The organism is Rhizobium sp. LCM 4573 (assembly GCF_001854865.1).
Classification (GTDB): Bacteria; Pseudomonadota; Alphaproteobacteria; order Rhizobiales; family Rhizobiaceae; genus Neorhizobium.
The window spans coordinates 1-44,324 of sequence record NZ_MDDW01000015.1 but is presented as its reverse complement, the minus strand read 5'-3'; the positions used below and the strand labels follow the sequence as shown (position 1 = coordinate 44,324).

Annotated in this window: 41 protein-coding genes; 16 read left to right on the top strand and 25 right to left on the bottom strand. The window is 57.3% G+C overall.

The features are described from left to right. Nucleotides 1-516 precede the first annotated feature (516 nt). Entirely contained in the window at nt 517-1,185 is a 669-nt protein-coding gene (locus LCM4573_RS17800; RefSeq protein WP_071007727.1) for an NrtR DNA-binding winged helix domain-containing protein, read from the top strand. A gap of 17 nt (nt 1,186-1,202) precedes the next feature. Here LCM4573_RS17800 and LCM4573_RS17795 read toward each other — a convergent pair whose 3' ends face one another. Beyond that, nucleotides 1,203-2,183 carry a GlxA family transcriptional regulator gene (locus LCM4573_RS17795; RefSeq protein WP_071007726.1) on the bottom strand — a complete coding sequence of 327 codons (981 nt, stop codon included), beginning with the start codon at nt 2,181-2,183 and terminating at the stop codon, nt 1,203-1,205. A 101-nt stretch (nt 2,184-2,284) separates the two neighbouring features. Between LCM4573_RS17795 and LCM4573_RS17790 the strand changes: the two genes are divergently transcribed. Continuing rightward, nucleotides 2,285-2,926: an HD domain-containing protein gene (locus LCM4573_RS17790; RefSeq protein ID WP_071007725.1), complete on the top strand. Its 642-nt coding sequence runs from the start codon at nt 2,285-2,287 to the stop codon at nt 2,924-2,926. Nucleotides 2,927-2,981: 55 nt separating this feature from the next. Here LCM4573_RS17790 and LCM4573_RS17785 read toward each other — a convergent pair whose 3' ends face one another. The 7 genes from LCM4573_RS17785 to LCM4573_RS17745 form a co-directional block, all read right to left on the bottom strand. Beyond that, nucleotides 2,982-3,371: a carboxymuconolactone decarboxylase family protein gene (locus LCM4573_RS17785; RefSeq protein ID WP_071007724.1), complete on the bottom strand. Its 390-nt coding sequence runs from the start codon at nt 3,369-3,371 to the stop codon at nt 2,982-2,984. A 51-nt stretch (nt 3,372-3,422) separates the two neighbouring features. Further along, nucleotides 3,423-4,190 carry an SDR family oxidoreductase gene (locus LCM4573_RS17780; protein WP_083347510.1) on the bottom strand — a complete coding sequence of 256 codons (768 nt, stop codon included), beginning with the start codon at nt 4,188-4,190 and terminating at the stop codon, nt 3,423-3,425. 104 nt (nt 4,191-4,294) lie between these two features. After that, the gene (locus LCM4573_RS17775; RefSeq protein ID WP_071007723.1) at nt 4,295-4,774 is read right to left on the bottom strand and encodes a DMT family transporter; all 480 of its coding nucleotides are present in this window, start codon (nt 4,772-4,774) and stop codon (nt 4,295-4,297) included. Nucleotides 4,775-4,787: 13 nt separating this feature from the next. After that, a complete protein-coding gene (locus LCM4573_RS17770) occupies nt 4,788-6,254 on the bottom strand; it encodes an amidohydrolase family protein (RefSeq protein WP_198539753.1) in 1,467 nt (488 codons plus the stop codon). 93 nt (nt 6,255-6,347) lie between these two features. Further along, nucleotides 6,348-6,593 (bottom strand): hypothetical protein, encoded by a 246-nt coding sequence (locus LCM4573_RS17765; protein ID WP_071007722.1) that lies wholly within the window; start codon nt 6,591-6,593, stop codon nt 6,348-6,350. A gap of 1,038 nt (nt 6,594-7,631) precedes the next feature. Then, entirely contained in the window at nt 7,632-8,249 is a 618-nt protein-coding gene (locus tag LCM4573_RS17750) for a response regulator transcription factor (RefSeq protein WP_071007719.1), read from the bottom strand. Beyond that, nucleotides 8,246-9,829, bottom strand: a complete 1,584-nt coding sequence (locus tag LCM4573_RS17745) for a sensor histidine kinase (protein WP_071007718.1) — start codon at nt 9,827-9,829, stop codon at nt 8,246-8,248. The genes LCM4573_RS17750 and LCM4573_RS17745 overlap by 4 nt, the downstream gene beginning before the upstream one ends. 310 nt (nt 9,830-10,139) lie before the next feature. Between LCM4573_RS17745 and LCM4573_RS17740 the strand changes: the two genes are divergently transcribed. The 3 genes from LCM4573_RS17740 to LCM4573_RS17730 all read left to right on the top strand — a co-directional run bounded on the left by LCM4573_RS17740 (nt 10,140) and on the right by LCM4573_RS17730 (nt 12,871). Then, entirely contained in the window at nt 10,140-10,442 is a 303-nt protein-coding gene (locus LCM4573_RS17740) for a helix-turn-helix transcriptional regulator (RefSeq protein WP_071007717.1), read from the top strand. 135 nt (nt 10,443-10,577) lie between these two features. Continuing rightward, nucleotides 10,578-11,798, top strand: a complete 1,221-nt coding sequence (locus LCM4573_RS17735) for an MFS transporter (RefSeq protein WP_198539752.1) — start codon at nt 10,578-10,580, stop codon at nt 11,796-11,798. Then, entirely contained in the window at nt 11,798-12,871 is a 1,074-nt protein-coding gene (locus LCM4573_RS17730) for an NAD(P)H-dependent flavin oxidoreductase (RefSeq protein WP_407071751.1), read from the top strand. Before LCM4573_RS17735 ends, LCM4573_RS17730 begins: the two co-directional genes overlap by 1 nt. A gap of 67 nt (nt 12,872-12,938) precedes the next feature. Here LCM4573_RS17730 and LCM4573_RS17725 read toward each other — a convergent pair whose 3' ends face one another. Further along, entirely contained in the window at nt 12,939-13,175 is a 237-nt protein-coding gene (locus LCM4573_RS17725; protein ID WP_071007714.1) for a hypothetical protein, read from the bottom strand. A gap of 422 nt (nt 13,176-13,597) precedes the next feature. Between LCM4573_RS17725 and LCM4573_RS17720 the strand changes: the two genes are divergently transcribed. Together LCM4573_RS17720 and LCM4573_RS17715 are read left to right on the top strand one after the other, a co-directional pair. Next, nucleotides 13,598-13,957, top strand: a complete 360-nt coding sequence (locus LCM4573_RS17720) for a type II toxin-antitoxin system RelE/ParE family toxin (protein WP_071007730.1) — start codon at nt 13,598-13,600, stop codon at nt 13,955-13,957. Then, nucleotides 13,947-14,276, top strand: coding sequence for an XRE family transcriptional regulator (locus tag LCM4573_RS17715; RefSeq protein ID WP_071007713.1), 330 nt, complete (start codon nt 13,947-13,949; stop codon nt 14,274-14,276). Before LCM4573_RS17720 ends, LCM4573_RS17715 begins: the two co-directional genes overlap by 11 nt. Before the next feature lie 350 nt (nt 14,277-14,626). Here the strand turns inward: LCM4573_RS17715 and LCM4573_RS17710 are convergent, their stop codons facing one another. Further along, on the bottom strand, nt 14,627-16,207 hold the full coding sequence (locus LCM4573_RS17710; protein WP_071007712.1) for a hypothetical protein: 1,581 nt from the start codon (nt 16,205-16,207) through the stop codon (nt 14,627-14,629). A gap of 231 nt (nt 16,208-16,438) precedes the next feature. Between LCM4573_RS17710 and LCM4573_RS17705 the strand changes: the two genes are divergently transcribed. The 5 genes from LCM4573_RS17705 to LCM4573_RS17685 are packed head-to-tail and all read left to right on the top strand — an operon-like array spanning nt 16,439 to nt 22,361. Next, complete coding sequence (locus LCM4573_RS17705) at nt 16,439-17,746, top strand: cytochrome c (RefSeq protein ID WP_071007729.1); 1,308 nt, start codon at nt 16,439-16,441, stop codon at nt 17,744-17,746. Further along, nucleotides 17,739-18,230: a (2Fe-2S)-binding protein gene (locus LCM4573_RS17700; RefSeq protein WP_071007728.1), complete on the top strand. Its 492-nt coding sequence runs from the start codon at nt 17,739-17,741 to the stop codon at nt 18,228-18,230. The genes LCM4573_RS17705 and LCM4573_RS17700 overlap by 8 nt, the downstream gene beginning before the upstream one ends. Then, nucleotides 18,223-20,514: a molybdopterin cofactor-binding domain-containing protein gene (locus LCM4573_RS17695; protein WP_071007711.1), complete on the top strand. Its 2,292-nt coding sequence runs from the start codon at nt 18,223-18,225 to the stop codon at nt 20,512-20,514. Before LCM4573_RS17700 ends, LCM4573_RS17695 begins: the two co-directional genes overlap by 8 nt. A 33-nt stretch (nt 20,515-20,547) precedes the next feature. Then, nucleotides 20,548-21,006: a DUF4126 family protein gene (locus LCM4573_RS17690; protein ID WP_071007710.1), complete on the top strand. Its 459-nt coding sequence runs from the start codon at nt 20,548-20,550 to the stop codon at nt 21,004-21,006. Then, nucleotides 21,006-22,361, top strand: a complete 1,356-nt coding sequence (locus LCM4573_RS17685) for an FAD-containing oxidoreductase (RefSeq protein ID WP_071007709.1) — start codon at nt 21,006-21,008, stop codon at nt 22,359-22,361. The genes LCM4573_RS17690 and LCM4573_RS17685 overlap by 1 nt, the downstream gene beginning before the upstream one ends. A 90-nt stretch (nt 22,362-22,451) precedes the next feature. Here the strand turns inward: LCM4573_RS17685 and LCM4573_RS17680 are convergent, their stop codons facing one another. From LCM4573_RS17680 to ycaC, 9 genes are all read right to left on the bottom strand, one after another. Beyond that, nucleotides 22,452-25,955, bottom strand: a complete 3,504-nt coding sequence (locus LCM4573_RS17680) for a P-loop NTPase fold protein (protein ID WP_071007708.1) — start codon at nt 25,953-25,955, stop codon at nt 22,452-22,454. A 158-nt stretch (nt 25,956-26,113) separates the two neighbouring features. Then, nucleotides 26,114-27,130: a dicarboxylate transporter/tellurite-resistance protein TehA gene (tehA, locus tag LCM4573_RS17675; protein WP_071007707.1), complete on the bottom strand. Its 1,017-nt coding sequence runs from the start codon at nt 27,128-27,130 to the stop codon at nt 26,114-26,116. A gap of 59 nt (nt 27,131-27,189) precedes the next feature. Further along, a complete protein-coding gene (locus tag LCM4573_RS17670) occupies nt 27,190-28,380 on the bottom strand; it encodes a YbfB/YjiJ family MFS transporter (protein WP_071007706.1) in 1,191 nt (396 codons plus the stop codon). A gap of 106 nt (nt 28,381-28,486) precedes the next feature. Beyond that, entirely contained in the window at nt 28,487-29,308 is an 822-nt protein-coding gene (locus LCM4573_RS17665) for an alpha/beta fold hydrolase (RefSeq protein ID WP_071007705.1), read from the bottom strand. Between the two features lie 133 nt (nt 29,309-29,441). Continuing rightward, the gene (locus LCM4573_RS17660) at nt 29,442-31,079 is read right to left on the bottom strand and encodes an MFS transporter (RefSeq protein WP_071007704.1); all 1,638 of its coding nucleotides are present in this window, start codon (nt 31,077-31,079) and stop codon (nt 29,442-29,444) included. Beyond that, a complete protein-coding gene (locus tag LCM4573_RS17655) occupies nt 31,079-31,516 on the bottom strand; it encodes a DoxX family protein (RefSeq protein ID WP_071007703.1) in 438 nt (145 codons plus the stop codon). The genes LCM4573_RS17660 and LCM4573_RS17655 overlap by 1 nt, the downstream gene beginning before the upstream one ends. A gap of 12 nt (nt 31,517-31,528) precedes the next feature. Then, nucleotides 31,529-33,406, bottom strand: a complete 1,878-nt coding sequence (locus tag LCM4573_RS17650) for an amidohydrolase (RefSeq protein ID WP_071007702.1) — start codon at nt 33,404-33,406, stop codon at nt 31,529-31,531. Between the two features lie 34 nt (nt 33,407-33,440). After that, nucleotides 33,441-33,719, bottom strand: a complete 279-nt coding sequence (locus tag LCM4573_RS17645) for a DUF1427 family protein (RefSeq protein ID WP_071007701.1) — start codon at nt 33,717-33,719, stop codon at nt 33,441-33,443. A gap of 56 nt (nt 33,720-33,775) precedes the next feature. Beyond that, a complete protein-coding gene (ycaC, locus tag LCM4573_RS17640) occupies nt 33,776-34,543 on the bottom strand; it encodes an isochorismate family cysteine hydrolase YcaC (protein WP_244505355.1) in 768 nt (255 codons plus the stop codon). 405 nt (nt 34,544-34,948) lie between these two features. Between ycaC and metG the strand changes: the two genes are divergently transcribed. After that, complete coding sequence (gene metG / locus LCM4573_RS17630; protein ID WP_071007698.1) at nt 34,949-36,499, top strand: methionine--tRNA ligase; 1,551 nt, start codon at nt 34,949-34,951, stop codon at nt 36,497-36,499. 198 nt (nt 36,500-36,697) lie between these two features. On the opposite strand, the gene LCM4573_RS17625 is transcribed toward metG, so the two are convergent. After that, nucleotides 36,698-37,186 (bottom strand): hypothetical protein, encoded by a 489-nt coding sequence (locus LCM4573_RS17625; RefSeq protein ID WP_071007697.1) that lies wholly within the window; start codon nt 37,184-37,186, stop codon nt 36,698-36,700. Nucleotides 37,187-37,504: 318 nt separating this feature from the next. On the opposite strand from LCM4573_RS17625, the gene LCM4573_RS17620 reads away from it, so the two are divergent. Next, on the top strand, nt 37,505-38,863 hold the full coding sequence (locus LCM4573_RS17620) for a hypothetical protein (RefSeq protein WP_071007696.1): 1,359 nt from the start codon (nt 37,505-37,507) through the stop codon (nt 38,861-38,863). A gap of 115 nt (nt 38,864-38,978) precedes the next feature. Here LCM4573_RS17620 and LCM4573_RS27415 read toward each other — a convergent pair whose 3' ends face one another. The 3 genes from LCM4573_RS27415 to LCM4573_RS28125 are packed head-to-tail and all read right to left on the bottom strand — an operon-like array spanning nt 38,979 to nt 40,195. Then, the gene (locus LCM4573_RS27415) at nt 38,979-39,314 is read right to left on the bottom strand and encodes a hypothetical protein (protein WP_083347507.1); all 336 of its coding nucleotides are present in this window, start codon (nt 39,312-39,314) and stop codon (nt 38,979-38,981) included. Nucleotides 39,315-39,374: 60 nt separating this feature from the next. Then, nucleotides 39,375-40,004, bottom strand: coding sequence for a LysE family translocator (locus LCM4573_RS17610; RefSeq protein ID WP_071007694.1), 630 nt, complete (start codon nt 40,002-40,004; stop codon nt 39,375-39,377). Between the two features lie 2 nt (nt 40,005-40,006). Further along, complete coding sequence (locus LCM4573_RS28125; RefSeq protein WP_071007693.1) at nt 40,007-40,195, bottom strand: hypothetical protein; 189 nt, start codon at nt 40,193-40,195, stop codon at nt 40,007-40,009. Nucleotides 40,196-40,366: 171 nt separating this feature from the next. Between LCM4573_RS28125 and LCM4573_RS17600 the strand changes: the two genes are divergently transcribed. Continuing rightward, nucleotides 40,367-41,293 (top strand): hypothetical protein, encoded by a 927-nt coding sequence (locus LCM4573_RS17600; RefSeq protein WP_071007692.1) that lies wholly within the window; start codon nt 40,367-40,369, stop codon nt 41,291-41,293. After that, a complete protein-coding gene (locus tag LCM4573_RS17595) occupies nt 41,266-42,015 on the top strand; it encodes a hypothetical protein (RefSeq protein ID WP_071007691.1) in 750 nt (249 codons plus the stop codon). Before LCM4573_RS17600 ends, LCM4573_RS17595 begins: the two co-directional genes overlap by 28 nt. 112 nt (nt 42,016-42,127) lie before the next feature. On the opposite strand, the gene LCM4573_RS17590 is transcribed toward LCM4573_RS17595, so the two are convergent. Next, nucleotides 42,128-43,348, bottom strand: coding sequence for a hypothetical protein (locus LCM4573_RS17590; RefSeq protein WP_131818976.1), 1,221 nt, complete (start codon nt 43,346-43,348; stop codon nt 42,128-42,130). 549 nt (nt 43,349-43,897) lie between these two features. Next, nucleotides 43,898-44,324 (bottom strand): hypothetical protein (locus tag LCM4573_RS27410; RefSeq protein WP_206744581.1); only part of this gene is annotated, 427 nt, incomplete at its 5' end.

The following is a 44,324-nucleotide window of genomic DNA, read 5'->3' as shown; positions in this document are numbered from 1 at the left end:
GACCAGAACGTCGAGAGGCAAGAGTGTCGCATCTCTAACTGGCCCAACTGTCGCAATACTAAATAGCCTCTACACCCAAAGATCACATAAGATAGCTTATGGAACTATCAATTATATAATGCAATCCAGATGCTTGTAAAATCAACCCCAAAGTTTCCCAAACGAACCAAAAACATCCGCAACGAGAACCCCGATTCTTCCCAACACGCGGAATCGAGAGTTTTCAACGCTCTGCGTCGCGTCGTTAAACCCTTGCTGAGATGAAAGCACGTGAGGACACTCGGAGGCCGGTTTTCAGTCCGACGCTGGACTTCGAGGTAAAATCCGACCGCCGACCGCAGCGCATTGGAACGGTTCGTTTAGGATGTCGCCTAGCCATTCCTCAACCCATGAATTGTTAAACACCTCTCGAACAGCACTTCGAGGGACGCGAGATGTCACGTGCCGTTCGCATGAGTCCGTGAAGGCAGGCGCTGACGATAGTCGCCGCCAGCTTTAGAAAATACGGGAGATCAAATGAACAACCCTGTGGCCCTGCAGGTGATCGTCACCACGGTCTTGCTCACGTTAGAAGACGGAGAGCTCCGAGTGGTGCTTACGCCGGCTCAGGGCGAAGTTAATACGAGTCAACTCGGCCTCTTCGATGAATCCATCAAAGGAAGTGAAGACGTCAATTTAGAACACACGGTTCGCCTATCGCTTGAGCGGCGGGCAGCGATTGGGGACGTCTACATTGAACAGCTTGAAACGTTCTCTGGGGCTGTGCCCGGGGTCCCGGAAACACAGACCATTCAGATTTGTTATATTGCGCTCGCACCAGAGGCGAAAGTGATGCCGGCAATACGGCGCTCAACGCAGCTTCGGACATTATCACCTGACGCCCTCCCTTCCCTGCCGTACCACGGAAACAAGGCAGTGGCTGCGGGCGTGGCGCGACTTCGGTTAATGGGACAATGGTCTATTATGCCCGCGTACCTCCTTGATCGTGAATTTACGATCTCCCAGTTAAACGCGGTGTACGATGCAGTCGTCGGTACAACTTCGTTCGGGGAAAGTTTTCGGCGGAAGATTTTGAAAGCGGATGTGCTGGTTCCGGTGGGCGCAAGGCATACCTCTGGGGCTACCAAAAAATCCGAGCATTACTCCATTCGCCCGGGTGCTTTCGAGACCGGTATTCGTCTGTAGTTCCGGAGCGTGACGGATCAGTTTGCCAATCCTGCGAAGCGCCTTCGGTAGTCTGCCGGGGTCACGCCCACGGTCCGGACAAAAGCTCTCCTGAAAGTATCGACATCTCCGAATCCACAAAGTGCGGCGACCTTTTTCGGTGCCATTTCACCGTTCTCCAGGTATCTGCGGGCCGCCGAAACTCGCGCGTCTTCAACCCAGGTGGCCGGTGTGGTTCCAACTTCCTTTCGGAACATGCGTGCAAAATGCCTTGGACTTAGACCGAGCCGTTCCGCCATCGAGCGTACGGTATGGTCAAGTTCCGGATTGCTGGCGACCCACCGCTGGAGCTCTTGAAGTGCGGCTCTACCGGTAGGAGCGGCCTCCGCCTTACGACTGAACTGCATTTGGCCACCTGGCCGCTTGAAAAACATAACCAGTTGGCTGGCGACGTCACGGGCGACCTCGGGTCCGAGGTCTTCCTCGACCAATGAGAGCGCGAGATCGAGCCCTGCGGTTACCCCCGCGGATGTGCGTACGGGCCCATCCTTTATATGGATCGCATCGCCTTCGACACGGACGTCGGGAAAGCGCGAGGCAAGCTCCTGCGCGACGGCCCAATGCGTAGTAACCGTCCTGCCCTTCAGAAGACCGGCCGCTGCAAGAAAGAACGCTCCGCTGCAGACCGACCCATACCTTTTGGATTGGGAGGCCTTCTCTTCCAGCCAAGCAATGGCCCGCTCAGGCAGTTTCAGACCTGGCGCATGAGGGCTTCCGGCGACCAAGAGCGTGTCGATCTGCGATTGGTCGCTTCCGTCGGCGATCAGGTCCGGCATCAACCTGATCCCGGAGGAACTACGGATCGGCCCCGGCTCCAATGCGGCGACGCGCATCTCGTAGACATGTTTACCCGCTGCTCGGTTTGCCTCCGCGAATACATCCAAGGGACCTGAAACGTCCAGCAGTTGAACTCCCGGGACGGCCAAAACGATGATCATTCTTGGCTTGGATGTCTGCATGTCCGCATCCTGCTCATTGTGTCCTAAATCGTCGTACTACGGTTATTGCGGACGCGCAAGTTTGGTCACTATTTTCCGGCGTAGACTGAAAGGAGATACGCATGCCTACAATTCCACACGACGCGACCATACCCGATAGCGCGCTTGCCCGTTCAATCACGGAGTTCATCAGGGACACCGAGACTGAGCTGCTCTTCAACCATTCGAGCCGGGTCTACCATTTTGGCGCGCTGGCCGGAGTGCAGCGTCAACTGAAATTCGACCGGGAACTCCTGTATGCCGGCGCGATGTTCCACGACATCGGTCTGATGCCAAGCCATAGCAGCCGTGATCAACGCTTCGAGGTTGATGGCGCACATGCCGCACGAGACTTCCTCCGGAGTCACGGCATCCCAGAGGAGGACGCTTATACGGTCTGGACGGCGATCGCGCTGCACACGACGCCGGGTGTTCCCGAACACATGCATCCAGTAGTCGCCCTAGTGACCGCTGGCGTGGAGATGGATGTACTTGGCCTGACCTATGACCGGTATTCGGACGAATTGCGGGAGGCCGTCGTTAAGGCGTTTCCGCGCACCCCGAACTTCAAGGAAGATATCATTCAGGCGTTCTACGATGGCATCAAGCACAAGCCGGATACCACCTTCGGGAATGTGAAGGCGGACGTGATCGCCGACAAGGAACCCCACTTCCACCGCGGAAACTTCTGCAGCGTCATACGGGGCTCACACTGGCACGCCTAACAGAAAAGGCGGCGCGTTCTAAATGTCGCGCCGCCTCTTCCGTTCTGGGTATGAGCTAATTTTCGACGTCAGCGAAGGCTTCTTCCGCTATCTTCAACGCGGCCAGAGCTGTCGGCAGGCCAGCGCCCAATCCCACCTGATTGAGAATGTCTACGATCTCGGTTTTCGTGACCCCTGCCCTCAATGCTGTGCCGATACGGAATTTGAGAACGGGTGCCGCCGTCGCTCCTATAGTGGCGAAAATCGCGATGGCGACTGCCTCTTGCACTCGTCGATCGAGACTGGTTTTTGCCATCACGTCTCCGAATTCCCATTCGAGTGCGCGACGGCCAAAATCGGGCGAAACGTTTGCAAGGCTGTCGAGGAGGCCCTGTGCGGGCGCTCCTGTAAGTTCTTCAAAAAGCTCCCTCCCCTTTTGAAGGCGAGTTTTGTCGTCGGCTGCCATTCCAATCTCCTTTGACGGTTCGGCATCAAAAATCCATGTACCCGGAGCGGACTAGGCGTTCGCTCCTGCGTCGATCTGCAGGACGGTGCCCGTCGCAAAGCCATTGCTCATGAAAAAGAACACGGCATCGGCAACCTCCTCGACGGTGCCCACGCGTCCGATCGGCAAGGACGCGCCAAAGCTTTCCAAGGTCTGTTTCCGGAGGTCGTTGTCGAGGAAGTCCCACGTTGGCGAGTCGAAGATGCCGGGAGACACGACGTTCACCCTCGTCGGTGCGAGCTCGAGTGCCAGCGTTCTTGCGAGGCCGTCGAGGGCCGCGTTCGCCGCTGCCACGGCACTTCCGCCAGCCGTCGCCTTGTATGCCGCTGATCCACTGACGAAGGTTATCGTGCCCCCGGCGTTCAACTTTGGCGCGGCATGCCGAACCAAGTAAACCGGCCCCCAGAATTTCGCGCCAAACGAGCGCTCTATGTCCGCGTCGTCAAGTTGAAGGAACGTCTTGAAAGCAAGGTCGGCGGCAGTAGTCACGACATGATCAATCGCAGGAATCGCGGCGATTACGCTTTCAACATCCGCCTCAACTGTCAAATCGGCTACATGGGTCCGAACGGAAGCGCCAAGCTCCCCCTGAGCCCTGCCGAGGTTGCTTGGTGATCGGCCGATGATGTGGACTTGTGCACCTTCCGCGACAGCCCTACGGGAGACGGCTAGACCCGCGCCGCTTGCTCCTCCGGCAACGACGACGACTTTGTCTTTCATCTTAATTGACATGGGAAAATCCTTGGAAATGTTGGAGATATTGATACCGCGGATCGGCAACCAACCTCCGGCTTGGCCGGCGCTGGTATCGTCGAGACGGTGAGTTCAGGACTGAAACGCGTCGCTCGCGTTTCCTTTGTCACCCTTCCGTAGAGGTGAGCAAATCAGGCCGTGTGCCCGATCCATGCGACCACCCTATCGCCGAAGAGAGTCACGAGAGCTCCCCCGACAACCAGCAGGGCACCGGTCATTTTCACCAGGCTTACGGACCGTAGCTGCGCGCCCAGCAGACCGAAATTGTCTATGACCAGAGAGGTCACAAGCTGTCCCGCGATGACGAGGATCAAAAGGTTGGCGAGCCCGATTTTCGGCGCGAGAAGCACCGTTGAAAAGATCGCTCCCGCCCCTAGCAACCCGCCAATCAGCTTCCACGCGGGTTGTGCGGGGACGGTGGCCAGCGCTGCGGGGAGTCCTCCGTGGGCGAATGCTATCAGTCCGAGTGCCACTGCCCCGGTTGCGAACGAATAGAAGGCCGCACCGAAGACATTTCCGCCGAACCCCGCCGCCAGTTGGGCGTTTACGGCTGCTTGAACGGAGATCGCGCAGCCGGCGGAGAATGCCAGTAGAAAGAATAGGGGAAACATCTTCCGTTCCCCCTCATTCGTTCAGAAGGAATTGTTCAGCGAACATGTCTGCCTGGAAGCCGACTGCCGCGAATAGGTACTCGCGCGAACTCTCGGTCGCGCTACGCACCTTCGCCATGTCCACTCCAACGAGTTTGCCGTCTCTTTTGCGGACTTTTCCGCCGATGATGACCGTTTCCACGTTCCCCCTCTCGGCGGCTCCGGCAACCGTGCCGTAGGCATTCGACGATGGGTAAAGGTTTACGTCGTTTGCATTGATGACAACGATGTCGGCCTCCTTGCCTACAGCCAAGCTGCCCGTCTTTTCGGCCAGGCCGGCTACCCGCRCACCGTCGATCGTTGCCGCTTCCAGAATGTCCCGCATTCCGACGGGCTTCGGTGCGGTCTGGTCCCCACGGAACTTCCGATCCTGTGCCGCACTTCGCTGGAGGTAGAGCGCCGTGCGCATTTCGCTGAACATGTCACCACTGTATGCGCTTTCGTTGTCAACGCTGAAGCCAGGGCGGACACCGTGATCGAGCGCGTCCTGGTAGCCGAAAAAGCCACCCTCGAGAGCCCAGTGGGCGTCCGAGCGAGGGCAGACGTTCACTCGCACTTCCGAAGCCGCGATGATGCGCCAAGCTTGATCGCTCAAACCCGTGCAGTGATTGAATATGTTATCTCGGCCAACCTTACCTGCCCTATAGAAGCCTGGAAGAAGGTCGGACATTTCCTTGCCGAAGAATTCGGTGACGAGATCGAGCCCGAGCTTGCGTCCGACCGCCCACTGGTCGGCGTCGGGCGCGGTCATCATTGCCATCGTGACAAGATCGTTCTCGTCTCCGAACTGCTCCTTCTGGAGAACCTTCAAATCATCGTACCAGCTATCCCACTGCCAGCTTCCGGCGAGCGGTGCGCCAGGTGCGTGGACGGCGCGGATGCCCGACACCCGCAAGGCTTCGATTGCAGCGCGAGCATGGTCGATCGAACGGCTGTTGTGCGAGTTGTCGATGATCGTCGTGATCCCCGCGTCGATACAGCCAAGGCTCGTCAGCAGATTGCCGATGTACATGTCTTCTGGACGGTATTTTGTCGCGAAAGAGAGATGTGTCCCCTCGAGATAGTTATGGAGGTCTCCCGAGTTCGGATTCACCCGGCGAAGTTGACCTTCCCAAGCATGTCGGTGGGTATCCACGAAGCCGGGGATTACAATCTTCCCGACCGCGTCGATGACCTCCACGTCGGGCGCGTTGATTTCGGGAGCAATCTTCTTGATGAGGCTTCCTTCGACGAGAATATCACCGCGCGCGAGGTTGCCCGTTGTTGGGTCCATGCTCAAGATCGTGCCGCCCTTGATTAGGACGGAACCGTTCGCAGGAGGCGCGGGGTTGCGTTTGTCGGTGGCGTTGGCTTCGGCGTTGGGGCTTGCGGCGTCGGCAGCAATCGCCGCGACCGTAGCTGCGGAAATTCCAGCGAGGAAAGAACGGCGGGTAGGTGTCATCTGTTTCTCTATATCCGGGATGGCTTTCGGCAGACGATGGTTCTGGGCCCGAAGCTCTCTGGAAACCGCGGGACCAGAATGGTTGGCAATCGATCAGTGACTGCTAAGGCGCACGCGATTGACCAGTTTGAGGCTGCGATCGGGTTGAACGAGATAAGTGTCCTCGTAATGCTCCCCGTTGTAGAAGAACTTGTTGGTTACGGGGCTCGCCACAGGGGCCTTCTCCAACCGCACCGCATTCGGGTTCTTATAGGTGATGCTGCCCTCGATGGGCTCGAGTGCAAGCGCGGAGGTTGTGCTAAGGACAGCGGCCACAGCCGCGGATATGATCATCTTCATTCTGTATTCCTTTGAGGGTTTCCCGCCATCTCCGGACGACGGCAGATGGACTGAGACGGTTTTCGAAGAACAACGCCGTCGGATGCTCGAAGATCGGAAGTGCTACCCTGACTGCGGTCTGCGATCCGAAGCGGGGTAAACCTTCCTGTTGTTGTGATCAGGAATCCGCGAGTCCGGTGGTTGCAGCCATGACCGCTACAAAGGGCGGCGAGGACATGTGCTACCTTCACGACGGCATCATCGTATCGAGGTCTCCCCGTGTTGTTTTGAACATTTGCGTATTTCGTTGTCAGGCGAGGTTTGAACCCGTCCGGCGTGTGGTAGATGGTCGATAGGGCCGCCTCTCGGAAGCCATGATCAGGCCAATTCGGTGTTCAAGAAAATTGAATAATGACGGAATGATTGGCGGGACTGAACAAATATCTCCCCCTAAAACGTTTTCCGACCGCTTAGTAGCGGCAGCGTTCCAGCGAAGCATATAACGTTCAAGAGGAAGGCTGGCCTCAAGTGTAACCTCCATCTCGCAAATTGTAGATTGGAGATAATCGATGCTGGACCGTCGGCGTGACGACGAGGAGCCGAGATTTTACACCGGCTTTCCGATCATAGTTATCCTTACCGTAATGGGGTGTATGACCGGATACCTGATTTTCGGAACGAACTACTTGGAACCGCCGAAAAAAGTAAAGGTACACTTCGATCTCCTGAAAACCAACATGACCCCGAACGAGCGCTGACGCGGTCGTATCGATACAGGAGCAATAGGCGATGCATGTTACCTATCATGTCGGGAAGCACGACGGCGGTTTCGCATACCGTGTCGGTGCGGTTTGGTCAGAACCATACGCCAGTCACGGGCTGGCATTGTCAGCCGCCAAAGCCGCGGCACGGCGGCAGCAGGTCGGTGGGTCGAACGCAAAGATTCTGTACCAGACCGACAACGGGGATTGGCGTTCGGAATACGTTAAAGGAGGGGACCGGCCCGATGCCGAGGTGATCGACGATACAGTGATCGCACGATACCTCCCGGGAATGGACCTATAACCTGTCTCTGATCGGCTCGATCAGTCTAATCAGGTCGATGATCGAGCCTACTCGCATCTTCTTCATCATGTTGGCGCGATGCACCTTAATGGTGATTTCCGTAAGACCTAACTCAAATGCGATCTGCTTGCTCATCAGACCGGACGAAACGCCCCGAAGGACATCCCGCTCGCGCGCTGACAATCCGTCGACAAGGGATGTGACCTCGATCAGACGGCGCGCCTCTGCCCTTCTCGCTCGATCCTGTTCTATGGCCTTTGTCACCGCTGAAAGCAGTTCGTCGGCATCCAACGGCTTCGACAGGAAATCCACAGCCCCCGCCTTCATCGCTCGAACGGTCGTCGGGACGTCGCCGAAACCGCTGATGAAGACTATCGGGCGAGCCTGATCGCTAGCGATAAGACGCTCCTGGAGATCGAGGCCGCTAAGGTCGGGTAACTGGACGTCAAGCACAATGCACGCCGGGCGATCCGGCTGGCTGAAGCTCAGCATGTCCCGGGTGTTTGCGAATGTAACGCTCTCCAACCCGGCGCTCCGCAATAGGTCAGCGAGTGCATCCCGCACGCTGTCATCGTCATCGACGATCATGACGAGCGGTTCCCGATCCTTCATCCGGCCGCCTCCTCGAAGGTTTCCTCGGATGACGGGACAACTGCCGGGAGCGAGAATTCAAATACCGCTCCATCCGACCTGTTGTACGCGACTATACGACCTCCACACCTCTCTATCGTGCCTCTCGCGATCGCCAGCCCCATCCCCATCCCGTTGGCCTTTGTCGTGAACAATGGCGCAAACAGCCTGTCGGCCGCGATGTCGGGAATTCCCGGCCCGTGGTCAGCAATTCGGAATGTGACGGCCCCATCGTCGGTCGATGACGTGGTAAGATGTATGCGTCGGCGACCGACATCGACATCGGCCAAGGCGTGGATCGCGTTTGATATGAGATTGACCAGGACCTGCTGCAACTCGATCCGTGGTCCTGCTATCTCCGCTGCCCCATGCCGCAAGCGTACCTCAAGGCGAACATTGGCTCGGGACAACTCCTCTTCCATTAGCTGAGCCGTTTCTTCTACGAGGCTCTGAACTCCTACAGTCCCTTGCTGCACGGAACCGAACGGAGACAATCGGGACCTGGTGGCCTCCAGAATGTCACCCGCGCGCCGGGCATCCCGAATGATCATTTCGAGGGAGTTCCTTGCGGAGGAGATGTCGCCCCTGTCCCGAAGCCATTTCAATGCTGTCTGCGCATTCATCATCACGGCCGATACGGGTTGGCTCAACTCGTGCGCTATGGTCGCCGACAACGCCCCCATCTCAGAAAGACGTTTGGCAGTGGCAAGAGCGGCCTGCGTCTCGCGGAGTTCAGAAAGGATACGCTGGCGCTCGGTCACATCGATCATCCCCACGATGACGCGATCGATCCCGCACTCACTACTGGGGAAGCGGATGGCGACGTAAGCTGTTCGTACCTGCCCGCCCGGACCAACCAGACGCGCCAGCCCCTCGTAACGCTCGCGTCCATCGAGAAACGCCTGAAGCGCCTCGATGAAAAGTATATCGCCATCAGGAATGAACGGTTGCAGTCCACCAAGGAGCTCTTCCTGGGATGATGCCCCAAGCATCTCAACCGCGGCCTGGTTGACTGCTTTGGTCGAGATCAGCCTTGCGCACTCCGCGCCGAAAGCCGGKTTATCGCGAGCGTAGCTCCCGAGATCGGCCACTCCCTGGTTCTTCACCGCCTCCAAATGCTTCGCGATCCCGGTGAAATCCTGCTCCCACAACGCGACCGGGCTTAACTCAAATATCGTCTTGAAGCGCCGACCCTGCCTGTCGAGTTCATCCACAGCGGCCGCGAGGCGAAAGCCGATTTTTTGATCTGAAGTAAGACTTGCGGCGGCAATCGCGATTGTTGCCCATGACGACAGCAGCTCCGCGCGACCAGCGAAATCGGACACGGCAATACTCATCGAAGCTAGAAGTGCGCAGAGGATCGCGCTTGCTGGAATCCTGTACGCCGATTCCGTTCCAGTGGCTGGCAGCATGGCGGCGAGAAAGAAAAGTGGCGTGAATCCGTGAAGCCCGGATGAGCGGTCTGTCCCCTGAGCCAGCACAGCTAGCGCCATAGCGCCGAAGCTAACGCCGACTTTTTTCCAGTCAGTCTGCCTGGCGGCATGTGGAAGAACTGCGAACATTGTACCCTCAAGTGCGCCGCTATACCCGGTCGGGCCATACCCTGAACTCCGCATCTCCTTGTCCAATTTGACGCTCGAGCCGCCAGAGTCGCGAAGCAGGATACCGCTCGGCCTGAGAGGGTCTTGTATTTGGGAACACGGATTTGAACGTTGCCGTGCCGAAGCCCCGTTACGTCCTTGTCCTCGATGCCGCCTGTCGTTCAATGAATTGCCAGGACGTCCAAGACGCACTGCCCCTATCCGACCAATGTCAGGAACGGACTCAATACCCGAATGGACATCGATTAGTCGATATGCTAATCGTATAAGTATGAACGATGATTTCGTAGACAAGGTCAGCGCGCTCGCGAATGGGAACCGAATCCAGATTCTCGAGTGGCTAAAGAATCCTTCCGCCTACTTCGGTCCGGAGCATCCGGTCGACGAGACGGAGGGCGTGTGCGGTCTCTACATTGCGGAGAAACTGGGAGTGACGCCTGCCACCGCTTCCGTTCACCTCAAGATATTGACTGCCGCCGGATTTGTCCGACCGCAGAGGATCGGCAAATACACCTATTTCAAGCGCGTCGAGAGCGCCTTTTCGGAATTGGCAGACGTTCTTCGCGCCATCTAGCGGCCGTCTGGGAATACCGCTCCGGCCAATTGATCGAGTTCCCTCGTGCGGAGAAAAAGCGGCATGATAGCGTTGTCACATCCCGGGTATGCAAAACGTGGTGCCGCCCCCTGGATGGTGGTAGGACTTGGATTCGTGACCCTGGCCCTCGCATTCAGCGTTCGCGGATCGCTCTCGCTTGCGATGCCTCTCTGGCAGACGGAATTCGGCTGGTCCCGTGGCGCGATCTCGTCGATTGCCGCCTGTGCCATGATCGTCATGGCGGTTGTGGCCCCGTTCGCCGGAGGAGCGGCTGACAAGAGGGGGCCGCGTATGTTGCTGGCCGGTGGTTTGTCGGCCATCGCGGTCGGCCTGGCTTTGGTGGTGGCATCATCCCCCGGCGACTTGGGTTGGCTCCTGCCTTTCGGCTTTGCCGGCGTCGCGGCGGTCGGCTTCGGCGCGATCGCCCAGCACGTCGTGGCTGCCGCCATAGCGCAACGTTTCGAGCGTAATCGTGGACTCGCAACCGGAATAGGCACAGCAGGATCGACGGGTGGTCAGCTGTTCCTCATGCCGTTGATAGCGGCGATGATGCAGCAAGGCGATTGGCGCTTGGCCTTCGTAGTCCTCATGGCAGGCTGCATCCTGCTTATCCCGCTTTCGTTTTTCTTGCTGGGAGGATCAGGCCCAGTTTCGGATTCGAAGCAGTATGACGTCGCCGAGGGCGCGCATGCCGACACGCTCGCAGCCAATCTGAAAACACTGGTCAAGAGCCCCGTGTTCCACGCAGTACTCTGGAGCTACACAATCTGCGGCTTCACCACCAGTGGCGTGATCGAGACCCACCTGATGCCCTACGCCGCATATTGCGGGTTCGGCCCCCTCCCCAGCGCAACCGCCTACGGGGTTCTTTCGGGCGTAAATCTTGGCGGCATGATTCTCGCTGGATGGTTGGCTGACAGGACCCACCGCCCCTTGCTGTTGGCGATCATCTATGCAGTGCGCGCCGCCAGCTTCATCCTCTTGATCTACGTCGCCGATGACTACACGGCGTTGCTGTTATTCGCAGTGCTGTTCGGCCTCTTCGACTATTCAACTGTTCCTATCACCGCGAGCTACATCGCGAGCCGCATGGGAGTTCGGATTCTCGGTCTTTCGATGGGTCTCCTGTCTGCAGGACATGCATTAGGCGGCGCTGCCGGGGCTTATGCTGGCGRCATCCTTTTCGACCTCAGCGGCAACTACACGATCGTCTGGCTCTTCTCCATGGCCGTAGCTCTGGTCGCGGCCGCCCTGGTGGCAGGGCTAAAAGACGACCGTGAAATTCGCGGATTTCGCCGCCCCGACCCTCACCTCTCGGAAAGGACCTTCCCCTGATGCGTTGGAATGACCGCCGTATACTTGATCTGTTCAATATCGAGCTCCCGATCCTCCAGGCACCGATGGCGGGAGCTTCTACTCCGGAGATGGCGGTCGCCGTCTCCGAAGCTGGCGGGCTTGGCTCTGTTCCGAGCGCGCAGTATTCGGCAGAGCAGCTGCGCGAGATCATGAAGGACGTACGCAGCCGAACCCGGCGGCCGCTGAACCTCAACTTTTTCGCCCACGAGATGCCGAATCCGGACCCAGCCCGCGATATGGCGTGGCGTGCCAGGCTTGCATCATACTACGTCGAGTTCGGTCTTGATCCTGCCGCGCCAATTCCATCGACCGGGCGAAAGCCGTTCGACGCCGCTTTTTGCGATGTTGTGGAGGAGTTCCGGCCGGAGGTCGTCAGCTTCCATTTCGGATTGCCCTCAGACGATCTCCTCGACCGCGTGAGGAACAGCGGCGCTAAGATAATATCGTCGGCGACGACAGTCGCCGAAGCGGTGTGGCTCGAAGAACGCGGCGTGGATGCGGTGATTGCCATGGGCTACGAAGCCGGCGGCCATCGCGGCAACTTCCTCGAGATGGATATGGCCACACAGGTCGGGACAATGGCGCTCGTGCCGCAAGTCGTGGACGCCACAAGCATCCCGGTGATCGCCGCGGGTGGGATAGCCGACGGCAGGGGCGTTGCTGCGGCCCTAATGCTAGGTGCCGCTGCGGTCCAATGTGGAACCGCCTATCTATTCAGCCCCGAAGCAAAGATTCCGGCTGTCCATCGGGCTGCGCTCCTGGATGCCAGAGATGACAATACCGCAATTACGAACGTATTCACCGGACGACCGGCCCGCGGGGTGGTGAACCGCGTGATGCGAGAGGTAGGGCCGATCAGCGATCTGGCACCACCCTTCCCCACTGCTGGATCGGCATTGGCACCTCTGCGGATGAACCGAGAAGCTGCCGGATCGGACGACTTCACCAATCTCTGGTCCGGTCAGGCGGCAAGGTTGGCAGAACGCCTTCCAGCCAGAGAGCTTACCTTAGCCCTCGCACGGGGCGCGCAGGCGGCGCTTGGAAGGATGTAATCCGCAGATCAAGGCCTACCCGTGGGTTTCGGGTAGGCCTTTGTGGTTGGGAGGCTGATGCGGTTGCTTAGTTCGGGCGGTCAGCGCCTTGGTAGTAGTCGCCGTTGTCGATTTTCATGGAGCTGATGGCCTTGTGGTTCGACATCTGTCCGTGGGAGGCGATGCTGCCCGTTGCGGCCCGGTCGACAGAGACGCCGGCATTGCCGTTCACGCCGTTATAGTATTCGCCTTCGCTGGCGAGGGCGTCACCGGCGACGAGTGCGGTGAAGGCGATGGCGGCGGCGTTGATGATGTTCTTGAACATGATCTGGTTCCTTTCTCTGTTCGATGCCTTGGGTTCGTCCAGTCCTCTTGGCTGGTGAGAGAAAGTTACTTCCGTTGACCCCTTCTTCGGTATCGGACGCCCGTATGCGGGGCTCATACCATGGGATGGGGGAGCTAAACCTGCCTGGGTTGGCAGCGGCAGCGCATCTCAAGGTTAAGCCGGGGGAATACCACTGAATTTCAAGAACAAGCGTCTCATGAAGCTGAGTGACAAAGCTATTGCTCACGGTGTCGAAGCTGACGCAAATCTCCGGCATTAGGTAGCAAAAACGGAGGACATAATAGTTCTTCAACCTAAGCGCGTCTAATGTCGTCGGCAAAGGCCGCTGAGGCATGACCTTAGGTTATGTGCCTTTCGGGGTTGACTTTATATCTTTGAATATATATTTCTTGGGGCAGACAATGTCATACGACGTGAAATTCCATCCCGACTTCGTTCCTGAATGGAAGGAGTTGGAGATGGGATTGAAAGAACTGGTTGGCGAGGTTTTGGACCACCTTGAAGACGATGGCCCGTTCTTGGGTCGCCCTGAGGTGGATAGGCTTTCGGGTTCCGACCACGCCAATATGAAAGAGATTAGAGTTACGTTTGCAAAGCAGGTGTGGCGTTTCGCTTTTGCCTTCGACCCCGACCAGGTTGCCATTATCCTTTGCGGCGGGGAGAAGCAAGGTAAGAACCAAAAGCTCTTTTACAAACAACTAATAAGCAAGGCTGACCAGCGTTTCGATTCCTGGCTGAAGGAGAAAAAAGATGAGCAATGACTGGAAAACGCTACGCGCCGAACTCCCGGAAGACGTTCGTTCGCGCCTTGACGAAAAGCGCGAAGCGCGTCGCTTGGGAAAGGCCCTGGCTGAAGTGCGTAAGGCGATGAAAGCAACCCAGCAGGAAGTTGCCACTCGCGCTGCTATGACGCAGAACACCGTCTCGAAGATCGAGAGCGCTGACGATGTCCTCATTTCCTCAATTGTACGCTACATGCACTCCATTGGAGGCGGTGTCGAACTTGTCTTGAAGACACCTGACGGTAAGGCGAAGCGGGTCGATTTCGATCCCGAAATCTATGTAAAGCAATACGCATAATCGAAAGATGGCGCGTAATCACACGTAGGTGGCGGTTGTCGCCTAAAGGCGCTCCATCACATCCTCCATCGGTCAATCCAGTTTCCTGGAGTTTCTGGCCGGCGCAAATGCGAACGAAACAGGTGTCGTACTCGTTTGTTGATCTTGACCAGATTGATGCCGATCGGCTCGAGAGTGACGGCATATATTCGTTCTTGCTACGCCTTTCGGACGGCAACAAGATCGGGATCACACAAGGAAGGCCGTATAGGCCGGATCACAAACATCCGCCGGTCTCTTAGGCTTCCAGCACGTGATCAGATCACAGTGCCTTGTGGCGTTTGCTACATAATTCCGCAAAATCGAAGGGATCACCGATCAGACTCTGCAGCGATCTTCCATGCTCCGTCATCCTTCATCTGGTCCGAGAGTCGCTGCATCACGCACAGCAACTCGACCAAGCGCACGCCGTCAATCGGACGAATGTGCATCGTCGGACGTCGAGTAGCGATCAGCTTCTGCATGTCGTGGTCGAACTCGGCAAGGTTGATGAATACATCGCCAAAGACCTCGTCCCAGTTCTTCTTGCTTGAGACGATCCCTGCAAGCTCCCCGAGTTCGAGGAATTCGACGAGCGGAGCGTACGCCTCGCCTCGCTCCATTGCGGCCTTACGGATTCCCTTCGCCTTACCTACAAGGTTGGAAGCCCGCTCTTTGAACCAGTCATCGCCGAACTTTCCTTCTAGCTTGCGGCTGACGTAAGTACGGAACTCCTGCTCGAACCGTTCGAGTGCCGCATAGGCATCCCTTCGAGCACCACGAGATCGTACTGTCATCGAGACATCGCCGAGTGTGATCACTGCCACGGCGTCCGTCTCTGAGCGCAAACCCGTGGTGAGGCCACTCTCCACCATTATTTCCAGAGCTACACCAGGCGTAGCCTGAATAAGGCCGTCATCCACCTCGGCTTCACGGTACATACGCTTGCGTACACGCGAGTCACGCCAAAAGTTCTCAGGAAGATCGGGCCGACTACGCCACTCGCCGAACAACGAACGATAGGCGTCGAGGTGTAAATTGCTACGTGGCTCGACCACCTCACCTATTCCTGCGAGCGTCGACATCTTGAGCCGGGTAGTCTCGAAGTCACCACCACGCCTGCCGGTCAGACCGAGGGCCGCGATCATCTTCGCCTGATCAGCGGCGACCGCCCCATAAAACGTTCGCCCGATCGACGCCTGCATATCGGTTACCGCTTTACCGAGAGCCTTCCCGAAGGTGGCATCAATAACGGGCGTTTTGATTCCACCGATTATGCTCGCCCATTGGCTCGTCTTGGCGACATCCCCCAACGGCCCGCCGAGCGATGCGACCAGCGAATTTCGTAGTGCCTGATGCTGCTCCTCAAAATGTTTGATGACCGAACCCGCTCCGCCGAATGGCCTCATGGCTTTTTCCAGCGCCTTCTGGGAATCCTGTATTGCCCGACCAAGGGCGGGGTCGATCTGGATTGGCCGGATACCTTTGATCGCCTCTGCTATCGCCCTGTCTATTGAAGGCGTGATCATGCCCAGCCTCATAAGCTTGGCATGGTCGATGCCTTTAGGCTGAATCGCGGCGAGGCTCTGGACGAGGCCGGGAGTCGGCTCAGTCATCTTCCGAATGGCTTCTAGCGCGAACTGTCGGGCCCGCTGATTGTCCTGAGTTTTGGCCAATTCAAGCGCCATCCTGGTGGTAGGAGACTCCAGTGCGTCACGCGCCACCTTCAATGCGTCGGCTTGCAGATTGTCCCCGGAAAGTCCGTCTTCTAGTGAGCTTACCTGTCCGGCTGCAATTTCACCGACCTCGGTAAGCGGTTCGCCTCGCGCGATCTTCTGGAGCCTGTTTTGGTCGGCTGCGGCCTGCGTGTCATCGTCTTTGTCGGTCATCGTGTCCGCAATCCAGCTTTTCATGTTATGCGCTTGGTGACTCTAGGCAACTTGCCGACGCGAAGCGAGGCCGTCAATCGGCACGCTAGTGGCGGTGCAATCTTGCACCTCTTTGTCCCCTGCCTCAGTCAAACTTCGGTTAGGTGAAGGCTCTCCTCCCCTGCCGTCGAGGCGGTCGTTAAACAAATGCCCGCCACGTTCAATAGATGAATGCTGCGGCCTCCTATCCTGCCGGGAAAAATGGCAGGACCGGAGATGCGAGGAAGCAATCAATCATTCAAAACAGCAGCGAAATTGATAGCTGGTCTCGCCGCAGCGACCRCCGTCGGCTTCGCTGCCTACGCATGGAAGCCTGCAATTTCGGATCGCCCCACCGCGGTAGGCGAGCTCGCGCCCGACCTCATCGCCCGCGGCGAAGTCTTGGCCGCAGCAGGTTATTGCGGGGTCTGTCACACCTCCGATCCCGCGAAGCCTTACGCAGGCGGACGTGGACTCGTCACCCAGTTCGGCACCATTTTCACCACCAATATCACGCCAGACGCGGAAACGGGCATTGGGTCCTGGTCAAGGAACGCTTTTGCGCGTGCCATGCGCGAAGGCGTTTCGCGGAATGGGTCCCACCTGTTCCCCGCTTTTCCTTACGAGCACTTCGCCCTCCTCAGCGACGAAGATATTGACGCGCTGTACGCGTATTTCATTACCCGCCCTGCCGTGCACCAGGAAAACCGGGAAAGCACCCTACCCTTCCCGTTGAACATCCGGTTCCTGCAGGCTGGCTGGAAGCTTCTCTTCGTCCATCGTCCGGAACCGGAGAACACACCAGCAGAGACGGCGGAGGCGCGAGGACGGTATCTCGTAGAGGGGATAGCGCATTGCGGCGCATGTCATACACCGAGGAATGTCCTTGGGGCCGAGATCGCCAGCGATTCGATGGATGGCGCTGACATCGACGGTTGGACCGCTCCCGCAATCAATGGGAAGACTGTGTCTCCTGTGGCATGGAGCGCGGCGGACTTTTACGAGTATCTGCGGACAGGCTCCAGTCGACTCCATGGAACAGCCGCGGGGCCGATGTCCCCGGTCGTTCATCAAGGCTTGTCGAAGCTACCGGACGAAGACATACACGCAATATCCCGTTACCTCGTAAGTCTTGGCGGCGAAAACCTTGCCGATCAAGAGGAAGCCGAGAAGCATGCACTGGATCGGGATGCCAGCGGGAGTGCCGCTGGGTTGGCCTCCGTCGGCGAACATCTCTATTCGGCGGCTTGTGCAACCTGCCACTTCAACGGTGACGGGCGCGTAATCGAAGGCCGGCCGGAGCTCGGTCTGAACTCAGCTCTTTTCCTCGATAAACCAGACAATCTCTTGCACGCAGTTCTCGAGGGCGTGAGCGCGGGTGAAGGCAAGCTCGGCGTTGTCATGCCTGCTTTCAAAACGATGACCGATCGCGACGTCGCGGAGATCGCCAGATACCTCCGATCCAGCAGAACGAACCTTCCTGCCTGGCCAAATCTTGAGGAGAGCGTCGCAAGAATCCGTAATGGAGCAGCTTCCCATGAATGACGATCACAGAACCATCTCCTTCACCGTTAACGGCAAAGTTATCTCGACCGAGGAAGCGGGCGACACTCCACTTCTTTGGTTCCTCCGGGACAATATCGGCCTCACAGGCACAAAGTTTGGATGCGGGATCGGGATGTGCGGAGCATGCACGGTGCATGCGGGTGGACGTGCACTCCGGTCCTGCATCACCCCGATCTCGGCATTGGACGGGGGTGAAGTAGTTACCATTGAAGGGCTGTCAGCCGATTCAAGCCATCCGGTACAGCAGGCCTGGAACGATATCCAGGTGCCGCAGTGCGGTTACTGCCAGTCCGGACAGATCATGCAGGCGGTCACCCTTCTGAATGACTTCCCCGAGCCAACGGACGAAATTATCGACGCCGTCATGGCCGGCAACTTGTGCCGATGCATGACGTATCCCCGCATCAGGGCCGCGATCAAGCAGGCGGCTGCGTCCACGAAGGAGGCGCAGGCTCATGGCTAGGCTCGGTGACGATCGCCGTATCGCGGGGAACTTGACGAGACGCGGCTTCCTGATCGCGGCTTCCGGAGCCGTGGCAGCTTTCGGGTTCGCGTCGTCTGCGGGCGCTGCAATGATTTTGCCTTCCACGGATCAGCTCATCCCGGAGCAGACGTTCGAACCAACGATTTGGTACTCGATAGATGGCCAGGGTAGTGTCGAAGTAAACATCATTCGCGCTGAAATGGGCCAGCATGTCGGAACCTCCCTTGCGAGGATCATCGCCGACGAGCTCGAAGTCTCCTGGGATCAAGTCCGGATAAAGCACGTGGACTCCGCTGCAAAATGGGGTCTCATGGTTACCGGCGGCAGTTGGTCCGTATCCCAGACTTGGCCGGTGTTCAGCAAGGCCGGCGCGGCGGGCCGTCAAGCGCTGATTGAGCGTGGTGCGGAACTCCTGGGCGTTGCCGCGAGCGAATGCTTTGCCCGCGAAGGCTCGGTCGTGAGCGGAGACCGGCGTGTCGATTACGGCGCGATCGTCAGGAGCGGGATCAGCCGGACGTTCACTTCCGACCAGATCGAGGCGATGTCGACAAAACCCGTCGAACAACGGCGATTGATCGGTCGGCCCGTGGCCGCGCTTGATATTCCCCCGAAGATCAACGGTAGCGCGCGGTATGGCATCGATGCATGGGTAGAGGGAATGGTCTATGCGCGTCCGGTGATTCCCCCGACACGCTACGGATCGAAGGTCGTAACAGTCGACGACACTTCCGCGCGCAAGGTGAAGGGCTACATCCGCTATGTGATCCTCGATGATCCATCCGGCACGGTTCCCGGATGGGTCATGGCCATCGGGGAGACCTATGTCGGGGCCATGCGGGCCGCTGACAAGCTGCGGGTCGAGTGGAGTGCCGGGTCAACCAGCGGCGTCTCCGAGCAAGACCTCCAGGATCATGCCGCTGCTCTGATAGCAGACAGTAAGGTCGGATCAATTCTCGACACGGGAAACACGAACACGGAAGCGGTGTTTGCCACTGCAAGTCATCGTGTCGAACGTACCTACACGAATGCAACCGCCCTCCACTTCCAGTTGGAGCCGACAAATGCACTCGCTTTGGAGAAGGACGGAATTTTCGAGATTCACACCGGCAACCAGTGGCAGAGCCTGATATTGCCGACACTGGCAAAGGCGCTCGGGCGACCGGAGGAAACGGTCGTCCTCAGGTCATACATGCTTGGTGGCGGCTTCGGGCGGAGGCTGAATGGCGATTATGCGGTCCCGGCGGCGCTGACGGCAAAGGCGCTCAACACTCCAGTCAAGATGATCCTGACCCGCGAGGACGATTGCCGATTCGATTCAGTCCGCTCGCCGGCTGTCCAAACCCTGAGAATGGCGTTCGACAGCAACAAGAGCGTTGTTGCCATGGAGCATCACGCCGCTGCCGGGTGGCCGACAGAAGTTCTGGCTCCATTCTTCATGCCCAAAGGCGCGAACGGCGTTCCATACGATCCTTTCTCGATCAACGGGGCTGATCACTGGTACGAGGTTGGAGCCCAGAAGGTGAGAGCGATCTCGAGTGATCTCGCTCGCGATACGTTTCGGCCGGGATGGCTCCGGTCGGTTGGGCCTGGCTGGACCAACTGGGCGCTGGAAAGCTTCATGGACGAGGCGGCCCGTGAAATCGGGGCTGATCCACTCGAGTTTCGGCTCGGCCTCCTGACGGGAACAGGACGCAACGCGGGAACGGCACCGAACAGTGTCGGGGGCGCGCTTCGCCAGGCAAACGTTCTTCGTATCGCTGCCGAGAAAGCCGATTGGGGGAAAGCGCTCCCTGATGGGCACGGTTTGGGAGTCGCGACTAGCTTCGGTCAGGAACGCGAAATGCCCACCTGGGTGGCATGTATTGCCCACGTGTCGGTCGACCGCGACACAGGGAGCGTCAAAGTCGAGAAGCTCACCTCGGTTATCGATGCCGGAACGATCGTCGACCCGGGCGGCGCACTGGCACAGGCTGAAGGAGCGACCCTCTGGGGGATGAGCCTCGCTCTGTTCGAAGGCACGCGCTTCGAGAACGGTCAGGTGATCGATCGCAATCTTGATACTTACACCCCGCTCAGGATTGCCGACGCTCCTCCCCTCGACATCAGTTTTGTCGACAGCCCCGAAGCACCAACAGGCCTTGGCGAACCTCCGACGACCGTGGTCGGACCGGCTATCGCAAACGCGATCTTCGCCGCCGTTGGCGCTCGCCTGCGCCACATTCCCATCACCGCCGCGGCGGTCAAGGAAGCTATCCTCTCATAGGCGACAACGCCCGATCGAACAAAGGAATTTCAAATGTTACTTCTTCTCGCTCTCCTCATCGGGATCGTTGCCGGACTCCGCGCGATGACCGCACCCGCTGCCGTCGCCTGGGCCGCCTGGGCCGGTTGGTTCGATGTTTCTCAGTCCACGCTGGCGTTCATGGGGTATCGCTGGACGCCTTGGATTTTCACGGTGGCCGCATTGGCCGAGCTCGTCACTGACCAGCTTCCAACTACGCCGAGCCGAAAAGTCCCCGTTCAATTCGGGACAAGAATTGTCATCGGTGCCCTGACAGGCGCGACGATTGGCGCATCCGGAGATTCCCTGGTCGCGGGCCTGATCGCGGGCGTCATAGGCTCGGTCATCGGGACTTACGGCGGCGCGGCCGCCCGCGGGAAGATGGCAGCGGCATTCGGCAAGGACAGGCCAGCTGCGTTCATCGAAGATGCCGTTGCGATCATCGGCGCGTTTCTCATCGTCGGAGCTGTCTGATGGACAAGTACGACGCGATTTTTATCGGCGCTGGCCAGGCAGGCCCCTTTCTCGCAGCCAGAATGGCGGAGAGCGGACTGAACGTGGCTTTGATCGAGCGCAAGTTCCTTGGTGGGACGTGTGTGAACGCAGGCTGCATGCCCACCAAGACACTTGTCGCGAGCGCTCGTGCCGCCCACGTCGCCCGAAGGGCTGAAGATTTCGGCGTGAAGATTGGAGGCCGCCCGACAGTGGACATGTCTGTCGTAAGAAACAGAGCCAGCAAAGTGACCATGGATGCGCGGAACGGGCTGGGTGAGTGGCTCGGAAACCTCAAAGGGCTCGCGATTATCTACGGCCACGCCCGGTTCACCGCCGCAGACACCGTCGAGGTCGGCGACAAAACGCTAACCGCTCCCAGAATTTTCGTGAACGTCGGTGCGCGCCCTGTAGTTCCCGCGTTCCCGGGGATCGGGGATGTACCCTATCTCACAAGTACTTCAATTCTCGACGTCGATTTCCTTCCCCGGCACCTGGCAGTGATCGGTGGCAGCTATATCGGGTTGGAGTTCGCTCAGATGTATCGGCGCTTTGGTTCAGAAGTGACCATAATCGAGCGCGGTCCCCGGCTTGCACCGCGGGAGGACGATGACGTCTCGTCCGCAATACGGGACATCCTGGTAGGCGAAGGCATCACAATCCATTTAGGTGCCACCGAAATCGCGTTTTCCGGGCATAAGGGAAACATCACGGTAAAGGCCGACGGCATGGTTCACGAAGTGAGCCACGTTCTCATTGCGACCGGTCGTCGCCCCAATACAGACGACCTTGGATTGGAGGCCGCCGGCGTAGACGTAGACGAGCGCGGTTACATACGGGTCAACGATCGGCTTGAAACGAATGTGCCAGGGATATGGGCCCTTGGAGACTGCAATGGCCGGGGGGCGTTTACCCACACGTCCTACAACGACTTCGAGATTGCCGCCGCGAACCTACTCGATGACGAGGATCGATTGGTTTCAAGCAGGGTTCCCGCCTACGCACTGTACATCGATCCTCCCCTTGGCCGGGTCGGCATGACCGAGCGGGATGCCCGCGCACCCGGCAGAAATGTTCTGGTATCGACGCGCCCCATGGCGAGGGTCGGCCGGGCAAAAGAACGGGATGAGACGCTGGGGTTCATGAAGGTTGTCGCGGATGCCGATACCAAGGCAATCCTTGGTGCGACCATTCTCGGCATTGAAGGAGACGAAGCCATCCATGGTTTTATTGACGCCATGACGGCGGGTACTCGGTTCGACGAACTTCAATGGGCTGTACCGGTTCATCCGACCGTCTCGGAACTGATTCCCACCTTATTGAGAGGCTTGAGCTAGACCGAAGGCAGCCAACATTCTGGCTTTTCAATGCACAACTCCTTCCGGAACTCGCCCGGCGCGCGCGTGACCGTTCTATGAGAGGCCACTCTATTCCGCCTCCTCTTYCTCAGCTCTTCCAAACCAAATGTCGAAGATCGATTTCGATTTGCGTTTTCCGTAGAGGAGCTCGCCGATTCTCGTCTTCCAGTCCCTATCATGAACCGCCTTGGAAAATACAGTGGAGGCACCATTTAGCTTTTCTTGAGTGCTTTCTTCAGACTGGTTGATCATGTCTTTGATCTTGGTGCGGCCTAGAGCCTCAAATTCGAGAAGGACTGGTTTGATTGCCCCCTCTAGCGCGGGGCTGAGGATGAAACGGACCAGATTGTCTTTTTCCGACTTGGTCAATCGATCTGCTCCCCCGATCAGCTTAGACAGTGTCTTGGGCACGATCCTTGAGGCGAACTCAAGATTCGGCGCATTTACGTCACGTATTTGTTCTCTGATCGAACGGAGGACATCCCCATGAAAACTCGACCCGATCGTTCCCAAGAGTAAGTCATATCGATCGGTTTCAGGGACGGAATGACGTCCGGAGAGCAATCCAAGGATAAGTTCCATGAATACGTCTCGAAACGCGGGGTCCGTGAATTCGAACGTGGACGAATCTGCGATCTCCCACAGGATGCGCGATATGTCGTCGCCCGCGGTGAGATGAGCAATCCAGTCAGTAGCAGGGATCGCTTGCAGAAGATTTTTTATCTTCTCAATAAAACTTTGCCATTCCGGGTTCGGAAGGTGTTTCACATCACGGACGATGTCCACCGGGATCGCGTGTAGCTCAAGCTTGTCAATCTCATCGTCGGACGCGCGGATGGCACATCTGATCAGCGCCCCCTCCAATTCTGGACCCAAGGCGCTCCTGATGTAGTCGTAGTATGCCAGGGTATCTCTTAGTTTGGTCGCCGGCACGCTACCTTTGGCGTACGCATGTCTGACGATGCCGGATAGCAAGGTATTTCCAGGTGTGGAAGCGCCCAACTCAACTATCTTGGTGACAGAATGCGCGAGTTTGGTCAGGAACGCCGCCCGTTCGAACTGTTCCGGGGAAACTGACGTGCCGCCTGCGATAATCTCGCTGAACCTGTTGAAGTTTTCAGTCTGATCCGAAACGCGCCCCCCATTCGCACCCCGCTTTGTAGGGATCGACGGTCCCTCCGTTCCGAACTCGAGAGTTGCCAGGAACAGGGCTGACCCAAGCGAAGCATCGTCGGGGGTCTCCATGCATGCGAACAGGTCCGCGTAGAATTTAGATCGGGCGAATAGTTCCGAAACGTTCAGGTCCCCGCGATTTGTGGCCGGTAAATACGCGTAAATCTCAGCGAGTAGATCGATCCTGTTGCGGTGGTGATCGGGGTCTTCTATTTCCGCGCCATTGATCGCCTCAACGAGGGCCGCCATGATGGCCTTTAGCTGATCGGAGCTAACGATCGACGTCCCGCGAAATGCAAGGAACGCAGCACGACCTTCAGCCGGAAACTGCACCGCAAGCGTCGAGAAGACGGATTCATCATTGGAGATGTCCGGCTTGGTCGCTTTCAACTGGCTCAGCGATAAGCCTTCGTCAGCGACCCTTGATGCCGCCCCGAACAGAAATTCAGGCGATCTCGGGAACGAGATCGCAGCCATTGCACCTTGGAGCGCGCCAGCCGAACCATTGACAGCCAGTCGGCTGTTGAGCTTGCCTACGAATGCGGTCCACGCCTGACCCATCGCGACGGAAAGGTCATCTCCCCAAGCGCTCGCGGCGGCCTTTGCAAGTGTTTTTGCCAGGCCACCTTTCTCTTCGGGACGAGCGATATCGAATACTCGTAAAATGGGCTCGTAAACCTTCGGGTCCAACCTGATCGCTTGGACGCCGAGCGCGGCCGTGACAAGGCTCCTGCAAAAGTGGGCGCGCGCATCGCCATTGTATGTACCGGCAAGGTCCGCAAAGTTGCTGATGACGTTCGGGAGAACCTCGGCTTGCTCCCACTCATGGAAATTCTCTTGGATAACTGAGCCTACGCGCAGGTCGAAACCCGGAGCCTTCGAAATTTCAATCAGGCTCTGGGCGCTTTGAGCGGCCGCAGCTTTGATCCTGTTGTCCAACAAGATTTGAAGTGCAAGCGCGGGGTCGACGTTGAAGATCATCGCGGCCAGATTTTGCTCAAGGTCGGCGTCGGCCGCCAGTGCGCGGATTTTGGCGTCAAGCGTTTCAGGATCGTTTAGTAAGCCTGGGTTGGCTTCCAGGCTGTCAGCGTGCGCAATATATACAGCGACCGTGGGCATCCTGAATCGCCCGTCGTGCAGAATATACATTCCTGTCAACTCGTTGATGAAGGAGATGATCTGGCGCGGTGTCGCGTTGCCGTTCTCGTGGCGAAGGATATGATCGAATATCAGGTAGACGCGAAAGAGCTCATCGCGGTCCGCCACTCCGGGAAGCGCGCTTGCGATCTTTTCCAGGAAGAAGTCCCGGGAATTGGACATAACTGGGGGTGAAACCTGAAGGATTTCGTCGAACGTCTTCGAGAAAATTTCACGTGTTCCCAACGACGAAATGACGGCCCGTTTGCTCTCGCCGTTTGTCTCCGGTTTGGAACAACCTTCAACTAAGTGTCGATCGTACGGAACAATAGCTGTGACTGAGCTGTCGGCATCACCTCGCGATTTCGAAGGGCCGTTCGAAAACACCGCTCGCACCTGTGCCCAGTACTCATTGATCTCCTTTTTGGGCAGCCGGTCGATATTGTCCAAAACAATCACAACCTTGGTGTTCTTGGATTGAACCACCGAAAGAATGCGACGCAAACTCGTTTGGAACTCGAAATCATTCGGATCGGTCTCCCGGATGTATTGGGTGACCTTCTGATCTTCGAACTGTTTGGAATTAATGAGCAAGGTTTGGGAAAGTGACTGTCGATATCGGGATGCAAGGTTCTCCCACCATGCAATGCCCGGCTCGCGGTCTCGGCAACATTTCATGGCCGCCCAGGCAAGGGTGCCCAGCACGAACCCATATAGCAAAAACATGGGCCACGAAGCGATAAAAGCCGCCTGCCGCGCTTTATCATCGAAGACCGCCTTGGCCCAGAAGTAGTAAATGGGCAGGAACGGCACTGCGGCAATGACCACGACTCCCCACCAGTCGAGAATTGACTGGTTCTTGGACTGTACCTGTCGAACCTTGCCCTTTACGTCGCGCTCTATTCGCTCGAGCTGCAAACGCTTGGCCGGGAACGTGGCAAGAGTCCAATCGAGAAAATGCTCAAGGAACGATCGTCTGAACGATGAGCCTTGTGATTGCCAGATATCGAATGTAAAGAACAGATACTCGGCATCGCCTTTCTTTCGTTGCTTTGCGAGTACATTCCGCGCGATTTCGACCACCGTCGATTTCCCGCTGCCCCAGGGCCCGTCAAGACCGATGGCGCGATCCTTCCCCGTCAGGCTCGAAATCGCCCGTACGAGCGCCGCAGCTGTTCGCTCATGACCTTTTCCGTGGAATTGATCTTCGCGAGATGGCTCGTCAATGAGTATCGTGCGCGCAAACTTCTGATCTGATGCCATAGACTGCTTGTTCTCGCTAAAGAATCCACTACTGGATGCAATAGAGATAAATACAGGCTAGCCATGCCGCAACGATCGTTTCTATGACGCGCTGATTATCAACATGAAATACCGAGCGGCAGAACGCGGGATTGGTTTCCAGCACTTCCGGCGGAGAGTTACCTGGCGCGGCGTTTTGCTGTGAAAAGCTGCCCCCGCACGAGGAGCAAAAGACTGAATATTGCGATTGAGCCAACAGTAAAGTTCGCAAACCCGAAGGCCACCTTCGCCAACCCGGGAATTGGTTCGTCAGCCCCACGTTGCCCAAGTTTGATGCCGGCGGTCGCCAACGAAGTCGCTCCGAATGTAAACGCCCAGTATGACGCCGAGAACCGCTGCTTCATTACCCAAGGTAGAATGCGAATCATCAAGAGCGTTTGCAAGACGGCATAGCCGAACATCGTCAGCACAAGGATATCCGAAGGGCCTGAAGTAGTGCTTAGATACGCCACCGACCCGACTGCTGGCGGCGCTAGCTGGATGCCGATAGTCGGCCGAAGTAGCTCGGGCAATTCCGTACTGGTCAGCAGACGGTGAAGCAAGACGGATTCAATCGCAAGCCAGGAAAACAGGCCAGCTCCGAAAACCATCTGTCCGAAGGTAACACCGGCAATCTGAGTACCGACTATTGCCGTGACGAAAGAGCCCGCGACCGTCGGGAGATACAGCACGGCCGTCGTCGTCGACGGATCGCGCCCTCCCTTCCATAGATCGCCCGTGCGCCAAACGCCGAACCCAATGGTATAGATAAACCCGACCCAGAAGAGCGCCTTTCCGGGTTCCGGCCACCAGCTCAGCATCGCTCCGGCGGCCAGCATCGTACTGACGCCTATCAGTCCCACGAAGCAGCACTGCACCGGATGGCTCACCTCCTCCAGGGCCTCTTCACGGAAGACCAGCCATTTCAGGCCATAAAGCCCAATCAGCACTATCCAGATGATAAAACCCGCGTCGGCAAGAACTTCGCCTATTTCCTGAGGCAGGCCCCAGTACGAGGACGCCGCACGCCACGAGTTCGCCAGACCTGCGGTGCCGAGAACTATCCCGAACGCCGAAGCTGGTATCAACGGCAGGACAAGCCCACCTCCGCTTTGAGTTTCGTCCGGCGTGGGAAGTGGAGAAGAAGCCTGTGGCATGGTTTTCCTTGAACAACTTGAACCGTCGTATTGATCGGGGTTCTTGGCTCGAGACAGTGTCAGAGCTGCCTCTGCATCGGCCATCGAAAGTACATGAACAGGTAAGCGAGGCCGCCCGCGGCAAGTGAACAGGCCRCCAAGGCAAGGGCAGCATTGTAGCCCGCCTCCTGCGAGCTCACGTTCGAAAGGAGGGCAGCAACTACGGGCGGTCCTGCGATCTGCCCTATGCCATAGAGTGCGGTCAGCATCCCCATATATCTTGCCGCCGCGTGCGGGCGCAGCCGTTGGACCTCCCTCAGCGCGAAGAAGTTGATTGCCGTGAAGGGAAGTCCCACCAGGAAGCTGCTGGCGGTGAAGCCGAAGAGAGTAGGCATCGGGATGATGAGAAGGACGCCAAGGCCCTGAACGATATAGGCGACGAAAAGCAGCGCCCTCGGATCGAACCGCTTCGCCACCTTAATCGCTATTCCGCAGCCTAGTGCGGCGGCGATACCGAATAGAGGCCAAAAAGCATCTAGCCAGATCGACGGAGGCAATTCGGCGTGCGCCATCGCCGGCAGGAATGTCGCCGTGATGATGTAGCCGAACCCGGCCAACCCGTAGGCAAAAGCGAAGACGACCATTTCCATACGGTCGAGCTTTCCGGAGACAGGTTCTGGGTTTTTGTGGGCGACTTGGTCACTCGGGAGTTCTGGGTCACCAAGAACCGGCCATACGATGAACGTGGCAACGAGCGAAACAGCGGCGAACGCTAACCAGACGAGTTCTGCAGTAAGACCTTGTGCGAAAAGTTCCAACGCCACGATACCCGAGAACGCGATGCCCAAGCCGGGACCGGTGAAAACAATTCCGCCGAGATGACTGGATTCGAAACGCGTCAAATGAGCGAACGCCCAGGCTGAGGTAGAGACGAAGGCGAAAGCGCTGAAGACACCCGCGAGAAAACGGAAAAACAGCCAACCCAACGGCCAGTCCAATGCCATCACAGCCGTGAGGGCGACTGTCGCGATCAGGCTAACTCGCACGAGCACGCTGTTCGACACCACGCGAGGAGAGCCCATCAGCAGCATCGCGCCTGCCAGATAGCCGAGATAATTGGCACTTGCGAGATTACTTCCGGCAGCTATGTCGATGTGTCCTTCTTGAACCATCATCGGCATAAGCGGCGTGAACGCGAAACGGCCGATGCCCATCGCGACAGCGAGCGAAAGAGAACCCGCTACTGCGACAAGTACGCCGGAGCGGTGCATCAGTCTCGGGCTTCTGGTGGAATTGGGGTGCGTGTGATGATCCATGAAAATACGAGCTCTGTTTTGCGCGGCGGTTAGAAGGGGGCGTCGCCCCCTTCCCGCACGGTCATGCCTTGATGAAATCGAGGACGTCCGCGTTGAATTTTTCGGCCTCTGTTTGGGCAAGACCGTGTGGCGCACCTTCGTAGACCTTGAGCTGCGCGCCTTTGACGATCCTGGAAGACTTCATTGCGGATGCTTGGATTGGGACGATCTGATCGGCATCGCCGTGGATGATCAATGTTGGCTTGTCGATCTTCTTGAGGTCGGAAGTGTAGTCGACCTCGGAAAACTCATGGATGCAATCATAGTGAGCTTTGATGCTGCCCATCATGCCCTGAAGCCAGAACGAGTCCCGCAGGCCTTCGTTCACCTTCGCGCCTTCCTTGTTGAACCCGTAGAACGGCATCGTCAGGTCCTTGAAGAACTGTGACCGATCGCCTGCGGTCCCGGCCCGAATACCGTCGAAGGCTTGCAACGGCGTGCCCTCCGGATTGGCCTCGGTCTTGAGCATAAGAGGCGGCACCGCTCCGACCAGGACGACCTTGGCAACACGCTTCGTCCCGTGACGGCCGATATAGTGAGCGACTTCGCCGCCACCTGTCGAATGGCCAACGAGTACGATGTTCTTGAGGTCCAGCTTCTCGATCAGCTCCGAAAGATCATCAGCGTAGTGATCCATATCGTTGCCGTCCCACGTCTGATCCGATCGCCCGTGGCCGCGACGATCGTGTGCGACAACGCGGTAGCCGTTGAGGCCAAAGAACAGCATCTGGTTGTCCCAAGCGTCCGCGGAGAGCGGCCAGCCGTGGCAGAAGACAATCGGCTGTCCCTTTCCCCAATCCTTGTAGAAAATCTTGGTGCCATCCTTGGTCGTGATTGTTGCCATCGTGAGTTCTCCTACTTCGTGACGGTAGTGGGCGGCTGCGGCTGCCAGTGACCCGGGGATCGCGGAGGCTGCTGCGACGGCTCCACCGACGGCCAGCAAGCCTCGACGAGTGAGGGGTAGCCGATCCTTTGATTCATCCATTGGGGACCTCTTTTGAGGGAGTTGCATCCGGGGCCGCGAGGGCCAGCAGATGTTTGACCAAGGGAGGGTTCCCTCCCCTGTGAAAAGCGGTAACTGCAACCTGGAGGTCCGCCGAAGCCTTGGACACTCGATGGTGCTGCCGAAGATGCTCCGACCAGGACTCGACGAGGAACCATTCGATGATCCTCATAGGATTCGCCACGTCTTCGGAGATGCCCCAGGCGTATGCGCCGTCGCGCCGACGTTCGCCGGAAAGGCGGGAGGCGGCGTTATGGAAAGCTCGCCTGTCGACCGGATCGATTTCGTATTCAACGAGGATCAGGACGGGGCCGCGATCACCTTCCACCGAGGTAGCGATCAGAGGCTCCGGCCAGTGATCGGATGGGGACAGGTCGGTGTCACCATTGGGCAATTTCATGCGGTGAAAGATGAACCCGGTAAGCACAAGTCCAATCGAAGCAATCAAAAGCGTCGCCTGCAGTTCCAAGGTCTCGGCGATGGTCCCCCAGGCGATGCTTCCGAAAGTCATCGCGCCATTGAATGTCGTCAGATAAACCGCCAACGATCTCCCGCGAACCCAATTGGGCAGGATCGTCTGCGCCGTTGCGTTGAGCGTGGTCAGAGCCGCTATCCAAGCTGCTCCCATGGCCAACGACAGAAATATTCCGAGCCACTGCGGCGGTGACAACGCCAGGAGTGCCATCACACACGCGGCGATCACGGCCGACAGCAGCATCATACCGTCGGCATCCAACCGCTTGCGGAGCACAGGCATAACTAGAGCGCCGAGGATCGCTCCCAGACCAACGGCCCCGAGGAGAACGCCGTAAAAGCCTGCGTCGCCACCGAGTAGCGTTCGGGCAACAAGCGGGAGAAGTGCCCAGATGGCGCTTGTGAACGCGAAGTAAACAGCCGCGCGCAAGAGGACGACGTGCAATTCGGGGCTCGCCTTGGCGTAGCGTAAGCCTGCGCGGAATGCTCCCGAAAAGCTCTCCCTGAGGTCATTGGATTCAGGTGCGGCCCGCTTCCACCAGATGAGCGCGGCAGCCGTCAGCAAGTAGGTGACGATGTCTACGCCATAGGAAACCGTCGCTCCGAGATAGGCGAGGACGAAACCTCCGAGCGCCGGGCCGATAGACCTTGAGATGTTTATGCCAAGCGAATTGAGAGCGACAGCATTCCGGAGGTCACTCTTCGGGACGAGTTCCGGGACGATCGCCTGCCACGTCGGAGCCATGAGCGCGCCTCCCACGCCTCCGACGAAAGTCAGCGCTATCAGAGACACGACGCTCTGCAGAGAGAACGCCGACAGCGCCAGGAGGCATAGGCTCACTGCCATGAGAAGTACCTGGATAAACAGCAGGAAGCGCCGCCTATCCAGTATGTCCGAGAGAACGCCTGCAGGGATCGCGAGGAGAAATATGGGCAGGGTGGACGCGGCCTGGAGCCCCGCAACAGCCATCGGCGACGACGCCAGCTCGGTCATAAGCCAGGAACTGGTAACATCGCGCATAAAGGTGCCGATGTTACCAATTACCGTTGCGGCCCATAGGACTGCAAACACCTGGTGGCGGAGCGGGCCGAAGCTGCTTTCGCTGAAACTGCTGTCTTTGCCCGAATTCGTGGCCATCACCGCGCCCCCGCCTGGCGGCGTTCGCGTAGGTCATACCAAGCGACTATGAGGAAGGCCCCCGCCAGCCCCAAATGCTCGAAGAAGGCGTTCATTGCCATCAGGCGGTCGTAGCCTGGGGGGACCTCCCAGAACCGTACGGCAATCAGGGTCGCCAGCAAGGTGAAGACCGAAAGAGCGAGGGACGCGATCCATCGGAGATGTCCGGTAAGGACAAGAAGGGACGCGATCAACTCGAAACCTATCACCAGGATCGCGAACAGCGTCCCCGGTAGAAGATGAAAATGCTCCATCTCCGCAACCGCTCCGGGGAAGTCGAGTATCTTGGTGATCGGTCCTTGGATGTAAGCGGAGCAAAGGGCCAACAATCCTGCGAAACGGACCGCAGGCATCGTCATCATGGAAGGGAGACCTGGGGGGAGTCTTGGATTCGTCATTTCCGATCCTCCTCACACCGCCCAACAGGCGCAGCCTAGCGCTCCGAAGAACCCCTTGAGATCGGAAATCGGTAGGTTGGTCGTCCATGCTGACGCGTGGTCGTGACCGTGGACCCCACAATTGTTCGCGCACCCGCAGGACGCGATCATGGTCCGCCTGATCGATGACCTCCCCGCCCCTTCGGGCTCGCGCCATCCAGCGTACCCGCCAAAGGTTCGCACAGGCGACCAGTCCGGCATAGCCGGAGGGACGTGACCTTCGTCTAGGTCGTCAAACGGCCCCGATGCGAAGACAATCTTTCCTCCAACCATGGTAAGTTCGGAAGTGAGAAAGGAGATATCGTCCTCGGCGCAGGTGAAGTAGTCCTTGTCCGGAATGATCAAGTCCGCGAGATGGCCTGCCGCGATGCGTCCCTTCTTCCCGACTTCGTTTGAGAACCAGGGAGCGAAGTCAGTAAGCATCCGCAACGCGGTCTCTCGGTCGAGGCAGTTCCGTCGCGGGTAAAGGTTCATCCCACCGACTGTTCTTCCCGTGACCATCCATGCGAGCGCCACCCATGGATTATATGAAGCCACGCGCGTCGCATCCGTCCCGGCTGCCGTCTTCACGCCCTTTTCGAGTATTTTCGCAATCGGTGGCGTGGCCTCGGCCGCGGCGTTTCCATACCTTTCGGCGAAATACTCTCCCTGGTAGGCCATGCGGTGCTGTACGGCGATGCCCCCGCCAAGCGCCGCTATCCGGTCGATCGAACGGTCAGAGATCGTCTCGGCATGGTCGAAGAACCAGTTGAGACCCTCCAGGGGAATGTCCTTGTTCACTCTTTCGAAGACGTCGAGCGATCGGCTGATCGTTTCATCGTACGTCGCGTGYAGACGCCAGGGCCAGCGGTTCTCGGCAAGTATGCGGATGACGTCCTCGAGGTCGGTCTCCATTTCAGGAGGCATGTCGGGCCGCGGTTGCCTGAAGTCCTCGAAGTCGGCGGCCGAGAACACGAGCATCTCGCCCGCGCCGTTATGCATGAAGTAGTCCGTGCCCTGTTTGTAGGCGACGGACTTTGTCCAGTTCAGGAAATCTTCCTTTTCCTGCTTTGGTTTCTGCGTGAAAAGATTGTAGGCCAGCCTCACCGTGAGCAGGTTCTCGTCGGCAAGCTTCTGAATGACCGCGTAATCGTCAGGATAGTTTTGGAAGCCGCCGCCCGCATCGATCACGCTCGTGACCCCGAGTCGGTTCAATTCTCGCATGAAGTGGCGGGTCGAGTTGACCTGGTATTCGAATGGTAGCTTCGGCCCCCTCGCCAAAGTCGCGTAGAGAATGCCCGCGTTCGGTTTGGCCAACAGCAACCCGGTGGGATTGCCCTTGCTATCTCGCACGATTTCTCCGCCAGGTGGATTCGGAGTGTCATTCGTATAGCCGACCGCTCTGAGCGCGGCGGCGTTGAGAAGCGCCCGGTCGTAGAGATGGAGAAGGAAGACTGGAGTATCCGGTGCGACTGCGTTGATCTCCTCGATGGTGGGCAGCCGCTTCTCGGCGAACTGGTGTTCCGTAAATCCGCCGATAACCCGGACCCATTGCGGCGGCGGTGTGATAGCGACCTGCCTGCGGAGCATATCCATCGCGTCAGCGAGGGATCGGATTCCATCCCAGCGGAGTTCCATGTTGTGGTTGAGACCTGCACGGACGACGTGGGTGTGGGTGTCGGTCAGGCCCGGAAGAACCCGCCTCCCCTTCAGATCGATCATGCGGGTCTTGGGTCCCGCCATAGCGACGATCTCGCGTTCATCGCCGACTGCGACGAACTGGCCATCCGCCACCGCCACTGCCGATGCATTTGGTTTCGCGCGGTCGAGCGTCGTGATCCGTGCGTTGAACAGCACAAGGTCGGGTATCATCACTTTCTCCGATGGCCGATGATGGATCGTCCTGTCAGCTTTCGGCGCTACCTCGATCGCTGACCTCGCTCCGGTGTGGTTTGCCTGTCGGGAGGCGGCCGAACACATGCGGCTTGATTTGATGCATCCACGAAGAACCTGCCGGCTCGTTCGCGAGTATGCGCTTTACGGTGGGCGGAACCTGCTCTCCGACGAGTATGCCGAGCAGCCCGATTAGCGCGACGACGGGTGGCGCTGGCGACCGAACGTTGAGGAAGCCGTACACCATCCCGACGAGCAGCCCGACGCCGAGTGAAAGTAGATAGACCTTCATCGAGTATCGCCCATTTCTGAGAGCTCTCTCCGGAGAGGCCCGGAGAGAGCTTCGGCTTACCGCTTCAAACCGCTGATGAGATTGCCGTAGTCGGGAATGTGCTTCTCGAAGAGTGCCGCGAGGCCTTCCATCCCATTCCGCCAATCACGTTGCAGCTCGCAGGCGACGGCGAACCAGTTGATGAGCTGCGCGCCGGCGTTCGCCATACGGATGTGGGCGGAGTCGCGTGCGACGCTGCTGAATGTTCCAGAGGCGTCGACGACCACGAAAACCTCGTAGCCTTCCGCCAGCGCGGACAGCGTCGGCATTGCAACGCAAACATCCGTCACGATACCCGCAACGATGATCTGCTTCTTCCCGGTTGCCTTGAGAGTTTTGAGGAATTCGGGATTGTCCCAGGCGTTGATCTCCCCGGGGCGCTTGATCACCGGGGCATCCGGAAGGATTTCTCTGAGCTGGGGCAGCAGAACGCCGTTCGGGCCCTGGTCCATGCTGGTCGCCAGGATGGTCGGCAAACCAAAGTATTTCGCGGTGGCGGCGAGCGCCAAAACGTTATTGCGGAACTCGTCGGGCTGGAAATCGCGAACAAGCGAAAAAAGGCCAGTCTGATGATCGAGCATCAGGACTACGGCGTCTTCCTTGCGGATGAAACCGGGGGTGGCGGACATGGCGAAACCTTTCGGATGGAACAACGGCGAAACGTTCGTCCGTGGAGCTTCGTGGAGTGGCCCGCGCGAACTCAGTTTCGGGGCGATGTTATGCGCCGCCGCATCCCGCCTATTGAACGTGGCTGGCGATTGTTGCATCGCGAAAAGGCCGAACACGTAGGGCGGAAACCCACCAATGGCCGATGCCTGAGCCGCGTTGAAATAGCGGACCTCCGGAAGGAGCGGTCGGTACCTGCACTGGTSACGAAATGGAGTTTCCACGAAACAGTATGTCAACTGCGAAGCTGAGATTTCAAATCCTCATGGTGACGCTGAGGCGATCCATGCTTCATGATGACGAGGTCATCTGGGCGATGCCATTCTTGGAATATTGCCGTGGGTGGCGGCAGATGTTACCAAGAGATATGGACCGCAACGTAACCAACACCTCTGCAACGATGATGCCGCGCTCATAGCGTGGCGGGTTTCGTGCATCCATACTGCACCAGTGACCGCCCCAGAGGCGGTCTTTTCATTGGTTGATCCGTCTCGCGGGCAATTTAGCCTCGAAAGGATACGTCAATGAGTAGCTCAGCTACCTACATCACGACCTCCATTCCATACGTCAACGCAGCGCCTCACGTTGGCTTTGCCTTGGAACTTGTTCAAGCAGACGCATACGCACGTCACCTTCGCCTGTTGGGGCACGATGTCAGGTTCCAATGCGGCACCGATGACAATAGTCTCAAGAACGTTAGAGCCGCGGAGGTGGCGGGTCTTCCGGTTTCGGAGTTCGTGAATTCCAATGCCGACAGGTTCGAAAGACTGGGCGTTCAACTTAATATCTCGAACGACGAATTTGTTCGCACCTCGAATAATCCGTCTCACGTCGCATGCGTCCACCACCTCTGGAAGGCATGCGCTTCAAGTGGTGATCTCTATCGTAGGTCTTACGAGGGCCTTTACTGCGTGGGTTGTGAAGAGTTTTACAATCCATCCGAACTCGATGACGGCCGATGCCCCGAGCACGGTGTTCCGCTCGAAAACGTCAAAGAGGAGAACTGGTTTTTCCGGTTGTCCCGCTATCGCGACCGTATTTTAGAACTCGTTGAAACTGATACCCTCAAGATAGTTCCAAGCCACCGTCGTAACGAAGTGCTCGCCCTCTTGCGACGAGACCTCGTTGACATCAGCGTGTCGCGCGGTGCTGAACGGTCGCGCGTCTGGGGCATCCCTGTTCCGGGTGGAGATGAAGTCGTCTATGTGTGGTTTGATGCCCTGGCGAATTACCTGACGGGGCTGGGGTACGGCTCCGACGAACATCTTTTCGAGAGGTACTGGCGCGGAGAAGGCGAGCGTATCCATGTTGTCGGAAAAGGGATTTCAAAGTTTCACGCCGTTTACTGGGTGGCTATTCTGCTGTCGGCTGGCTTGCCACTACCATCCTCAATTCTCATCCATGGCTATGTCACCGTGGATGGGAGGAAAATCGGCAAATCCGCAGGAAATGGTATTGATCCGGAGCGGATTATACAGGCCTACGGTACCCCTGATGCGCTTCGCTACTATCTGCTTCGACATGTGCGTTGTAGCGACGACGGAGACTTCTCTGAGGATCGCCTAGAGGCTGCATGGTCGGGCGAACTGGCTGCCCAGCTTGGAAACCTGACGAACCGCGTCCTAGCACTTCTCGCGACGTCGTTCGGCGGAATTGTCCCTCCCGTCCCAGACTGCGATTTTGTACGAGGAGCAGCCAAGCTCCCTTCCACCGTGGCGAGGGCGTTCGAGAAATACGAGCTTCATGTTGGGGTTTCCGAGATTTTTGCTTTCTTGGGTGAGGCAAATCGGCAATTCACAAAGAGAGCACCATGGGCGGATGCCAAAGCACTGAGCGGTGACCTGCCCCCTGAGGATCGTCAAACAACAATAGATCGTCTTAGCTCATCCCTTGCCGAACAAGCTTTTGGGCTCGCAATCGTGGCCCGATGCCTTCTTCCCTTTTTGCCGACGGCAGCCACGGAGTTGCATGCGAAGCTCGGCCTTCAGCTCCCTGAAAAATATGGGGATCGTATACTCCTCGATGGAGCGAAGACCGCGTCTGAAGCGGTACTCTTTCCGCGAAGAGTAGCGTAGCCGCAACGACGGAGAGGACGAACGATGGCGGCTTGACGGCCGCCATTTGTGTCGCGAGTGTCTATGACCGCAAATGGCGCATGTTGCCGTCAATGTCGCAGAAATAGCTCTCGGAACGGCCTACGCACTTGGTAAATACCGCTTCCGGTCTAACGAGCGCCTGGGCCGTTCACGGATCGAGCACGCAAGGCGGCTCGATCAACTGGCTACGGACATGCGACGTGGAAACGTTCGGCAGAGCTCCCAAACGATGTGGACAACCGTTTCCACGTTGTCCTGGATGCTCGGAAGATGAACTTCCGGATCGTCGCCGTTCGCCACTCGGTCCCGCTCCCAGTGCAGCGCCTGGCCAAGCGCATACAAAACGTCCGCTCGGGCCGCTCCGCCCAGCATCAGCGCGTGAAGTCCGCCTGGGGTCAACGTCGCCAGCCTTCCTTCGCCAAACTCCTCGATGTCCAAACGCGCGCCCATGGACGGCCTTGGACCCACATAGCTTTCGGGATTGTCGCCTATCCAAACGATCTCGTCGGGAAGGATACCAAGGAAGAAACGGGAGTACTCRGGCTGCGGCTCCGGCACGTCCAGTAAGCTTCGCTCGAAGCGCTTCAAGACCTCAATGACAGCTTTCGTTTCTTCCAGGGACGGCTGAAGGACATATTGAGAGCTGTTCGGCGTTATGTGCCACATGGGTGGCTCCTTTCCCTGCGTTTTTTCTAGGCGCTATCCTTAGATCGTGCGCTTTAAATCAACGTTACAGTTGAGGTTGGCCCGCAGGTTTCGCGCCGTTGTGTGAACCAATCGATAATAGAAGCTACGACATTCGATCTTCCCCCGTCCTGGGGAACGCCCCTGCATCAGATGCAGGATTGGATATCCGCCTCCAAACAGATTCCCTCCTGAACCATACAAACGAAGAAGTTTCATAAATTAGCCTTCCATGATATTCGTCGCACTGGCGTGGGAGACTGCACAGCGTTCTTGAATGGCTTCTGGGAGGAGGTCGCTATGAGATCGTGTAAGGTTGCGTTCCTTTGGGGGATTTTGGTCTCCTCGGCGGCCGTCGCGGAAGATTATGCTTATCAGTTCGAGCTAATCAATGAGCTGCACCCGCGGGATACAGTCCGCAGCTTGGCCGCGCCCATAGGTATGCTGCGCGGATCAGTTGGCGACAACAGACGCGGGCAATGTCCGGCAGTAATCATCGAGGACGACAGTATCCTCACTGTATGTCAGTTCAGTATGAGCAAGCCGGAGCCTATTCCCGCCGACAAGCAAGGACGCGGGTCTTTCATGTTGGGAACAGTCCGTGAGGAGACTTCGCCCTACTGGACCAAGGTGTCCTTTCAGAATGACACCTGGGGTGGGTTGAGACATAGCCTGGAGGTTCAAGCCTACGGAAACGAGGTGTCTGAAAAATATCCCAACCTGTTTATCCATAAGGTGGACAAAAAGGCCTCGGCTCAATTCGGGCAGGTCTATGTCGTAAAAAGGCCTCCCCGGGCTGGCGAGGAAATTTTTATCATCCGAGCGACTGAAAACAAATTCGTGCGTCGTGACTGCAGGGTGGATCACGTTGACGATGATAGTTTTAAGGTCCAATGCGCTAACGGCGCGTTCCAACCACGGTCCGATTTCATTTTCTCCAAAGAAAGTGGGTCCCTGCTCGGTATTGCACCGGCCGGTGGCGAAGAAGAGACCGAAATAGCGCTGCTTCAATCCTATCTCGACAGGCCCGTCGCTTGGAGACCGTCGATATACTTCTATCGAATGACTGACAGTGGCAATGCAGAAGCAGTCATAGACAAAGCGATTAGTGAGAACGTGTGTGTTAACCRCACTGCCGAAGGCAATTTCGTCACGAAGTCATTACAGGAATTCGTAGAATCTGAAGAGGGAAAGTCGATAGGCATTGCCGTCTGCACCTTCTTTTCATGGCAGGCAGGTGCATGCAAAAAGACGGCCGACGAAGCTGCCCGGGTATCCAATGAAATCACTCGACATGAAGGCTCCGACACCAATGGATTCTTCCATGCTCCGGCAGGATATGAGCTTTGCAAAGCGCACTTGGTGATGGGCGATATGAGCGTAACTGGTGAGACCAGTTATTCTGGCACTATCGTCAGAGAGGCTGATCGGAGTGGACTGGATTACTATATTTCAATGCCAGTAGGAACCCGCCAACGACATTGGATCAATGCACGTTACCAACTGGAATTTGTTATAAAGGGACGGGCTTGGCAGCATAACTGCTGGCCTCACAAGACAGTCGCTTGGTCGTGCAAAGGCCCAACCAACTGCCCGATCTTACACTCTCAGGCCAAGCTTAATGGGCCAGTCAAGAAAGGCATATGCTCAGCTCGATGAGTTGCGACTTCCCATGAAAAATCACGCAAGACAGTTGAGCTGTTCGGCCGCGTGAACCCACTTTATGGCACTTGCATTCATAATGCTGAAAACGGATTCGGCCTACAAAGGTAGGTTAGAGATAGCCGACGTGCTCGCCAAAAGGTACGTCTTCATCCCAGTTGCCTTGACCGATCCGTTCGCTTTCGCCAGAGAGTTTTTCATCCGAAGGTTGTTCGCCGTTCTGGTCGTCGGTGGGGCAAGAATCCACCTGATGCTTGGCCAGCTCATCACCGTCCGGTTTTCCGCCCTGACGACTGGCGTGTGCACGCTCCTTCAGACCGGCTGTAATCTCGGATTGTCGATGGGCGACCCAAACTCCGTCCGGTTCTGAGGTGATTGAGGTACTGTCATCTACCTGGGTGGGTCGCGAGGGAGATGTCGCGGCAATTCTCTCGATCTTTTCAACCATTGCAGTCTCCGCAAAGGGCCCCGCAGGAAACCAGCGCCGTTAGCTTGGTAGGTGCGAGTGTTATCTAAAATCGGCGAGTCCGATGAGACGCACTCCCATACCAGCCATCATTACACCTACCGACCGATCGATCAGTGCCTTGCCTGATGCGTAAATGGCTCGCGGGCGATCAGACGAGAAACCGAGGGCGACAAGAGAATACCAACCGAATTCTACGAAGAACACCCCGAAGGGAAGCGTAGCCAAGAAGAAGGGTGGTACCACGGTGGGGAGGAGGCTGGCAAAAATGCTCGCGTAAACCACGATTGTCTTTGGATTGCTGATCTGAACCAGAAACGCTGATCGGAAGCTCCTCCAGGCCGAGCGCTCGGCCGGCCCAGCGGCTGCCATGACAAGAGGCAAGCGGGCGTGCCTCCACGATTGAAGACCCATGTAGACGAGGTATCCGCCGCCTAGTACCTTCAGCGCGACGTCAAGCCATCGAAATTGCGATAGCAGTGACGTGAGGCCCATCAGTGCCAACCACGAGAAGATGAGTCCCCCCAATCCCATTCCGACGGCGGCAGCCAGACCATCCCCACGGGAGCACGCCACGGAAATTCGGCTAACCGTCAGAAAACTAGGGCCAGGACTGATCGCGGCTGCGAGAAGAGCCGATAAGATGGAAATGAAGATCGTGGTATCTGCCATTGTCAGTTGTCAGGGGTGAAGCGCATCGAGGAGATGGGATCGCWTGCCGGGAAGGTTTCATCAAGGGCCTCGTCAAGGAGGCGCTCCACCTCGTCGACCGTCGTGATGTTTTTCCTGTCGGTCTTCTCGAGCGAGTCGTTCTGGTTAGGCTGGGACACGGGGGGACGCTTAGTGTACGGCTGCGATGTCATAGAATCTTCTCCGAGATTACTAAAGCGATAACGTTATCCCGATCGGCAGCTCTGTCTTGTAAGTTCTCGATGTCCGTTGAACCTCGACGCCTCAGCCGCCTCTGCCCATGGTAACTAACCCCTAAGCTACCCGCGTTAGAAAGCGATCTGGATATTTTGGGGCTTTGCAGGATGCGGTTTCAGCGGTGGATATTGAAGCGGTTAGGTGGCACTGAGTTCGTCGAGCGTCTCAAACACAAGCATACGGGCGGCAAAGCTAACAAGGACGGTCGGGACTACGAGATTGCTTATACTGTACATGCCTGCATACTCGAACTTGAGCAGATTCTAGCGGCATTCTTGGCCAATGGCGATATCGCTAAGTTCGAGCGTTTCGGTTTTGACCAAGAACCTGACGCTTACGTTGATGACTTGCTACTTTCCGGGCTGCTCGGGGACATACTCGTACAGTTGAAACGTGGTGGGATTGGTTGGACGGAAGTCGTTCGCGATTTTAAAATTCAGGCTCGGGCCGATCGCGCCCATGGTCACAAGGTGACGTATCGGCTTGTCAATGGATCGGGGCAGAGCCTGCAATGGCTTCGTGACGCGATGGACACTCGTGGGCTGACCAGTTCCCAAGCGGAATCGTTTGTCTTCAGCAAGGATTTTGACGCGTACTCCGCGGCCCACCCCGCATTGGTGGCTGCGCTGGAGAAGCTCTCCGGCACCTCACAGCGTCTGGATCAAAAAGTGGCCTATAATGCCATCCTGAGCGCCTTCTGGAGGACAGAAGACCGTCGAAGCTTTATTGACTTGATGGAAGAGGCGTCACAGCACCCGTACAACTTTCTCAGTCAGTGGGAGGAGTACGGACAGTTTGACTACTTCGAGACGCTTATCAAAGAGGCTGTCAGTTGCGTAACGCCGAAGGTTTGCGGACGCATACTTCATCTCGAGGATGAGGATGGTCTGTTGCAGAGCTACCTCGTACCGTTTGACCCAGAAGACGTGGAAAGCCTCCGGTCGTGGCTCGAAAACGCCAGCGACGCGGAAATGGTGCACCTACGGAGCGCACTAAGGAGCAGCGGATGGACGAAGATCGTAAGACGGCCGTAGGTCTCGAAAAGGACATCTTGAGCCTGCTTGATCAGGTGGCTTCCCCCACTTTAGGTATCGCGGACTTCAGGACCGCCATGTGGAGCCTGGGGCAGGCGCTTGCACGGCGGGCGTATCCCATGAATGAGGAGCGGCCAAAAAATGAGCAGCCGAAGCGAATACACGTCGTATCCTCGGTCGAGGACTTTGATACCGTTGCTGCAGGTGTCCGAGATGAATTGTCAACTGCGGCCGAAGTGTCCTGCTCGTGCCTTTGGACGCAATACGAGCGCATCTCAACCGAACCTGTGATCGATGTTTGTCCGATCTACCAAGCCTATCACGATCCCGAACCAGAGGGGAACTACGACCTCCTATTTGTGTCATCAAACATTGGCAGTATAGAACCCATAAGCGCGATGATGATGCACACGATTGTAGATCGATCATTTACCCGCTTCGACGTCTTGGGGATCATGTCGCCTGTCGTACACGCACGAGCGCGCGGAGCACTAGTGGAAGAAATGGGCCGAGCCCGATTTGCTGATTGGACGGAATTTGCCGTAGACCAGCGGCTGGGACCGGACGGAACGACGCTTCCGGGGGTGGGAGGCAATCCTTCTATGCGCTCGGGTTTCGACAACCCAATCCAGCGCGAGGATTTTGTGCCTCACTGGGTCCAAACGCGGATGGCCGCAAGACGGGAACTGCGTAGGCAGCAACAGAATAAGCTCGGAATGTAGTCGCCGATCCCCGAGCTCGAACCTTGAGAAAAACCTTGATTCAGCGCTGAGGACTAGAACCGCTGGTAGGCAGCGCCAATAGCAGACATGGAGCGTACTTCATGCGGTCGCGTTAGTCGTATCTCGTTTCGACGAAGACATTAATCCCTAGAGATTTGGTCAAGGAAGCTGCAGCAGCTATACAGCCAGCTTCGTTGTAATCCAAAGATTGCTCCCTGCCCAAAGGTACACTGATCCAGACACGGCCATCGAATGGGCCGGCCGCCAAGTTTTTGTCAAGCATGTACTGGACCATCGGATTAGTGACGTCAGTTGTAGTCGCATGCGCAAAGCCACAGTAGCCATTTCCTCTCCCATGTTTTGCGAAGAACTCCGCTTGCGCCTTCTTTGCGGCCTTAGCAGCAAGCTTAATGGCGTTCTCGACGACCTTCGCGGCGTTTTTTGGTGGAGGTGAGATTTTGATCGAATGAATAAGGTTGGCGGCTTCAAGCCCCTCGATAGTTTGCGCTTCTAGTTTCTTTCCATTTTCGACTGAAGCAATTATATCGGACAAGATGATTATCTTAGATTTCTCAATGAGTTTTCGATCGAAGGGGGTGCCATAGTTGTTGCTCCCGGCCAGATAGAAGCCGGTCAGCATCTCCTGAACGCGGTCCGCCTCTTCTTTCGTCCATACGATCAAGCACACCTTGGTAAATGGACGACCGTCGAGTTTGCCTTTAAATAGCGGGAGCGCCGGTGTTGGCCCCATAATGCCATTGTGATCAACTACCCAGACTTCATCCTTGTCAGGGTCCTGCGGAATCCATCGCCACTCGCGTTCGTGGCTCCAGTCAATCCACGAAGACGTAGAACTTGGGTTGTAAGCAACGTACCGATACTGCTCGGCTACAGGAAGGACGTCGTCGGGCAGTATGCGGCAAGTGGGCTCATTTCGCACCATTTGTATGTTGTCTTGGGACAATCCATAAATGGCTGGCCGGCCGCCCGCTTCATAAAATTCGGATTTCAGAAAAGCGATGCCGTAAGCAGACACTTTTCCCGAATCACTACGACTGCGCGCGTAATCGGCGAAAGAATAAAGAGGCATTTCGGTTGCGCATATCGCCGGTTGGCCGCCGTAAATGGTCGTTCTATCCTTCCTGAAGGAGTATCCAGGCCTAATCCCGCCAAGGCGGATGATCGCAGACAAGACGTCAAAAGCGCAGGCGTCCTGATCCACTTCGCCGCCCGCATAATAAAGGTATTCTTCCTCGGTTTGCCCAGGAAAGTCCTGCTCGGGGATGCGATCACGCACGAAGTGCGTTAGCCATTTTGTATGATCATGTCGCATGTTCATTCCTGGTCATGACTTGTGGCTCGATCTCGTCGTGGAGCACGCCCCATCGAGGACCCTAAGTAGATTAGAAATTCTAGCCTTTTCTTAACTCTGTTTGCCTGGACGAGCCTTTGGCTCATCGAGCAAGTAACCTTGCAAGAAACATTCCGGGAAGCGAGTAGCCGAGCGCCATGAGCAGCTGCCTGGACGATGACTTGAGCRGCATATGTCAGCGAAGCATCAATATCCCCTCTGAGTTCGGGCGTCTGCGCAGCGGCAATCCGAATGGCCTCCATGATTGTCAGTCCTGTGGTCGGAGAGAATCAGTTGGACCAGCAGCATAATCTCAATGCCCATCTAAGGTCCGCAACGGGCCGCTTGCTCCGACGACGAGGTTGGCATGTACATAGAGTTTAAGGAGAACCTTTCAGAGCTTGAAATGGTAGCAGTCAGCAACTGCAGTTACGCTGGCCCACGGGGCAATCATACTAGAGGTAGAGCGTACGTCGTGCTCCTTCGATAAGCACCTTGCCGAGGAAACTCCGCTCATCCGGCACCATTAAATCAGGTTTYGACGCGCGACGTCATTGACCTAACTTGTTGGTTTTCCAACTCGATCGCAAGCACACGGCGCTCCACCTCGAGCAAATTTGGGTTGTGGACGACCTGTAGCGGCAAGAGATAGCGTTCAACGAATGACTTGGTGTCATAGGTTTTAAACAGCAGGTTCTCAGCATACGTGCCGGTGTGAATGTTGAACGAACCACTCAACACCTCGGTCTGGTCGCGGCCGACTGCAGCGTAAAACTTAGCGTGGCTCTGTTGCTTAAATAGGGCACCCTTCTGGCTTAGCTCTTCAACGAGTGAACTGCCCCCCATTTCGACCGGACAGTCGGCATAAGCAGAAAGGCTCAAGCCCAGGCTTGAGGACAAGCTTATGTCTAACGAGTATCGACGCATTGAAGTGATCACGGGTGACGTTCGCCGCAGA

Excerpts from the sequence above, each read along its gene's own strand:
- LCM4573_RS17800 (WP_071007727.1), top strand. The coding sequence starts at position 517 with ATGAACAACCCTGTGGCCCTGCAGGTGATCGTCACCACGGTCTTGCTC.
- LCM4573_RS17795 (WP_071007726.1), bottom strand. The coding sequence starts at position 2,183 with ATGCAGACATCCAAGCCAAGAATGATCATCGTTTTGGCCGTCCCGGGA.
- LCM4573_RS17790 (WP_071007725.1), top strand. The coding sequence starts at position 2,285 with ATGCCTACAATTCCACACGACGCGACCATACCCGATAGCGCGCTTGCC.
- LCM4573_RS17785 (WP_071007724.1), bottom strand. The coding sequence starts at position 3,371 with ATGGCAGCCGACGACAAAACTCGCCTTCAAAAGGGGAGGGAGCTTTTT.
- LCM4573_RS17775 (WP_071007723.1), bottom strand. The coding sequence starts at position 4,774 with ATGTTTCCCCTATTCTTTCTACTGGCATTCTCCGCCGGCTGCGCGATC.
- LCM4573_RS17765 (WP_071007722.1), bottom strand. The coding sequence starts at position 6,593 with ATGAAGATGATCATATCCGCGGCTGTGGCCGCTGTCCTTAGCACAACC.
- LCM4573_RS17750 (WP_071007719.1), bottom strand. The coding sequence starts at position 8,249 with ATGAAGGATCGGGAACCGCTCGTCATGATCGTCGATGACGATGACAGC.
- LCM4573_RS17740 (WP_071007717.1), top strand. The coding sequence starts at position 10,140 with ATGAACGATGATTTCGTAGACAAGGTCAGCGCGCTCGCGAATGGGAAC.
- LCM4573_RS17730 (WP_407071751.1), top strand. The coding sequence starts at position 11,798 with ATGCGTTGGAATGACCGCCGTATACTTGATCTGTTCAATATCGAGCTC.
- LCM4573_RS17725 (WP_071007714.1), bottom strand. The coding sequence starts at position 13,175 with ATGTTCAAGAACATCATCAACGCCGCCGCCATCGCCTTCACCGCACTC.
- LCM4573_RS17720 (WP_071007730.1), top strand. The coding sequence starts at position 13,598 with ATGTCATACGACGTGAAATTCCATCCCGACTTCGTTCCTGAATGGAAG.
- LCM4573_RS17715 (WP_071007713.1), top strand. The coding sequence starts at position 13,947 with ATGAGCAATGACTGGAAAACGCTACGCGCCGAACTCCCGGAAGACGTT.
- LCM4573_RS17710 (WP_071007712.1), bottom strand. The coding sequence starts at position 16,207 with ATGAAAAGCTGGATTGCGGACACGATGACCGACAAAGACGATGACACG.
- LCM4573_RS17700 (WP_071007728.1), top strand. The coding sequence starts at position 17,739 with ATGAATGACGATCACAGAACCATCTCCTTCACCGTTAACGGCAAAGTT.
- LCM4573_RS17695 (WP_071007711.1), top strand. The coding sequence starts at position 18,223 with ATGGCTAGGCTCGGTGACGATCGCCGTATCGCGGGGAACTTGACGAGA.
- LCM4573_RS17690 (WP_071007710.1), top strand. The coding sequence starts at position 20,548 with ATGTTACTTCTTCTCGCTCTCCTCATCGGGATCGTTGCCGGACTCCGC.
- LCM4573_RS17685 (WP_071007709.1), top strand. The coding sequence starts at position 21,006 with ATGGACAAGTACGACGCGATTTTTATCGGCGCTGGCCAGGCAGGCCCC.
- tehA (WP_071007707.1), bottom strand. The coding sequence starts at position 27,130 with ATGCCACAGGCTTCTTCTCCACTTCCCACGCCGGACGAAACTCAAAGC.
- LCM4573_RS17665 (WP_071007705.1), bottom strand. The coding sequence starts at position 29,308 with ATGGCAACAATCACGACCAAGGATGGCACCAAGATTTTCTACAAGGAT.
- LCM4573_RS17660 (WP_071007704.1), bottom strand. The coding sequence starts at position 31,079 with ATGGCCACGAATTCGGGCAAAGACAGCAGTTTCAGCGAAAGCAGCTTC.
- LCM4573_RS17655 (WP_071007703.1), bottom strand. The coding sequence starts at position 31,516 with ATGACGAATCCAAGACTCCCCCCAGGTCTCCCTTCCATGATGACGATG.
- LCM4573_RS17645 (WP_071007701.1), bottom strand. The coding sequence starts at position 33,719 with ATGAAGGTCTATCTACTTTCACTCGGCGTCGGGCTGCTCGTCGGGATG.
- metG (WP_071007698.1), top strand. The coding sequence starts at position 34,949 with ATGAGTAGCTCAGCTACCTACATCACGACCTCCATTCCATACGTCAAC.
- LCM4573_RS27415 (WP_083347507.1), bottom strand. The coding sequence starts at position 39,314 with ATGGTTGAAAAGATCGAGAGAATTGCCGCGACATCTCCCTCGCGACCC.
- LCM4573_RS17610 (WP_071007694.1), bottom strand. The coding sequence starts at position 40,004 with ATGGCAGATACCACGATCTTCATTTCCATCTTATCGGCTCTTCTCGCA.
- LCM4573_RS17600 (WP_071007692.1), top strand. The coding sequence starts at position 40,367 with ATGCGGTTTCAGCGGTGGATATTGAAGCGGTTAGGTGGCACTGAGTTC.
- LCM4573_RS17595 (WP_071007691.1), top strand. The coding sequence starts at position 41,266 with ATGGACGAAGATCGTAAGACGGCCGTAGGTCTCGAAAAGGACATCTTG.
- LCM4573_RS17590 (WP_131818976.1), bottom strand. The coding sequence starts at position 43,348 with ATGCGACATGATCATACAAAATGGCTAACGCACTTCGTGCGTGATCGC.